A 57391-nucleotide genomic window follows, 5' to 3' on the forward strand; every position below is an offset into this window, starting at 1 on the left:
AAGATCACCGTGCTCGCCAGCCGCAGCCCGGTCACACCGTTCAGCCGGTTCCGCAGCTCCACCGCCATCATCGAATCGAAGCCCAGCTCACGGAACGAAGCCTCGACCTCGACGTCCTGGGGCTCGGCCGCGCCGAGCACGATGCCGACGTGGAGACGGACCAGGTCCAGCGCCGCGCCCTGGCTCGCGCTCTCGGTGAGCGCGGCCCACTGCTCGCGCAGCGGGATCTCCCGCGTACCGGGGTCGTTCTCGACAGTCTCCGCGGGGTCGGCCGCGCGTGCGGCGGAGACCACCGGCTCGGTCCTGGCCTCCGGCGCGTCCAGCCAGAACCGGCGGCGCTGGAAGGCGTACGTGGGCAGCGCGACCCGCCTGGCGCCGGAGCCCGCGAAGGCCGCCGACCAGTCGGCGTCGACGCCGTGCACCGAGGCCTCGGCCAGTGCGGTGAGCATGCGGTCGAGCCCGCCCTCGCCGCGTCGCAGGGAGCCGACCACGAGCGCCGTGCCGTCGGAGTCCTCGACGGTCTCCTGGATGCCGGCCGCGAGGATGGGATGCGGGCTGACCTCGATGAACGTTGCGTGGCCCGCCTGCGCGAGCGCCCGTACGGCCGGCTCGAACCCGACCGTACGCCGGGAGTTGCGGTACCAGTACTCGGCGTCGAGTTCCGTGGTGTCGAGCCACCGGCCCTCGACCGTGGAGTAGAACGGCACTCGCGCGGAGGTGGGCGTCACGGTGCCCAGCCGGTCGAGCAGCGGCTCGCGGATCCGCTCCACGTGCGCCGAGTGCCCGGCGCAGTCGATGGGCAGCAGGCGTACGCGGATGTTCTCGCTCTCGCACCGGGCGATCAACTCGTGAAGCGCCGGTACGTCACCGGAGACGGTGACGGCACGCGGGCCGTTGACGGCAGCGATCGACAGCCGGTCAGCCCACGGCGCGAGCAGCCGCTCCACCTCGGTGGCGGGCAGGGCGACGGAGGCCATCCCGCCGGTCCCGGCGAGCAGGGCGAACGCCTGGCTGCGCAGCGCGACCACGCGCGCCGCCTCCTCCAGCGACAGCGCGCCGGCCACGTGCGCGGCGGCGATCTCGCCCTGCGAGTGGCCCACAACGGCGCCCGGTTCGACGCCGTACGACCGCCACAGTCCCGCGAGCGAGACCATCACCGCGAACAGAACCGGGTGCACCACGTCGAGCCGGTCGAGGGACAGCTCGGGGGAGCTCTCGCTGCCGCCGCGCAGCACATGCGTGAGCGACCAGGGCACATGCGGTGCGAGTGCCTGCTCGCAGCGGCGGATGTGCTCGGCGAACAGCGGTGAGGTGTCCATGAGTTCGACGGCCATGCCGACCCACTGCGACCCCTGGCCGGGGAAGACGAAGACCGGGCGGCCCGCCGTGCGGGAGGCCACGCCCTCGATGAGTCCGACGGCGGGGCGCCCCGCCGCCAGGGCCGTCAGACGGGTACGGAAGTCCTCGGCCGTGTTGCCCAGCAGGACGGCGCGGTGCGGGAAGGCGGTACGGGTGGTGGCCAGCGAGTGGCCGACGTCGACGGGGGACACCTCGTCGTCCGGCCGGGCGAGCAGTGCCTCGGCCTGGCCGCGCAGGGCGCCCTCGGTCCTGGCCGAGATCACCCACGGCACGGGACCGGACAGAGCGGGCTCCGGACGGTCCGCTTCGGCGGCGGCGTCGGCGGCGGCGCGCCAGTCCTCCAGTACGACATGGCAGTTGGTGCCGCCGACGCCGAAGGAGCTGACGCCGGCGACCAGCGGGCGGTCGTCGCGTGGCCAGGGGCCGTTCTCCGTACGTACCTTCAGCCGCAGCTCCGCCAGCGGGATCGCCGGGTTGGGCGTGGCGAAGTGCAGGCTCGGGGGGAGTTCGCGCTGCTTGATCGCGAGCGCGGTCTTGATGAGACCGGCGATGCCGGCCGCGCCCTCCAGGTGGCCGATGTTGGTCTTGACCGACCCGACCAGCAGCGGATCCTCGTCCGTACGGGCCGTGCCGAGCACCTCGCCGAGCGCGGCGGCCTCGATCGGGTCGCCGACCCGCGTGCCGGTGCCGTGCAGTTCGACGTACTGCACGTCCTCGGGGCGCACGCCGGCGTTCTCGTAGGCGTGGCGCAGGAGTTCGGCCTGGGCTTCGCGGCTGGGGGTGGTGAGGCTGTCGCCGCCGCCGTCGTTGTTGATCGCACTGCCGCGGATCACGCAGTGGATCCGGTCGCCGTCGGCCACCGCGTCGGACAGGCGCTTGAGCAGGACGAGGCCGCCGCCCTCGCCGCGCACGATGCCGTTGGCCCGGCTGTCGAAGGTGAAGCACCGGCCGTCCGGCGACAGGGCGCCGAACTCCGCGACGCTGGCGGCGCTTTCGGGTACGAGGTCCAGGTTGACGCCACCCGCGATGGCGAGGCTGGACTCACCGCCGCGCAGGCTCGCGCAGGCCAGGTGGACGGCGGTGAGCGAGGACGACTGACCGCTGTCCACGGTCAGGCTCGGGCCGCGCAGACCCAGCACGTACGACAGGCGGTTGGCGATGATGCCGCGCTGGAGGCCGGTCATGGTGTGCTGGGTGATGCCGGCGATGCCCCGGCGGTGCGCCAGCGTCGCGTAGTCGTCCCAGATCGCGCCGACGAAGATGCCCACAGCCGTGCCGCGCAGGGTGTCCGGCAGGATGCCGGCGTCCTCCAGCGCCTCCCAGCCGAGTTCCAGGGCCAGCCGCTGCTGCGGGTCCATGGCGACGGCCTCCCGCGGGGAGATGCCGAAGAAGGCGGGGTCGAACTGGTCGGCCCCGTCCAGGAAGCCGCCCCACCGGGCCCCGGCCCGGCCGGGTCCGTACGTCTCCTGGCCCTCCTGGCCCTCCCCGCCCTCCTGGCCTTCCTGGCTCTCCTGGTCCGCCTGGTCCGCCTGGCCGGTGTACTCCCGCGCGTCCCAGCGGTCCGCGGGTACTTCTTTGACGGCGTCGACACCGTCGCGCAGCAGCCGGGCGAACGCGTCGGGGGCGGCCGCGAGGGGCAGCCGGCAGGCCATGCCTATGACAGCGACGGCGTCGGCGGGGATCTCGGACGTGGGCCGGACGTGGGCCTGGGAGGAATTTCGCATAGTGCCGCAAACCTTCCGAGCAGGGCAGGTTCAAGAGAGGTGGAGCGGGTGCCTGTCCCGGTTACACGGGGTCGGCGAACTCGGCCTTGGTGAAGGCGGTCGCGTAGTCGGCGTGCGCGATCGGCGCGCCGACCAGGTCGTACGGCACGTCCAACGCGTCCGCCAGCTCCAGGGCGTGCGGGGCCAGGTCCGCGCAGACCTCGTTGAGGAGGGTCGGCAGGGCGCTGGCCTCGTCGGCGGTGAGCAGGCCCTCGGCGAGGTACCAGCCGCTGTGCGCGGAGATCTCGCCCAGCAGATGCAGGGAGCACACGTCGCGGGCGAGGCGCCGCGCTTTGGCGTCGGGCAGCGCGCCGGTCTCGGCGATGACGAGGTCCACCAGCAGACGCAGGGCGTGGGCCTCGGCCATCTGCTCGGCCAGCTCGAAGCGGTCGTTCCAGACGTCGAACTCGCCGAGTCCCTCGGCCCTGGCCGCGCCGAGTTCGGCCACCAGCCGTTCGTGCAGCCGCCGTTCCCTGGCGCCGGTCAGCGCCTGCCACAGGGCCGGGTCCCGCAGGTCACGCGGGTCCTGCTCCTGCGTGGCGGACGGTTCGTCGGCGGCCGGCGCGTCGGCGGGCGGCGTGTAGTCCAGGCCGAGGGCCAGGGTCCAGGCCGCGTTGAGGTAGAGGACCTGGGTGCTCAGCCCGGCCGCGTTGAAGGCGTGGGCCAGCCCCTGATAGTCCAGGAAGCGGTTCTGCGGACTGAAGCCGAGGACGCCCGACGCGGCGCGAGAGGCCGAGGTGACGCGCTCGGCGAGCTGGTCGATCACGGCCTTCAGGGTGAAGAGCGTACGGATCTCGCCGGCGCCGCGCCCGACCGGCTCGGGGCCGGAGACCGACTTCGCCGCCATCGCGGCCAGGTAGGCGGCGGACAGGGCACCGAACAGCGTGCGCTGCTGGTTGCGGTAGCGGATCACCGGCATGGGGTCGGCGAATCCCGCGAACGTGCCGTTGGTGTACCGCGTATGGGCGTGCCGGACGGCGACGGCGGCGCTGGCCCGGGTGACGGCGGCCAGACCGACGGCGGCCACCTCCCACACGTACCGGATCAGCCGGGAGGCCTGCCGGGAGCGCATCGCGGGGTTGCTCAGGGCGTCGGTGAATGCGCCGTCCGCGTCGATGGAGGCGGAGTCCCGCAGCCAGTAGCGGTGCGGAAGGCGCACGCCCTGGAAGGAGACCGTCGCCCAGTCGAGGGGGAGGATCGCCGCCGAGTCCTGCGGTTCGATCACCACGCCCGGGTACGGGCCCGCGGCGTCCCTGAGCGGTACGACGAAGCAGAACAGCCCGCGGTCCTGCTCGGCGACGACGAGCTTGGCGGTGACGATGCCGACCCGGGCCACGCCCGGACACCCCACGCTCGGCGGGTACTTGACGGCTTCCGGTCCGGGCGTGGTCAGCACGAACTCGCGGGTGGCCGGGTCGTAGACCGCTTCGGTGCGTACGGCGGCGTTGCTGTTGCCGTGGCCCAGTTCGGTCATCAGCAGGGCGCCCACCACGTCCGTGGACGCGAGCTGCGCGAGGACGTCGCCGAGGTCGTCCCGGTCGGCGCCGAACTCCAGTATCGAGCCGACGGTGGTGCAGTGGTGCAGGAAGAAGGCGTAGAAGAGGGACGGATCGGCGAGGGCGACCCATTCCAGCAGCGGGAAGAGCAGGCCCCGCTGCTGAAGGAGGGGTGTGCCGGTCTCCACGTGGTCGTTGATGTGCCGGAGCCGCTGGTAGGTGAGCGCGTAGCGGTCCTGGTCGGCCAGGCCGGACGGCCTGGCGAAGAGGTCCGGCGAGAAGATCCCCTCCAAGTGCGGCAGCGTCTCCCGGTAGGAGTCGCCGTGCACCAGCGAGGACAGGGCGTCGCGAAGTGAGTCGCCTGATTCCATGGTGTTGTTCCCCGTTGCGTATTCGTTGTCGCGTATGCGTGGTCGGTGGCTGAGAGGGCCGCGCACGCGGGTGAATACGCAGTCGCGCGCACGGCGGATCGGGATCAGGGCATGGATGGCGCCCGCGGTGGTCGAATGCGGGCGTCCCAGCGGGCTGCCCGGGCGGCTGTGACCGGGCGGCGAGGCTGGCGGTGTGAGAGGTGGTGGGAGAGGTGGGACGGAGATGGAACGGGTTCCGCCCCGCGAAGTGATCAGTCGTGGAAGTGATCAGTCGTGCGCGTGCAGGGGCTTCCCTGTGAGCGCCGGATGGGCTTGGCCCATGCTCTTGGTCCGAGTGGGACATGCGTGGATCGGCTGAGCCGTCTCGTCCGGCGACGCGTCGCCTTCCGCGAAGCCGGCGGCTTCACCTTCCGCGAAGCCGGCGGCTTCACCGCCAAGACCGGCCGAAAGCGGTCGACGTCCCATGCCCAGCTCGATGTTGACGCCTCGTCGGCGAATGGCTCGTTCGAGCTGCCGTGAGGAGTCCTCGTCCTCCATGGGCACCAGGTGCGGCAGTGCCTCGACGATGGTCACCGCGCCCGTGTGCGGCGGGGCCTCGGTCGGAATACAGCCCTGGTGCGGGCAGGTGTCCCGTAGCTCCGTCTTCTCGGCCGGCGCCACAGAAAGGCCCTGACCGGCGGCGCGGAGAGCGGCCGCGTACCCGCCCGATCCGCCCCCGCGGATCAATAAGTCGTACGAATTCCCCGTATGGTTGAACACGCCCCTCGTCCCCCTAACGTGCCGCTCCGTTACCACCCGCGACCTTTTGAGTCACGATGCGTTCAGATTCCGTCACAGCGAAACAATGTCTATCACGCTAGCGGAGGGGTCGGTTCACGAACGGGCGTGTCCAATATCACACTGGGTCAGCCGGTGGAGGCCGGAAGCCCAATCTGGCCAACTATGGGCGGTCAAAGCCCGGTTCGGCGGCTTGCGCGGGGCCCCCGGTCGGACGAAGATCGAGGCTTTGTGAGCCAACATTTTGATGTCCTCGTTCTGGGAGCGGGCCCCGGCGGCTACACCGCGGCGATCCGCAGCACGCAACTCGGTCTCTCCGCCGCGGTGGTCGAGGAGCGGTATTGGGGAGGCATCTGCCTCAACGTCGGCTGCATCCCCTCAAAGGCCTTGTTGCGCAACGCCGAGATGGTGCAGTTCGTCACGAACGAAGCCAAGGCGTACGGGATCTCGGTGGGCGATGAGGTCTCCGCGGACTACGGGCCCGCCTACCAGCGCAGCCGCAAGGTCGCCGACGGCCGGGTCAGGGGCGTTCACTACCTGATGAAGAAGAACGCCATCACCCAGTTCGACGGGCGCGGCGCCTTCACCGGCGACCACAGCCTGGAGGTGACGTACCCGGACGGCCGCACCGAGACGCTGACCTTCGGTCACTGCATCATCGCGACCGGCGCGACTCCCCGGCTGCTCCCCGGCACCGCCCTGTCGGAGCGCGTGGTCACCTACGAGAGCCAGATCCTCAGCGAGACGCTGCCGGGCAGCATCGTCATCGCCGGCGCGGGCGCGATCGGCGTGGAGTTCGCCTACGTACTGCGCAGCTACGGCGTCGAGGTGACCATCGTGGAATTCCTCGACCGCATGGTCCCGCTGGAGGACGAGGAGATCTCCAAGGAACTGCTCAAGCACTACCGCAAGCTCGGCATCGAGGTCCTCACCGGCACCGCGGTCGAAAGCATCGACGACTCCGGCCCGCGTGTCCACGTGACCGTCAACAAGGGCGGCGAGCGCCGGACGCTGGAGACGGACAAGGTCCTCCAGGCCATCGGCTTCGCCCCGAACGTCCAGGCTTACGGCCTGGAGAACACCGGAGTCGCCCTCACCGAGCGCGGCGCCATCGACGTCGACGGACGGTGCCGCACCAATGTGCCGCACATCTTCGCGATCGGGGACGTCACGGCCAAGCTGATGCTGGCGCATGCCGCGGAGGCCATGGGCATCGTGGCCGCGGAAACCATCGCCGACGTGGAAACCATGGAGTTGAACTACACCATGATCCCGCGGGCCACCTTCTGCCAGCCGCAGGTGGCCAGCTTCGGCTGGACGGAGGCCCAGGCGCGCGACAAGGGATTCGACGTCAAGGTGGTCAAGTTCCCCTTCGCCGCCAACGGCAAGGCGCAGGGCCTGGGACATCCGGCCGGCTTCGTCAAGATCATCAGCGACGGCACCCACGGCGAACTGCTCGGCGCACACCTCATCGGCCCCGAGGTCACCGAACTCCTCCCGGAACTGACGCTGGCCCAGCAGTGGGACCTGACCGTCCACGAGATCGCCCGTAACGTCCACGCACACCCCACACTCGGCGAGGCGGTCAAGGAGGCCATCCACGGCTTGGCCGGCCACATGATCAACATGTAGCCGAACGAGGACGAGCCGTACGCTCATCCGCGCGTCCACCCCAGAACCCGGAACCCAGAACCCGGAACCCAGAACCCAGAACCCGGAACGGCGCACAGCCGGGGGCCAAGTCCCCGGTTGTGCCCTTCAATGTGCCCGGGCGGCGTCCCGGGCATTCGGGCACAACTCATGAACGGCCTTTACGAAAACCAGGCCGCGACCGCGAAAACCCCCTGTCAGGGCCACACCAAACAGTACGGCTGATGCCCGCCTCGTGCAGTCGGTGACTGAAGTCCTGCCATTCGTGCGGCGATTGAAGGCGGTGGGCTGCTGACCTGGGGCTGACCTGGGGCTTCGTGGCGGGAATGTATGCCGAACGGAGCGTTCTCCTGGTTCATGACACCCCTGGATGCGAGACTCTGGTTACGCAGAATTGGCATGAACGCGCCGACGCATGACGGGGGTTGGGGATTGTGGCTGTCACGGTGCCGGATTGGGCTGACACTCTGCTGGATTTGATCGGGGTGTCGTGGCCGAACGTGGATGAGGACGCCTATCGGGACATGGCGGATTCGTTGCGGGAGTTCGCTGATGACATGGAGGACGACGGTCATCTGGCGAACGGGCATGTGCAGCGGCTTCTTTCGTCGGGTCAGGGTGAGGCGCTGGATGCGCTGGAGCGGCACTGGGGGAAGGTGAAGGACAAGCACATCAAGGACATCGCGTCGGCGGCGCGGACCATCGCGGGGGCGTTGGACATCGCCGCGGGTGTGATTGAGGGGATGAAGGGTGCCGCGCTGGTTCAGCTCGGTTATCTGGCGACGGAGGCGGGGATTTCGCTGTCGCTGATTCCGGTGACCGGTGGGCTGTCGATGCTGTTCGGTGCGGGGGCGATGCGGGCGACTCAGGAGGTCGTCAAGCGGCTGATCAAGGAGGCCGCCGAGGAGGCGGTGGGGTATGTCGTCTCGGCGATGACGGAGCCGGCGGTGTCGGCGCTGGAGAATCTCGCGGCTGATCTGGTGGTGCAGGTGGCGGCCGATGCCGCGGGGTTGCAGGACGGGGTGGACCTCGGGCAGGCGAAGAAGGCGGGCACGGACGGTTTCAAGGAGGGGGTGCAGGGGTCGAAGGACTCCCTGCGTCTGGCCTCGGCGGGCGGCGGCGGTGGGGGTGGTGCCGGTGGCGGAGCCGGGCCCGGTAAGAACGTGCATATCGAGCATGCGGAGCATGACCGGGCTTCGACCCGGATCAATGGTGTGAGTGTCAATATCCGTGGCAGGACGACCGGGAAGCTGACGAAGGCCAAGTCGCATCACAACCGTACGCGGGGGCGGGACAGTATCGCGGGTGCGATTGATCCGGTTGCCGACAAGGCGGTGGCGGCTCTGGAGAAGGCCGTGAAGGCCATGGGGGATCACGTCGGTGAGACCCTGCCCAAGGCGGTCAAGAGGATCTCGACGGAGCACAAGAAGACGGATGACGACATCCGTGACGGCCTGGACAAGATACGCACGCCCGACAAGGGCAAGCAGGAGCGCGGTGACGGTCCGCGCGGCAAGGAGCGCGACACGCGCACGCAGCCGGACTCCGTCTCGAACGTCAAGGACGACGCCCGGCGCAACAGCGTCTCCCTGGAGAAGACGGTCTGCAAGAACGATCCCGTGGACGTCGCCACCGGCGAGATGCTGCTGTCGCAGACCGACCTCTCCCTGCCCGGCGTGCTCCCACTCGTCCTGCGCCGCACCCACGCCTCCGAGTACCGCTACGGCCGCTGGTTCGGGCGCAGTTGGGCATCGACCCTCGACGAGCGCATCGAGCTCGAGCCGGTCGGGGCCGGCGCGATCTGGCTGCGCGACGACGGTTCTCTCCTGGTCTACCCGCGGCTGCCTGTACCCGGCGGCGAGCCGGTTCTCCCTGTCGAGGGCGACCGGCTGCCGCTCGTCCACGGCGGGCAGGACGGGGACAGGACCACGTACCGCGTTGTCGACCCGCACAGCGGGCTCGCCCGCGAGTTCACCGGCAGCCCGTACCGCACCTCGCCGGCCTTCTGGCTCAGCGAGTTGAGCGACCGCAACGACAACAGTGTCAGCTTCGCCCGCCGCCCCGACGGCGCGCCGATCGCGGTGCGACACACCGGCGGCTACACGGTCCAGCTCACCGCGGACGTCTCCCGTGTCACCTCGCTCGCCCTGCGCGCCCCCGAAGGCCCGGTCACCCACCTCACCTACGGCTACGACGCGCTCGGCAACTTGACCGACCTGGGCAACGCGGCCGGTCTCCCGATGCGCTTCACGTACGACGCGGACGCCCGCATCACCTCCTGGACCGACCGCAACCTGTCGACTTTCCAGTACGTGTACGACGTCGAAGGGCGCGTCATACGCACCGTCGGCCCCGACGGCTTCCTGTCGTCCACCTTCGCGTACGGAGTCCACCCCGGGACCGGGCAGCGCGTCACCCGCTACACCGACTCCACCGGTGCCACCAGCGTCCTCCAGCTCAACGACCACCTCCAAGTCGTCGCGGAGACAGACCCGTTGGGCAACACGACCGTCCACACCTGGGACGCCCACGACCGCCCCCTCACCCGGACCGATCCGCTCGGCAACACCACTGAGCTGACATGGGAGGGGACGGGCAACCTCGCCGCCGTCCGCTTCCCGGACGGCACATCGGCCTCGGCCCGCTACGACGAACTCAACCTGCCGGTCGAGGTAACGGACGTGGCCGGTGCCGTATGGCGGCAGACCTTCGACGAGCTGGGCAACTGCACCAGCACGACATCCCCCGACGGTGCCGTCACGCGCTTCACCCACGACCGGACGGGAGCGGTGGCGAGCATCACGGACGCGCTGGGCTCCGTCGTCCATGTCCGCGCCGACCGGGCCGGACTGCCCGTAGAGATAACCGACGCCCGCTCCTCGATCACCCGGGTCGAGCGGGACCACCAGGGCCGTCCCACGCGCATCCACGACGCCACCGGCGGCACCGAGCATTTCGAGTGGGACGTCGACGACCAACTGCTCACGCGTACGGCGACCGACGGCAGTCGCGAGTCATGGAGCTGGGACGGCGAAGGCAATTGCCTCGCACACACCGACACGCAGGGCGGTGTGACGACCACCGAGTACGGCCCCTTCGACAAGCCGATCGCGCGCACCACCGCCGACGGGGCCCGCTACGAGATGCGCTACGACACCGAACTTCGCCTTCTCCACGTGACCAACCCCCTCGACCAGGTCTGGAACTACACCTACGGCCCGGACGGACGGCTCCGCGCCGAGACCGACTTCGACGGCAGAGCGACCAGTTACACCTACGACAGCGCCGGACGCCTGACCGCGCGCGAAGCGTCGTCCGGCCGGAGCTTCAGCTATGCCTGGGACCCGATGGACCGTCTGATCGCCCAGCGGAACGGCGACATGGTGACCAGGTACAGCTACAGCCCCGGCGGGCATCTCGTCGGCGCCGCCTCCCCGACCTCCACCATCGGCATCGAACGCGACGCGGTGGGCAGGCCGGTGACGGAGACGGTCGACGGACGCACCACCCGCTACACCTACGACCTCCTCGGCCGCCGTACCTCCCGTACGACTCCTACCGGCGCGACGACTCGTCTCACCTACGGCGAGGTGGGCGATCTGGTGTCCCTGGTCACGGACGGGCATGCCATCTCCTTCGCCCACGACGTCCTCGGACGCGAACTGTCCAGATCCTGGGGCACCGCAGGCGCACCCGTACTCCTCGCCACCGAATGGGACACGCGCGGACGCCCGTCCGCCCGCTCCCTGAGCGTCGGCGGTACGGCCGTGCGGTCGCAGGAGTACGGATACCGGGCCGACGACTACCCCACCTCGATATCCGATGTGAGTCCAGGAACCCGCCGCGAGAAGCACATCTCGCTGGACCCGGTCGGCAGGCCCCTGGCGGTGTCGGCGAGCGGCTGGTCGGAGAGTTACACGTACGACCTGGCGGGCAACCAGAGTTCGGCCGACTGGCCCCCAACGAGCGGCCGCGCCGACGCCCGCGGTGACCGCACGTACGACGGCGGACAGCTTGTGTCGGCGGGGTCCGTCCAGTACGAGTACGACCCCGCCGGCCGGGTCGTGTTACGTCGCCGTACGAGGCTCTCGCGGAAACCGGACATCTGGCGCTACGCCTACGACGCCGAGGACCGCCTCGTCTCCTGCACCACCCCCGACGGCGCCCAGTGGCGCTACACCTACGACCCGCTGGGGCGGCGCACGGCCAAGTTCCGGATGGCGCCGGACGGCCGGACCGCCGTCGAGACCGTCCACTTCACGTGGGACGGCAACCGATTGGCCGAGCAGCACGACTCCGCCACCGGCACCGTCCTCACCTGGGAGTACGAGGGACACCGCCCGGTCTCCCAGTACGAACGCAAGGCGCTGGACGCCGAGGTGGTCGACGCGCGGTTCTTCGCCATCGTCAGCGACCTCGTCGGCACCCCCACCGAACTCGTCTCCGACACCGGCGACATGGCCTGGCGCGCCCGCTCCACCTGCTGGGGAACCACGGCCTGGAACACGGGAGCCACCGCCTACACGCCCCTGCGGTTCCCGGGTCAGTACGCGGACCCCGAAACCGGACTGCACTACAACCTCTTCCGCCACTACGACCCCGAAACCGCCCGCTATACGGCCCCCGACCCGCTGGGTCTCGCTCCGGCGCCCAACCCGTCGACGTACGTGATCAACCCATGGGTCTGGGCCGACCCACTCGGCCTGGCGCCCAAGGCCTGCAAGATGGACGCCTACGACTGGGAGGGCAGCATCCGCTACGGCCGGCTCGACCACCTGGGCCGGCCGACCGGAGTCCACGCGCAGCTCCGCCCCGAGATACTGGCGGCGAGAGAAGGCACAGCGGCGGGCAAGCTCCGGCCCCCGGGCTGGCACGGAAACGGTGACCTCTTCAACGAAGCCCGTGGCCACCTGCTCGCCGACAGGCTGGGCGGCAAAGGTGCCGGGCGCCTCGCTTACCACAACCTTGTGACACAGACTCAGAATCCGACCAACTCGCCCGACCAGCGGGACCAGGTCGAGCAGAAGATCTTTGACGCGGTGGACGCCGGTGAAATTGTGCAGTACAACATCAAACCGATCTACGAGGGTTCGAACCCGATCCCCATCAGACTGGAATTCTCAGCCTTCGGGAATCACGGTTTCACCTTCACCCACAGTCTGGACAATCCAGCGGCGGCGTGAGAACCGCCGTGCGGCAACCATGCCGAACAGCGACCGGGGGGTCGAGCCGGCCGCCGCGCAACTCTTCGCACGTGATGTTCCGGCGCGGACGATGGACCTCGCATCCCGGCGGCCGACATGAGAACCGCGGTGTAGCATCCGCGCCGAACAGCCATTGGAGGTCGAGCATGACCCGCACCACGCCCGAGCGGCCGGTCGATGTCGAGGCACTCTTCCCCGAACTCGGCCTATACCGTCGTACCGGCACGCGCCTGCATCCCCGGCAGGGCAGTCCGAAGGCTCAGGAGTCCTCTGTGGCAGGGCCGTTCCTGTGGCCGGAGACCGAGGCGTGGCCGGTCTGCACGGCCGTACACGAGAAGGGGCGCGGGCACAGGCTGTCCGACGTACGGCTGCGCCGCCGGATTCTCGACGAGGCATGGCGGCGTGATCCCCGCAGCGGCCCGACCGACGAGGAACGCGAAACGCTCGCCGGCCTCGAGCCAGGCCTCCACGCCCCGGAACTGCGGGACACCGACCCCATCCCGCTGCTGGCTGCGGCGCAGCTCTTCGCCGGGGACATTCCGGACCTGACCGGACCGGAAGGCTGCGACCTGCTCCAGGTCTTCTGGTGCCCCTTCGAGGTCCACGGCCCGGAACGGACGATGGATGTGGTCCTGAAATGGCGCCGTTCGCAGGACGTGCGGAACGTCCTCACGCGCTTTCCCGAGCCGGTTGTCGTGGGCCGGAGGGAATGCGTTCCCGACCCCTGTGTGCTCGACCCGGAACAAGTGGTCGAGCACGAGTACGTCGGGCTGCTGAGCGGCGAGTTGCAGGAGAGGATCGATGCCTGGGAGGAAGGCCTCCTGGACGCGGCGGAGGACGCCGAAGATGATGAGAGCGAAATCACCTATCAGGGCGACCTGTCGATTCCACCGGGCTGGAAGGTCGGCGGTTTCGCATCTTGGCACCTCACCGATCCGGCCCGGATCGATTGCTCCTGCGGCACCCCGATGCGCCCCCTGCTGACCGTGAGCAGCGGTGAGTGGGACGGCAGTTCGAAGAGCTGGGTCCCGCTGGAGGACCGGGACAGGATGCGCGCGAGGAGGGTGAACGATCCGACAGGCGTATACGTAGGCCGGGGCCTGCTGCGCATCTTCACCTGCCCAACAGACCCGACACACCCCCACCGCCTCAGCTTCCAGTGACCCTCTCGCTTCCGGACGACCTGGTGCCGAGGGATGTGCGATTGGGACGTGTCGGAAAACCAGCCGGCCAGTAGAAGGCCGACAGACGGTAACCGGCGACCGGCGCCTTCGACCTCGTAGGAGGACGGCCAGCCCGCCGGCGAGGACGCATCAGCGTCCCCCACCGAAACCCCTGTGCCCTCAATGTGCCCCGGCGGCCCGACGGCCGGGTACCGCACCGAAAAGGGCGAGGCCCGAAGACCTCGCCGGCCACCGGAGAAACCCCAGGTCAGGGCCACACCAAGCAGTACGGCTGGTGCCCCGCCTCGTGCAGTCTGTGGCTGAAGTCCTGCCATTCGTGCAGCGATTGAAAGAGGCAGGGCCCGGACCTGGGGTTTCTCGACGATATGGAGGCTGACCAGGGAAAACTTGTCTCCCCAGTTCTCACCGATCTACGTCGTTTCCCATGCTCATGTGCCCTGGATGTGCCCTCGGCTCCACATGAGTGTGTAGCTCTCTCGTTTCGGGGAGGCGCGTTCGTGTACGCACAACTCCCCCGTACTCAGGAAGGTCATCTTCAAGCACTGCCGTTCGCCGCTGCGACTTTCGAAAGACTGAGCTGTTGTATCGGAGATCCCTGAATGATTCCCGTATCCGGCCCACGACGGGGCGCGGTGCGAATGTTCCCCCCTCTTTGATGGCCTCTCGGCGGCGTGTCCATAACCTGAACGCCCAGCGGACCAGGCCGGAGACGAGGAGGCAACCTACAGCCACATAGATCCATGTCGAGGCTGACGGAGCCTGCGGCAGGGGGTCTTGCGGGCTGTCTGCTGGGGGTTGCACCCTCTTGAGGAGACGACTCCCCGCCAGGGAGAGCGCCACGAAACCCACCACCAGCAGCGTAGCCAGACAAATCTGGAGCGCTGCCACTGCGCGCACGACATGGGTGGCGACCGTTCCCGGCCTTTTTTTCATGGCCTCGGCCGTCTCGGCGTGTGTGTACCCCAACGCCTTGGTTGCCCATACGGCGGTCCGCTGCTGTGTGGGCAAGTCCGACAAGGCTCTGTACACAGTCACACGATTGGCGACCAGGTCGCTGAAGTCCGCTACGCGCACGTCTGCCGACTGCGCCTCGCAGGCAGGCACGGCGGCCAGGATTGTGCGCCGTCGGTTTTGACGGCTTGCGGTCCGTACGTCGCTGCGTATAACAGCATAGAGATAAGCACGAAGATCGCGGATCTGTTCAGGGGCGCGCAGAACCTTGGCAAATGCGGTGTGGACCACGTCCTCAGCGGACAGCGTGGACTCCGGCAGTTGCTCCTCGGCTAGGAGTCGGCGTGCAAGCCCCTGCATCTCACCAATATGCTCCCTGTACAGAGATCCCAGGGCTTCAATCGCCAGGGTCTCGGGTCTTTCAGGCACGACTCTGCCTCCGCTTGCCGAACTGCTGCCCACTGCCATCGTCATCTCCTTGCCCGCGCTGGGCCCGAATCAGAGCCGCTCTCGCCTGCACCCGATTGCGGTAGGACACGCTGTCCACCCACGCCTTCAGACTTGGAGCCAGAATGACGACGATGGACAGCACCGCGCTCGCAATCTCCACAGAACACCTCCTCGTAGTTGGCGGCCTTCCGCCCCGTGGTCCAGGGCTGAGGCTGTACACATCTGAAGAGGCATGGGAGGCCTGATCTCATGACAAGGGCGAAGAATCTTTTCTACTTGATCACGGCTGGGGTCCCGACACGCGGAGCTGGGGGTGGGTCCAGGCCTGGTGCACAAGAGACGAGATAGCCCCCTTCTGGATCAAGGATTTACCCTGCTCCAGGGCGGTCTTGCAGCGACGGCATCACCCAAGACTTCTAGTCCTCGGGCGAGACGTGGCCGGAGCGTCGGTAGGGCAGTTCGTCGGGGCGGAGGCAAACGCGGGCGTTTCGCCAGGCGGCGTCGAAGGTGAGATTGCCATTGCTGCATCGGGCTAGCTTCCAGGCTGTCCAGCTGGTGCGAGGCGCCAGCAGCCAGCGCAGCACAGTGGTCGTCACCGAGCTCTGAGTGCGGTAGACCGCGTGGTCACGTGGACTCCCTTGGGTTCTGGGGACACTGGCCGTTGAGCAAGGTCGTGGCGCGTGCAGCGTGCAAGGGTCGTTGAGCCTGGCTCATGCCGCCGGCGAGGAGGGTGACGAGCATCCTCTTCTGCTCAGGAGCGTCGAACGTGCTGAGGAAGTCGCGCACCACTTCGATGAGGGCGTATTCGACAGGTTCTTGCCGGCCTGGGTGGTGCTCGCTGAACGCCTTTGAGATGAGATCCACGGAATCTTTGTCGGGTAGCTTGTCCCAATTGCCAGTGGCTTCCAGCCAATGCGCGAGTACAGCGGCTGGTTCGGCTAGGCCGGTAATGAGGGCCTGCTGACGCTGGGCGCGCAGAGTTTCCTTGACAGCTTGGTCGCGCTGAGCCCCGAGGAGTGTGTTCACGGCAGCTTGATCGGCCAAGGACAGCGTGAGAGTGAGTAACTGGCTCTGGTAACCGATGGGCGGTTCGGTCGGTAGATCTCGGGGGGTGCGCACGTGGCGGGCACAGAGGTCGCGTGCTGAAGCGAGGTCAGTCGGGTCACAGCTCCGTGCAACGTCCTTAGCGACGTCGCGGAGGGTGGCGCGGACAGAGTCGATGATGTCGTCGGCGGTAATTGGGTGAGGGAACGGGGACGTGACCGCAGCCTTGATGGTGCCGGTGAAGGCGATGCCGTGCACGTTGCTTGGAAGGCGAACCTCGAACGAGGAGAGGCCGCGCCGTAGGGCCCTTCGGTCGCGGCGGCGCGACACCCAGTGGCGTGGCACGGTCACCTCGGTACGTGAGTGGGGGTGTGGGACAGCGGAGAGGGCAGCCGCAGTCGCATGCGGAGGTCGATGACCGACTGGTCGTACCCAATGCCAGGCTCCCCGTAGACGAGGGCGGCGATAGGGGTTGTCAGCAGGTGCTGCTCGATTACGTCGTTGAGGAGGTCGACCATCAGCTCCTGAGGGACCTGTTGGTCTGCCCAGGCCCGAGCCCAGCCGATCAACAGGTCACGGCTCTCGGCTGTGACGGCAGGATTGCTGAGGGCCGTGCGCCATCCCGCGATCAGCTTCTGCCTGACCTCAGCGTCCCGTTCTGCAGCGGCCATCATTACTTTAAGGACGTATGGATTGTCGCGAGGGTCGAGTAAGGCCAGGAAGGCACGGCTCGCCGCGAGTCCACGTCCTTCATCAGGCCACTTGACGACCGACTTCCAGACACGGGCCAGGAGACCGGGACGTGCCGCGATGTCCCGGATGGCGTCTTCAGCCGCCTCCACAGCCGCATCCCGCGTAGGTCGGCCCAGCACCCAACGGAGGCGGATCAGAGCTTGGTAGGTGTAGTGCTCGGCGAAGTCGCTCCGACAGACGAAGGTGACGACCGTTGTCACGGCGGTTGAGGCTTCCTGCGCCCAGTCCAACAGGAGGCCGCGCACTTGGGTGCCGAGGGTGTCAGCGTGTGCGGCGGTGGTCAGCACTCGGCCGATCAACTGCTGGTGTTCGGAGCTGGCCTCGCCGTTATCGATCCAGTAGTAGATCTTCTTGATGACCCGAATATCGTTTTCCGCGATAGCGAGCTGGACCAGTAGATCGCTAATCCTCTCTAGACGTGCTGCACCTGGATGTTTAGGCCCTGTGACTGAGTCGATCCAATTCAGCAACGGCTCGTGGATGTCGGCACGTTGGCGCCAGAGATGGTTCAGCACCGCTTGGGCGTATCCAGGTTTCTCGTCGATGTCGATGTATCGCCCCTGAACCCGGACCTTGACCCGGTTGTACCGTGCGGTCAGATCGGGGCCAGTCAGGATGTCTCGCATTGTCCGCTGCCCTTTCTCGCCCAACAGGGTTCTCGACGCATCCTGCACGGTTAGCGCGTCGTCCCCGCTGAGGAAGAGCGCGGCAATGAGCAGCGCACGGTCGTCAGCGTCGTCCTTGGTGTTTTCGAAGATTTCCTCGACCAGCTTCTCCCACTTCTGGAAGGCCGCCTGCGCCTGGGCGATGCCGTCGACGGACGCTTCAGCGCGGGCGAGCAGGCCGGCCAAGCGGACGGCCTCCGCCGGACTCATGGCATCTTTCACCAGATGGGAGGCGGCCCCGTCCAGTTCGGAGCTATCCCGCGCGTCTGGGTTTAGCCATCGCGCCCGATCCGGCATGTCGTACATCCACTGCAGGTGCGCTGCCGCGACTCTCTGGGGCGATGGGCGGCGAGTGGCTCGTACCAACACGTCCGCCAGCGCGCCGGATGCGTCTGCAGGCCAGCCGTGTGTGTCCGTGACCAGAACGAGAAAAGAGCCCTTCGTCCGCAGTCGCTCCGCGTGACGAACCAGCGAGGTCGCCACGTTGGCGGGGTTCTGCCAGGTACCGATCTCCGCGGTGATGTCCAGCAGATAACCGTGACCGGGTGCCGCCGGAAGCAGGGAGACATCCGGCACCTTCATGTCATCCCAGTCGGGCTGGATCTGCTGCAGCTTCGGTTCCTGCGCACCAAGAGGCACACCCGTGAGCGATCGGGACGCTTCCCATAAAGCCTTGAGCGCAGCGGCCCGCTTCCCGAAGCCTTGCGGACCAGCGATCACGGCGAGTGCGGGCCCCTCGCCGACAAGCAGGCTGGCAGCCTCCTCCGCCGTGGTTACCTCTTGGGCCGCCGCATCGCTGTGTACCCAGGCCCGCCGCACCGCCCTCAGTTCGGCGTCTGGGATGTCTTCAACGGGAAGAGGCGGTTTCCCGCCCGTGATCACGTCACCTGCGGCCACCACGATGGAAGAGTTTTCGTTGTCCTTCACCAAGATACTGACGCGATCGGTCGCCACAGCTGGCAGGTCGGGAGGAAATGAGGAGATGGGCGGAACGGAGTTTTTCGTGTTATCCATGCTCAGCCCCTGTGCCCCGGGCGCTCCGGCGCCTGATATGTGAAACTGCCGCCGGCGGTGCTGATGGAACCGCCTGAGAGGATCACCTGGCTGTTGCTGTTGTTTTCGGCCACCAGCGTTGCTGAGGTCGCTTCTTCCTGGCTGCCTGCACGCTTTATCAGTTTCTGAAGATTTTCTGTCGCCTCGGGGTGCTTCTGCAGAAAGGCGGCAAGTTGGATGAGCAACTCCTGCCGCAATTGTTGCTCCATGTCAGCACGCTCAGTCGCCGAGCTGTTTACGAGCCTCTGCCTCGCAGCGTCCAGCAGACCCAGCTCAACGTCTGCGGTCTCATCACCGCCGCACCGGAATAGCTGCGCCATGGCACCGCGCAGTGATTCCCACGCGCTCTTGACCATCTCGGCTACCAGCACTGTGGCCCCACTGCCAGCTACCTGCATGACGTCGAGCGCGCCGCTCATCAATGCCTCCCTCGTGGCTGTAATCGTGATCACTCAGGGTGCAGGGTGAACTTGTTAAGCAACAACCGGAATTACTAACTTCAACCTAAAATGACCGAAGATGATTGATCTGTGTAAATATACTGCGGATGTAAGGTGCTTTTCTTCTTGGTGCTGCCTGTCCGGAAACCGCAGATCTTGGCGCGAGTTGGATCGAGCTTCGACTCGGAAAACCGGCGAGTGCAGCAAGTGCATCGTCGACGCAGCCGTTGGCCTTGTCGGCAACGCCGACGACGTGGCCGGTGATGGACAAGCCGCTCCCGCGAAAGTCTCATGCGAGGTGGAGTCCGACGCTTAGTTAGGGCGCCCTAATCCGCCTCCTGTAGCCCACCACACAGCAGCGTAAACAGATGGAAGTGCTCGGCTGGGCAACCTACGATCGTTGGCCATGGTCGTATATAAGAACCGGAGTCGGACGGATGCGTCTCCGAAGCGAGCGGCGGAGACAGACGCCGAGTTTTTCGAGCGGATCGCCGGTCCGTTCTGGGACCAGGTTCGGGACGTAATCAACGAGTGGTGGTCGCATCTCCCGCACCACGCTCAGCCCGTCGCGCTCAGTCGGCTGCTGGATCGCAACTCCGACACGAATGTCTCCTCCGCGCTGTGGGAGCTGTATCTGCACGAAATGCTGCTCGGCTCCGGTTGCACCGTGGAGATCGAGCGTCGAATAGGTACCCGTGGCAAGAACCCTGACTTCCTAGTCGCATGCGACGGCCAACAGTTCGTTGTCGAGGCAATCTGGACGGCCCAGCGCTTGGGTGACGCCGTGACCAACCCGCTCCCGCCTCAGCTGACTGATGCCATCGATGGCGTGCCGAGCCCAAACTTCTTCGTGTCGTGCAAGCTTGATAGGGCCGGTACGGCAACGCCGCCGCAGAAGCGGCTGAAGGCTGAGCTGACTCGGTGGCTCGCGAGCCTGGACCCCGACCAAGTCACCGCCGAGTACGAGCGCGCTGTGCCACTGCCAAGGCATACCTGGCAGGAGGCCGGCTGGCACATCACGTTCGAGGCGCTCCCCCGTAGCCCCGGCAAGCGAGGCGATCCAACGAGCAGGACAATCGGCATCTACCCCGCGATAAGTTGGATCGAAAACGGGTCAGATCGGGTGCTCGATGCGGTTAAGAGGAAGGGTGGGAAGTACGGAGATCTAGCGCTACCGTTCATCGTGGCGGTTGGTCATGCGGCCTTGTTCCCCGAAGATGAGGACACCGAGACTGCGCTCTACGGGACCTCGGTGGAGCATGCTCACGCCACCACACCGACTTTCGGCCGACGGCCCGACGGCTACTGGACTGCCACCTACGACCACGCCCACGACCGGGTCAGCGGCGTACTCATTGTCGACAACCCAGCACCCTGGACCTGGACGAAGAACATCCCTGTCCTCTGGCAAAGCCCCGACTCCAGCTCGCTCCCAGCCCCCGTCCTTCCTACCTGGGCAACAGCACAACTGGTCGACGTCCAAGTCGAATACCAGCCGGCGGCTTGCCCTGCCCACACCGCCCTCGGTCTGCCGGAGCACTGGCCGGTCGGCGAAGCCTTCCCCTGACCTCGCCAGAGCAGCTCAGGCTGCTTGCAGCGGCGCCACCAGCCTGGCCTTCTTGGCCTTGCAGCAGAGCGTACGCATGGCGACTGCCAGTCGGGGGGCGTTGTACGCAGAGTTCCTGCGATCGCCAGAGCGCCTCGTTTCTTGTTGGTGATCAAGATGCCTAGTAATGCGTAGGGGACGTGCTACGGGGTGAGGATCCCTTTCGAGCAACTGTTTCCCAGGCGGCAGCCACCTTGCCCGTACCGAGGCGACCAGTCTTGGCCCTCGCCGCAGCGGCAAGCGCTTCGCGGCGCGACGGGTTCTTGAGGAGTTCGACGGTGGCGTTTGCGAAGGCGGCCTGGGTGTCGGGGTGGTCGATGTCTCCGCCGATGAGTAGGCCCGTTTGGTCGTGGTGGACTCGTTCGGTGAGAGCGTCGATCGGGCTGGTGATGACTGGGGTGCCGGCTGCTGCGGATTCGGCGGCGCTCAGACAGAACATTTCGGGGAAGCGGCAGGGGTACAGGGTGAGGGCGGCCTGCTGTTGGATTTCGATCAGTTCGCTGCGGGGGCGGGTGCCGAGGAGGCGGACGCCAGCGGGTAGGGCGTTGCCGCCGAGGAGTTGGGTCCAGCGGTCGTCGGATTCGGAGTTGGTGAAGCCCCAGAGTTGCCAGCCGCTGGTGATCCAGAGTTCGGCATCGGGGACGGCGGCGTGGACGCGGGGCCACAGGGCGAGGGCTGCGTCGAGGCCGCGGTTGGGCATGCTGGCGTACAGGCAGATGGGGGCGCGGTTTTCGATGGGGCGGGTGTAGCGGTCGGTCTCCACCGGGAGTGGGATGAACCGGGTGGGGATGGTCGGATCGTGGGCGTCGATGCGGTTCTGCATGGCCTGGGACGCGATGACGACCGTGCCGCCCTGGTTGCCGAAGCGGTTGGTGAAGGCGGCGGGGCCTCGGGGGCGGTCGTCGAGCATCCAGAAGAGGTGGCGGCCGGCCTTTGAATCGGCGGGCCAGAGTGCTTCGTCAAAGCGGACGGCGACCGCGACGTCCGGTGTCGGCGCGGTGTCGAGTTCCCAGGCCATGCGCCAGGTCACGCCGTCGTAGACGCCGGGCCGGTAGCAGCAGTTGAAGACTTCGACGTGGTGGCCATGGGCGGCCAGGGCCCGGGTGAGGAGCACGAGGGACGCCTCGCAGCCGCCGAGGCCCGGGGACTCCAGGTCGGGCGGGTGGAAGCTGGTGCGCTTGGGGTAGTGGAAGTGCCATCGCACGGGCGTCTCCTCGTGAGTGGTGAGTGTGTGGTCAGTTGTGCCAGGTGTCCTCGTGGACGGAGGCGGGGTCCAGGCCGAGGGTGCGGGCGGCGTGGACGGCGCTCGCGGCTTGGAGGAGGCCGTCGATGCCCCAGTCGAGCAGGGCGGGGGCCCTGTGGAGCGGGGTGAGCAGGCGGCCGTAGGTGCGTCCTGTGTCGGGGTCCTTGTGGCGGGGGTGGAAGCGGGTGATGCGGGCGGCGTAGCGGAGTTGGGCGTATGGCTGTTGTCCGTCCTCGGTGACTTCCTGGTATCCGAGGTAGTGGGGGTCGGCGATGGTGATCTGGCTTTCTTCGTCGCATTCGCGGCTCAGGGTGGACAGGGCGTCTTCGCCGGTTTCGGGGCGTCCGCCGGGCAGGCCGTAGTGGCCGCCGTCTTCGCGGAGTAGGACGCGGCCGGTGCTGTCGAAGCAGAAGCCGTAGACCTGGCGGACGGTGATGCCGGTGGGGAGGGGCTCGGTGATCCAGCGGAAGGTGGTCATGGTGACTCCGTGGTGCGGTGATGCGGATGGCTTGCCCAGAGGCGGGCCGAGGGGGTGAAGTCCTCGTCATGCCCTTGGTGTTCTGCAAGCCTGACGCACTGAGCGGACCGCACCGCACGATGGCGCGCGAGCGTGCCGTGGCTCTGCTGACCGCATTGGCGGGGATGTGCTCCGGTACGGGGACGTCGCTCGTTCCCGGTCTTTGGCGGCCCCCGGCCGAGCGAGCCGCTGTGCAGGTATCCGAGCGGGCTCGCACCGAAGCCGCGTTTCAGGGGACGGCCCGGGAAGGCGGTACGGCGTCCGCGCGCCTCCTGGGTGTGGTGGAGACGTTGCCGTTCGGTGTGGTGGAGACGCGCGAGCTGCTGGAGCTTTCGTTGGCCGGGCTCGGCTTCGGTATTCGGTCGGCGCATCGGCTGGTGCTGGGAAAAGCGGGAGTTGACGCGGTGTACGCGGGTGCCACGACGACCACCGAGTACGAACTGGTTCGCGCTCGGCTGTTGGAGTATCTGGCCGCGGACGAGGTCGAGGTCTGGGACCTGGATGGCGGGCAGGCTGGGTGCGTACTTCAGTGGTGGAAGACGTACGTCCGTCACCTGCTGCTGGACCGGCGGCCGGGTGAGTACCTGCTGCGGAACCTGGTGCACGTCTGTGAGGGGCCTGACGCCGGGTACCTGTTGGGGAGGGTGCACGGGACCGGTCATTGACCGCGTTCCCAGCAGGTGGTGGCGTGCAGGGCGATGCGGGTGGCGAGTTCGGCGGTGTCGGTGGTGGTGCTGTCCAGGCGCAGTACGTGGGGGACGTGGGCGGTCATCAGGCGGTCGAGGGCGTTGTGCCAGCGGGCGAAAGCGTCTCGATCCGGGCCGAAGAAGCGGCGGGCGGCGTCCTTGGCCGTACGGCCCGCCTCGGCGTCGGCGCGGTGGCGTTTGAGGCGGACCGGGAAGTCGGTGTGGAGCAGGGTCGCGCCGGCGAACCGGACGTGGGCCGAGGAAGTGGCTGAGTAGAGGCGGGCCATGCGGTGGTCGTCCTCCAACTCGGCGCGGGCCCAGGCCCGGAAGTGGGTGCTCACCTTGATTACGGGAGTACCGAGCGGGCGTCGGGCCATGCGGTCGATGACGGGTTCGGTGACGTAGAGACCCCGGCGCAGCAGATCCCTGGCGCTACCTCTGGGCACGGGCCCGGTGAGGTTGGCGAGGCGGGCGTCGAGGCGTCCGAGTGCGCCGCCGATGAGGGGGCCGATGACGGTCTGCGGCTGAAAGCCCTGTTGCCGCAGGAGGTCTTCAACGAGTCGGGTGATCGTCTTCTTGCCGGAACAGTCCAGCCCCTCCACTGCGTACGGTCGCATCGAGATCTCCTTCGAGGGACAGAGGGATGGGGCGGCGGCGCCGTAGCGATTCGGTGACGAGGGCTTCGGCGGCCTGGTGGGCGTCGGATGTGCAGGCGGCCAGTTCGATCAGGTGGAGGGGGTAGCGGCCGGTGCTGTGGGGCATGTCGGCGTAGTGCCAGGAGTCTTCGTCGTCCGGGCAGCACGGGATGGTGACGGCGTCAGGAGCATGGAGCAGGCCGGCGACGGCGGTGTGGTGGCCGTAGGTGTTGCCGAAGTGGCGCACGGGGGTGCCGGTGAGTTGCAGGACGGTCTCGGCAAGGGCGGTGAGGCGGGCGCCGGGGAGGAGTTGGCCGCTGTCGAGCAGCTCGATCAGTTGCTCCTCCGAGAGGGGGGCGGCCTTGGTGCCCTGGCCCGCTGCGAGGGGTGTGGTGTCGAGGCGGCCGGATCGGGCGTGGAGGCGGACGCGGAGCGGGATGCCCTGGGGGCTGGTCGCGACCGCCAGCAGGGGCCACATGGTGGTGCGGTCGAACGCTGCCCAGCGCTGGAGCACAGCGACCATGCCGCCGGGGGTACGGGCGAGGCCCACGGCGAGGAGATGCCGTGCCGGAGAGCGGGTGAGACTGATCAGGTTCAATTCCGGCAGGCTCGGGAGCAGTTCCCTGTGCAGGGCGTCGGCGGCCTGCCACAGGGCCTCGCCCGTGGTGAGAGCCGAGCCAGCAGCGGTGCAGCGCCCGGTGAAGTCGTCCCGTAGGCGCTCCAGGACCGTGCGTTCGCGTGCCGTGGTCTCGGGGTGGGCGTGCGCCGCGTCGTAGATGCGGGTGATCAGGCGTACCGACGGGTGGTCGGAGGCGGGAAGCCACCAGGGCGCGAAGGCGAACACCGTTTCCGGGGTGGCAATTTCGACCACGCGCAGTCCCTCCGGGGCGACGCGGGGCAGGCGGATGGTGATCCCGCCTCGACGCCGGGGGAACTCGTTCAGCAGCCCGTCGTGGTGGCCGAGCAGGCGCCGGTGCCGGTGGTGGTGCACGGGCATCCGGGCTGAGGGGTTGACGGTGGGGTGCCAGGCGTCGGTGACGTCGAAGGGGATCAGCGCGCTGCCCTCCTCTGCTGCCGGGGCAGTCGCCAGGGGTGGGCGGCGGGCTCGTCCAGGCGGCGGGCGTAGTGGGCGAGGTTCGTCGCCAGTTCGGCGTCCCTGCGCTCGGGGCTCCCGGAGCGGGGCGGGTGTGCGCGATGGAAGACCCCGGTGGACAGTACGGGGATCACGTAGGAGCCGCGGGCGATGAGCTTGGCCGCGAAACACATGTCCTCCGGACCCCAGCCGGCGAACTCCGGCGGGAAGCCCAGCGGGCGGGCAGCGGCGGCGGACAGCGCCAGGTTGTTGCCCTTCACCATGAACGGCAGATCGACCGGACCGAGGTGCCGGCCGTGGCCGAAGTTACGGAACCCACGGGTCTGGGCGAGCGGACGGACGGTGACCGGCGCCGTGACCGGGGCCAGGCCGACGCGCCCCCGCGCGTACTGCGCGATGCTCCGGGAGTCCTGGCCTACGTCGGGAGCGCGGTCGGGGAGGGGGAGATCGGCGGGGACGTGTTCGCGCAGGGAGACGGTGATCAGGTTGGGCGCGATCAGGTGCCGGGCGACGTGCTGCTGGAGGTAGTTCGGGGAGAGGTGGGTATCGGCGTCGCAGAAGACCAGCAGCTCGTAACGGGAGTGCGTCATCCCAAGGTTGCGGGCTCCACCGCTGTAGAGCTGGGTCGCGCTGCGGACGAGCCGGATCTGGGGTGGGAGCCCGGTGGGCAGCCTCAGGGGAGGGTCGTCGGCGTCGTCGACGACGATCGCCTCCCACGGGGTGTCCGGAGTGAGCCGGGAGGCGGCCTCGGCGAGTGAGGAGAGTACGTCGGGCAGAACCTCGTGCACCCCGCGAGCCGGGAGGATCACGCTGATGCCTTCGCGACAGGGCAGCGATCGGGCACGGAAGGTGTCCATGGGGCGCAGGCCGAGGGCTTGAGCGGCGTAGTCGAGTGGGCGGTAGTCGTTGCTGCGTGCGGCAAGTGCCTCGGCGGTCGTCGGTCCGTCGGGGCCGAGTGGCCGGATGTCGGGCCGGCCGAGCCAGCCGGTCACCGACCACGGGTCGGGCACCTCGGCTTCGTGCAGTACGCCAAGAATCCGGGTCCGGCCCCGCTCGACGATCAGCAGTCGGACGGGACCGGCCAGGGCGGGCGTACGGGCGAGGATGGCCAGGAGCTGCTGGGTGGGAGCGTGGCGCCATGTCCGGCCGTGGCGAACCCAGCTCGGACGGCCCGGGGCGGCGAGACGTACCAGCCTTGTGCTGAAGGGGAGTTCGGCCACCAGCTCCAGCGGCGTGTAGCCGGACTGCGCCCACGGCCCGGCCAACGCCCCGGGCTGCAACCCCTCCGCCGCAGACACCCGTACGGGACGAGGACCGATCATGATGTGCGCTCCGCGAGGAGGGGCAGGGCCAGGCCGGGCAGTTCGTGGCCCATGCGGTCCCGCTTGGTCCGCAGGTACTCGAAGCTGTGGACGGTCGGCGCGACGAGCAGCGGCACCTGCTCGACCACCTGGACACCCAACTCCCGTAGCGCAGAGGTCTTGTCGGGGTTGTTGGACAGCAGCCGTACGGAACGGACACCGAGGTCCGCGAGGATCTGTGCGGCGACCCGGTAGTCGCGGGCGTCGGCCGGCAGACCGAGGGCGAGGTTGGCATCCACGGTGTCGAACCCCGCGTCCTGGAGCGCGTACGCCCGCAGCTTCGCCAACAGCCCGATGCCTCGGCCCTCGTGTCCCCGTAGGTAGAGGACCACTCCGGCGCCCTCGGCGGCGACCGCCGCCAGCGCGGCGTCCAGTTGCGGGCCGCAGTCGCAGCGCAGCGAGCCGAGGGCCTCCCCGGTTACGCACTCCGAGTGCACACGGACCAGGACCCTTTCACCGCCGCGTACCTGGCCCAGGGTGAGGGCGAGCTGCTCGCCGCCCTGGAGCAGGTTCCGATATCCCCGGGCGGTGAACACTCCGTGGATAGTGGGGATACAGGCCTGCGACACGCAGTTGAGCCCGCCGAGGAGACCGGCACCCACGCTGGCCATGGCCGACGATTCCTCGTCGAGCTGTGCCGTTGCCTGGCGGCGACGGGCCTGCTCTCGTATGGCCATGAGGATCAGCCCCATGGTGTTCTGTCCGTGGCCGTCGCAGACGCCCCAGAACCGGTCGCCCCAGTCGTTGCCCTCGACCAACTCGGCACTGCCGGTGGCGAGCAGCCGCTCCCGAAGGTCGGGGGCCCGGAACTTCTCCTCCACCAGGGCGCGCATCACCACGACCTTGGCCTCCTCCCAGTCGGGACGGTTTGCGTGCCGACGGCCCAGGGCCTTGGCTTCGTCAGGGTCGGGCGTCGCCGCGATGCGGGCGCGCACCTGTTCGTCGGTGGTCTTGGCCGCCTGATAGGCGTGCTCGACCGTGGGGTACGGGCGGTTGCCGAGGCGGACCTGCGCGGGCGAGTAGTTCGACAGGAACTCCCAGGGGCCGGCGAACCGGTCGATCACAGAGAACACGGGTGGCGGTGCGGGCGTCGGAGGGGCGGTACGTACGAAGTCGGTCACGGTGATCTCCTCGCGTGAAGTCGACGGTTCGAATGTCCCCACCGGGGGCGGGGAGTTCGAGACTCCCGCCCCGCGGTCGGCGTCTCCACGCCGCGCATACGCCGTTTAGCCGCCGTCCCGAACGGCGTTGAAACGGCGGGCAGGCGTCGTGGAGACGCGCCCCCGACAAGCGGAACCTGAGGGTCACGTCCCTGTCGTACGACCGGAAGAGCGGACCGTGATGGCGAACACCCCATGCCCCCCGAGCCGGACCCCGTCCACCCACTGGGTGCCTCTGGCCGGTCAGGCTGAGCCGTTGGCTGTCGCCCGCGAACAGGTCCGCATCCTGCTCGCCGACGTCGCTTCCTGCGTGGACGACGCGGTACTGATCGCCTCTGAGCTGGTCGGCAACGCCGTGCGGCACACGGCCGGCGGCCCCGACTGCCTGGCGATCGAGATCGACGCGGACCAAGTTGTCGTCACGGTCCACGATGCGGGAGACGACCACGGCGATGTACGCGTACCCGCCCCCTCCGAACGCGACCCGTTGGCGGAGTCCGGGCGCGGACTGTGGCTGGTGGAGATGCTGACACGGCGCTGGTACGTGGAGAACACCGCGACCGGCAAGGCCGTGGTCGCGGTCCTGCCGCGGCGTGAGCCGGTGGTCAGCCGAGCGGCAGGCTCTTGACCACGTCCCACCTGTAGACCCGCCCCTCGCGGCGGAGCTCCACCAACTGCACTTCCTGGATCGGCAGTTCCACGGGAGAACATCCGCGCAGCGCCGTGACGGTCTCGATGACCGGCGCCGCCGGGCGGGGCCTGTTGTTGTAGGCCACGCTGAGATGGGGACGGAACCCGGCAGTTGCCTTACGGGGTGGCAGGCCGGACGCGTCCATGGCGTCGGAGAGGGCCGCATGCAGAGCCACCACCGGGACCCAAGGGGCTACCGATAGGCGTACCGCGCCCCGAGATCCTGCCAGCGGGACGGCCTGAAGCCGGAAGGCGGGCGGAAGCAGGGGCGTCGCCGCGCCGATCAGGTCATCGAGGCTGTTGGGGGACAGCGTGATGGGGGAGCCGATGCGGGCCAGCGTGATGTGGAGTCCGTTGTCCGGCACTGGGTCCAGGCCCAGCGGCGCGAGGTCACGCTGGCATTGCCGGGCGAGTGCGGCCAGCTCTGGGTGGTCGGGGAAGGTGAGCATCCAGTAGTACACGCGCGTCTGGGGTGTCCACCCAGGCCGGGCCCAATGGTCGACCATGGACTCGACGGCGTCGAAGGCCGCCTGGTCGTGTGCCACGAGCATGGCCGGATCGTTCAGATCAGCCGGGGGCTGGACGGGGAACGAGGCGGGGTCGGCGCTGAGCGGCATGTGCGGCGGAGACACCCGGCTAACTCCTTCGTGATCACCCTGCCGTTGCGGGCGAGGTCCGACAGCCCCAGGCGCGGAGCTGTTCGCCATACTCGCGTACGGCAGGCCGGGACTGCCAAGGGGCCGCTCGTTCGTACAGGTCACGGGAGCGCTGCCGCACCGAGCTGATGGGCAGCGGGGCGGCGAAAGCGATCGCCTCCCGGCCGAGGGCCATGGCGTGCTCCACGTCCGGCGCTCGCTGCTGGAGCAGGGCGGTAGCCACGTCCAGTCGTACCAGCGAACGGCTCCAGGCGGAGTCGGACTTCTCGATCAGGTCGTCGAGGCGGTCGGCCTCGCGCAGCACGTGCACGGCATCCTTCAGCGCGACGCGCGCGGTCACCGCGTTGGCCAGGGTGCGGGCCCGCCCGTACGGGGCGAAGGAGATGCAGGAGGTCAGGCCGGGCGCCACGTCGTGCCGGTCGGACAGGTCCATGGCCTGTCCGATCACCTGCTCGGTCCGCTTACGGTCGCCGAGCTTGGCCAGCGCGCGGGCGCGGCCGTTCACCAGCAGCCGGATGGCCTGCGGGTGGTCCGGCGACCGGTCCACCGTGGCCGCGGCCTGTGCGTCGGCATCGTCATACCGGCCGGAGTAGTACAGCGCGAAGGACAGGGTGCCGCCGGCCCACAGTTCGGTGTCGAGATCGCCGATCGCCCGGCTCAACTCCAGCGCCTCCGCGCAGTACGCCTCGGCCAGCGGGAAGTTGCCAGTGTTCACGGCCATGTAGCCGAGCAGGCCGCCGGCCCGAGCGGTGATACGGAACAAATCCCTGCGCGCCGAGGGTGGCTGCTGACCAGCTAGCAGTGTGTGGCCCAGCTTCCGCAGACTCTTGGTCTGCCCCGACAGGCCGCGCGGCCCATCCAGTTCGTATCGGTCGGTGATCTCGTCGAGCTGAGAGGCGAGGAGCGCGAGCGTTGCCTCATCCGCATTGCCGCAGCTCAACTGGCGGGCGCGGGTGATGATGTCGACTGGATTCTCGTCGTCCGCGACCGTACCGGCAGCGGGAACGAGCGAGATTTCAGCAGGGGCCTGAGCGGGGGTATCCCGCTCCGATGGGGCAAGCGCGAACAGTTCGCGGGCTGCTCTTCCCAGGAGCTGTTCCAGGATGCGGCAAGTGTCAGGGCGCGGCAGGTTCTTCAACTCCCCACTCATCCACCGGTCGAACTGCCGCGACGAGACCACCACCGAGGCCAGCCGGGGATCGTCGGCCTCCGTCGCCAGCCGCCGGGCCGCGCGGGAGAACTGCGCCTCGAATGCCTTGTACGTCGTGAGATGCCCGGCTTCGAGTAACTGCCGCAGAAGCGTGATCCGGGGCATGAGGGTCCTCCAGAAGCGTCGGCGGAACGTTGGGGCCCGTGGCGTCCGTCGGCGGACGGCGCGCACGCCAGGCCGAGCGGGCGTGCGCCTGACTGAGGCAAGCATGCCGAGACAACAGAGAACTAGGCAATATGCCTGGCGAAGTTGGCCCGATCGGGTTGTCTCGGATCATCCAGCCGGACAGACTGCCTCTATGGCACTGAAGAGGACGCTGGTACCCCAGTCGGTCTACCGACGCCAGCTCGCCGCGCACCTACGCGAGTTGCGGGAGACCGCCGGCTTCACCCTCTCCGAGGTCGCGGAACAGATCGAGGTCAACCAGGGCTCCCTCAGCCGCATCGAGACCGGCGAACGCGGCACCACACCCGTACTCGTCCGCGCACTCCTGGACTGCTACACCGTCACTGACACCGCGCTGCGTGACGACATCCTCGATCTGGTCCGCGCCGACAAGGAACAGCAGAAGCCCTGGTGGCGGAAGTACTCCACGGTCCTCACCTCCACCCGCTATGACGGCTACCTGGCCCTGGAGGCAGACGCCACGGCGCTGTCCAGCTACCAGCCCATGCTCGTCCCCGGTCTGCTCCAGACCGAGGAATACGCGCGCGTCGTCATTGCCCAGATGCGCCCCGACCTCACTCCCGCCGAGGTCGAAGCCCTGGTCAAGGTCCGCCTGGAACGCCAGGACAGCCGCCTGAGTGGTGAGCACCGGGTCGAGCTGTGCGCGGTCCTCGACGAAGCCGTCCTGCGTCGCACCGTCGGGTCGAACGCCGTGATGCGCGAGCAGTTCGCCCACCTCGTCAGGGCCGGGGGGCTGCCGAACGTCACTGTCCAGCTCCTACCGTTCTCCCTCGGCGCCCACCCCGGCCTGTACGGTCCGTTCGTCATCCTCACCTTCCCCCAGCCCACAGCCCCGCTGGTTTGGCTGGAGAATCCCAAGAACTCGGTGTACCTGGAGTCCGAGAGCGACGTCGGGAACTACACGGAGATTTTCGACCAGCTCAGAGCCTGCGCCCTCAGCCCGGCCGAAACGCTCACCCGCATCACCCGCACTGCCGAGGAGCTTGAACCGTGAGCACAGCACCACCCCGCCGCCCCCGCACCGACGACCTTGAAACAGCGTCCTGGCGAAAGAGTTCCTACAGCGGCGGCGCCAACGACTGCGTCGAGATGGCCGACTTCGGCTCCTACGCAGCCATCCGCGACTCCAAGAACCCCAGCCTGCCTCCGTTGGTGCTCGCCCGCACTGCTGTGGACGAGCTGCTGAAGGCAGTGAGCCGATAGCACGTCCGTCGGGATCTCCCACTTCGCTGAGAGTCGCGACGTCCCATCCCACGGCCACCCTGATCATCGTCGGTGGGGGCGCACCACTTCGTATTGAGGTGCAGCGGGTACGGCTGGAGCCGGAACAGGACTCGGCGTCGGCTTCGAGCGTCGGGTCGGGGTGGTGACGTATCCGAGGCGGTTAAGCCGCCAGACCAGGACGTCGCTCGCCGACCCGGCGCTGCCGAATTCGCGCTCCCCGGCGGCCTTGACCAGGAGGGCAGCGGTGTCGAAGCCTGCCCGTTCGGCCTGGTCGATCACGGCCGTCAGCGCCTCCCAACCGGGCTCGGACTGGAGGCGGTCGACGAGGTCGGGGAGCGCGGCACGGACGGTGGTGGTGTGACGTTGCCGGTCCGCTGCCGGGACGCGTTCGGCGTAGGCGCGCAAAGAGGTCAGAGGGCCGGTCGCGGTGGCCTGGTAGGCGGTACGTAGATGGCGTGCGGCGAGCTGGGCGGCTTCGGCCTGCTGGGCATGGCCACGGGCGGCGTGCCAGCGGGCAGCGGCGATGACGGCAAGGATCATGACGTCGAGGATCAGCGCGGTGGCGGCGCCTTCCTGGCCGCGACCGAGGGCTCCACCGGAGTGGACGATCTGGCGGGCCGCCCGCCGTAGGGCGTGCATCTCCTCGTTCTTGGCGCGGGTGTGGGAGCGAGTGGCGCGCTCGAAATGCCTTGCTGCCGCACGTAGTTCGGCCCGGCCGGTGCTGGGTGAGGTCTGGGCGAGAGCGTCAATCACCTCGCCGACCCCGATCAGGTGGGCGGCTGCCGTACCGTCGTCCTCTGCTGTCAACGAGGTGAGCGCCACGTCGGCGGTCCGGGCGGCGGCGTAGCGGGCGCGGGCCGGCGCCGAGGTGCCGCTCAGGGGCAGGTCCGTGGGTTGCGCTTCTGCCTCCTTGGCGGTCACGAACCGTTTGCGGATGCGGGGCAGGGAGAGGTCCGGGGCGAGCGTGGAACCGGCGTACCAGATGGGCTCGCGGTCCTTGTTGTGGTCGCCGACGACGGCGACGTTGTAGCCGAGCACGTCGCCGGAGGGCGCGACGCGCTTCTTGATACGGACGCCCTCTGCGGCGAGTCGGTCGAAGAACTCCGTCTCGTCGGCTGCGCCGGCCAGGGCACGGCGGACGTGCTCGCGCAGCAGTTCCTTCGAGGGGGCCTCCTGTCCGAGGCGCTTCGCCTTGTGGCGTTCCGCGCTGGTGGGGCGTTTCGCGGCGGTGCCGTCGCCCGGTGCGACCCTGCGCAGTCCGTAGTCGACTTCGATGCGGCGGGCCTCGGCCTGGGCGCGGTGGGCTTCGTTGTGCAGTCGAGGCCGGCGACCGTCGTCGCGGACCAGGGTGGCGATGATGTGGATGTGGTCGTCGGTGTGGCGGACGGCCGCCCAGCGGCAGGCTTTTTCGTCGCCGTCCGGAGCGATGCCGGTGGCGGCGACCGTGCGGCGGGCGATGGCGGCCCAGTCCTCGTCGGAGAGGATCGGGTCCTCGGGACTGGCGCGTACGGACAGATGCCATACGTGCTTCTCGGGGCGCTTGCTTTCGGCAAGGGCGTTGACTGGCTGGTTGAGCAGGCGCTCAAGCTGCGCGTAGGTGGCGCCGGGGTCGCGGCCGGGGTCCGGAGTCAGCGGGTCGAAGGCGGCGACCAGGTGGGGGTCCACATGTTCTTCATGGGTGCCGGGGCCGTAGAGGTAGCGGATCAGGCCGACCGTCTTGCTGCCGCGCTTGTGGATGCTGGGGATCATGCCGGGGTGTCGTCCTCGCGGTGGGCGAGCAGGGCGTCGGCGGCGTCCTCCATGCGGCGGGCCGCGCCGAGGACTGCGTGAGATGTGGCGTCGAGGTGGGGCGCGGGGGCGCCGGAGTTGAGGGCCTTGGCGACTTGGTTGAACAGGCCGTGGATGCGGCCGAGGTGCCGGCGGGCCGCGAAGATCTCGCCGATGACCTCTCGTTCTGTGGCGATCTCTGCGGCGGTACGGGCCAGGTCGCGGGCAGCTTTGTCCACGGCGTACGCGAGGAAGGCGGCGTTGCTCATCCCGCACTGCTCGGCAGCCTTGGTGAAGCGCGCGAACTCCGTGTCGTTCATACGGCAACTGGGCTGATGCAGACGCTTGAGCGGCTTCGGCTGACGCGGGCGCTGGCGCCTGTGAGAGAAGGCTTCGGCGGGTTGTTCCCCTCCATGCTGCGGTCCGCCCTCGGTCGCTGCCTGCCGGTCCGGTGCCCCCTGGCGCCGAGCCGCTCCCGCCACCCCTGGGGCGGGAAACCCGGGAGCATTGCTCCCGGTACAACTTGCTCCGCTTTTTGCCGTGGTCGTGGGTATCTGCTGCTGGTGGGAAGGGATTTCGCGTTGCTGGTCGTGCATCAGGCTGTTCTCCGGTAGGGGGCCATGGCGGGGTGACGATGCTGTGTCGGCTCGTTGACGGTCCGGGCACCCGTCCCCGCGCTGAGCTAGTCGGGAACGGGTGGCACGAGTCGTGCTCGGGTCGGGTGGGCGTTACGAGGTAACTCGGCGGGCTTCGTCGCGGGCACCGTTGAGTTCGGCCTGCAGCATGCGGGTGGCGTCCGCTACGCGGTCCTTTCCGACGGTGTGGCCCTTGGCCCGGATCTCTGCTTCTACTGCGCGTCGCGAGATGCGGCCGTCGCGTCCTCGGGGAGCGTTGCGGCCAATGGTGAGGAGTTCGTCCATGGTCGCGCTCGGCTGCCGGCCCGTGGGTTTGGGCGGTGCCTCGTGTGGATCCGCCACTGTGGCGGATTGTTTCGCCACATCGCCGCTGGTATCCGTGGCGCCTTCGCTCGGGAGGTGCTCAGCGAGCGGTGGCTGCTCTGGCGTGGCGGTGTCGGTGTGGCTGGCCAACGGGTGGCGGCGGATGACGAGGTAGAGGTGGACCGAGCCGGCGAGGGCGAGGGGGGCGATGGCGGAGAGGACTCCGACGGTGGCGTCGTCGAGGTGGAGGCTGGTGCTGCGGGTTTGCTGGTTGAGGCGGATGGCGTGCAGGGCGTTGGCCCAGATGCTGGTGGTGGTGGCGATGCCGACGAGCACCCATACGTAGAGGCGGGAGCCAAGTGGCCCTGTGCGGAGGATGAGCAGGGCGCCGACGCCGATGGCGATGAACCCGTCTATGACGAGGGGGAAGGTGTAGGTGAGCGGTCCGCGGATGTGTATGGCGACGGCCATCTGTCGCAGAGCGTCGTAGGAGAGGGCGAAGCCGATGGTGCCGAGCAGGGCGACGCCGAGGCGGATCGCGGCAGTGCCCGGTACGGCGGTGGCGGCGGTGGAGGAAGGCAAGCGGATGTACTCCAGGCGGGGTTGGGCAGCGGCCACGGGGCGGGCGTGGGTGGCTGCCGGGAGGCGCGGTGACTCGTACCACCCGTTGCATGCCTGCTCAGGGCAGGTACGGGTGGAGTGGTGATGTCGTGTTGACCCGTTGCGGGCCGGTTACCCGTCCCCGCGCTGACCTGCGCGGGGACGGGTGTGACGGGTTGAGTCGGGTCAGGCCCCGGTGTTTGCGGCGGGCCCGGTGGCGGCGGGGCGCTGGGCCGGGAGTGGCGAATTGGCGGTCGGTGCGGGGCAGTAGCGGGCCCAGGCGTCGAAGAACTGAGTGCGGGCGTACCCCTTGGCCTGGACGCCGTCGGGGAAGCGGTGATTGGCTGGCCGGATGCTGTAGTCCTCCAGCAGCAGGCCCAGGCGGCGCGGGTTCAGCCCGGTGGGGCCGTGCTCGGCCCAGGGCGATTCCGGGTCGCCGTTGAGTTCTTCGATCAGGCGGCTGGTGCGCAGAGTGGCGGGGTCGCCCTCGGCGCTGAAGACCCTTCGGATGTCGATCAGGATCCGGGTGCGGAGTCCTGTGTCCGCGTCCTTGCCGGACTCATGGGCGGTCATGGCGCGGCAGGCCGTGCGGGCGAGTGTGGGCCAGTCGCCTCCGGCGAGGTCGGCGACGATCACCAGAGGTTCCCAGGTGTCGGCGGCGCGGTCCTCGACCGGCATGTCCGGCTCCCTGCCTGTCGCTTCGGAGAGCTCCGGTTGCAGCCAGTCGGTGAGACGGTCGCGGATGGTGTGCAGAGCTGGGGTGTCGCGGACGGTGCGGAAGGATGCGACGGTCTCGCCCGGTGCCCTGCGGCGCATGCGGATGACCACGGACCGGTCCATGATCGTGTCCGGCAGGTCTCCGATGCCGGCGAGCGCGGCCATGGCGAAGGTGGGAAACGCCTGCGGTTTGTGCTCCGGTCCGCTGACTCGCAGGGTTGGGCGGTTGCGCTGGTGACCGGCGTTCAGCAGGCCACGCAGGTCTTCGTTGCGTTCCGCCGCCTTCGCGGTGCCGAACAGCGTGTCGGCCTCGTCGACGAGGAGCGTGGGTGGGTCCTCGTGAGTGATCGAGCGGAAGATCGCCGCAGGGCTGGCGTTGACCGTGATCAGCGGGGCGCGCACGGTCTCGGTCACCACGTCCAGCAGCCGCGACTTTCCGCACCGCTTGGCGGGGCCGACGACCGCGAGGCGGGGCGCGTGCTGCCACGCGGTCTGCAGGTGAGTGGCTGCCACCCAGAGCGTCACGGCCGTAACGGCTTCCTTGTTGGGCAGTACGACGTACCGCTTGATCTCTGCGGCCAGATCGGTGAGGACCTGCTCGCCCTCGGCGATGGGCTCGATGAGGCTGCTGTCCCGCTTGATCGGTCTGTCTTCTTGTACGAGCTTCGGGCTTACCTCGGTGCTCGCGGCAGGGGGATCCGAGAGGTGAGCACGTGGCCGGCCGGGTATCGCGGTGGGCGGCCATATGGGTTCGGGGGACGGGCTGGGGACAGGCAAGGGCATGGGTTCGCCCATAGATGTTCCTCACTGGTGGGGGCAGGACCAACCAGGCCCTGCCCCCACCGCTTCGATTGCTCAGGCTTCGGCTGTGCGACGGGGAATCTTCGGCCTTCGGCGCCGACTTGCCACCGGCCGCGTCTGTCTCCTCGTGTCCGGCACGTTCAGCCGACGAGGTCGTACGCCGACTGCTTCTCCAGCCATGCGTCCACGTCCTGCCAGCGGTACCGGAGGTGGCGGCCGACCTTGTGCACGTTGGGGCCGATGCCCCGGTACTTCCACTGGTACAGGGTCTTCACCGGGACATCGAGGTAGGCGGCGACCTCATGAGGTGCCGCCATGGACTCGCGCCCGGAAGCGACGGGGCGGTGGGTGGAGGGGTGAGGCATAGGGCTCCTGTTGCGCTATTGGATGGCGGGCGTGGACAACACAGCCACACCCCGAATGCAGAAGTCCATGGGCATTCCGAAGACTTTGCACTCGCCTCGACTGCTGTCGATTCCCACAACTGTAGGTGCCGATCCCCGGTTGCCGAAATAATTGCTGCCGTTAGCTCTGAACTTCTTCGACGAAACTTGATGGCGACCCTCTGCGGAGGGCGGGGCTGAGACGCCCCTATTGCTGTATCCACGGGTCGCCTGGACCGATCGATGCGGCGTTCTTGCAGGTCAGGCGTCCAAGATGAAGTGCCGTATGGTGCTGCCGGGTCCGTCATGAAGCTCGGCTGGGGGCTCCCCGACAAACGCGAGTGGCGGTCCCCGAGTTACTCAGAAACGACAACATGTGGAGAGTTCTAAAGCTAACTATTGCCAAGCGGCCCCCGTCCGAGCTACAGCTATCCGTCATGGCAACTCGAACTGTGGAAATTGGACCTGCCGGGACCCGGGCCTCTCGCGCCATAGGACACATATGCGCCCTGCGCGGTGCGTCTCAGCGGCAGTTCGCTGAGCGCTGTACAGCAATGAGCCGGCCGCTGACCGGCGTCGCGGTCAGCCGCATCGAACGCGCTCAGTGGCACCGCGAAACCGACGACCCCGTCGCGCGCCCCGCCGCCTGGACCCTCGACCGCGTCCAGGAGTCCCTTCTTGGCTGACGTCTACGACCGCTGGCACAAGTCCCATCCGAAGGCTGGGGAGAGCGGCTGCTCCGAACACCGCAGCCGTACGAGGCCGATGGTGCCGAGTGCGGATCATGGGATCGGCAAGCGCTGGCAAGTCCGGTACCGGGATCTCGACGGGCAGCAGCGCAAGGAGAACTTCGACACCAAGGCGGCGGCCGACAACCGGGCCGCCGAGGCCGACGTCGAGCTGCGGCGCGGCACGTACGTCGTCACGAGTGCGACCAAGGAGACGCTCGCCAGCTACGCGCAGAAGTGGCTGGACGCGAACTCCGCCGGTCCCACGACCGCTCTCCGCTACGAGGCAACGGTCCGCAACCACATCACCGCTCACCTGGGACGGCGCGAACTGCGCTCGCTCAACCAGCCCTCCACCATCCAGGGTTGGATACGCAAGCTTCAAGACGGGGACCTGGGAGCCTCGACGATCGAGGGGATCTTCGACATCCTCTCCAGCATCCTCGGAGCGGCCGTGGACGACGGTCTGCTGCCGAAGAATCCCTGCAAGGCGAGCTCGGTCAAGCTGCCGGCGGTCACCAAGAAGAACGTGGTCCCGTGGTCACTGGACCGGGTCCGCTCTGTGATCGCCGGACTCCCGCACCGCTTTCGGGGCGGCGGCCAACTGGCCTTCGGCTGCGGGCTCCGGCAGGGGGAGGTCTTCGGATTCGCCGACACGGACATCGACTTCAAGACCGGCTGGGTCCATATCAACAGGCAGGTCCGGATAGTGGGCACGACAGCCGTGTTCGCCTTGCCGAAGGGGAACCGAATCCGGTCAGTACCGCTGTCGCCGCACATCGCCGTGGCCCTCAAGGCGCACATGAGGGAATTCCCACCGGTCGAAGTCACGCTGCCGTGGGCGAAGCCCGGCGGCGAACCGACGACGGTCCGCCTCCTTTTCGTGGATGAGAAGGAGCGGGCGTACAACCGCAGTGTCTTCAACCAGGGGGTATGGAAACTCGCCCTGGCCGCCGCCGGCGTCATCCCTCCACGGGAGCGTGGCGCCAAGTACCTGCGAGCGGCGCCCGACGACGGCATGCACGCGCTGCGACACGCGTACGCGTCCGTCCTGCTGGACGCGGGAGAGAGCATCAAGGCGCTGTCGGTGTACCTGGGGCACTCCGACCCGGGATTCACCCTGAGGACGTACACACACCTGCTGCCGACGAGTGAGACCCGTACCCGCGACGCGATCGACGCGGCTTTCGCCGGCGGAAGCGGCGGCGCGGGAGCCGGCGGACAGGGCACAGCCGGGACCGGATCCCCGGCCATGTGCCCTCAATGTGCCCTGGCGGCCTGACAGCCGTTCACGGACGGGTCTCGAACGGCAGGTGAAGCAAGCCGTCCGGGACCCATGAAACCCCAGGTCAGGGCCACACCAAGCAGTACGGCTGGTGCCCCGCCTCGTGCAGTCGGTGGCTGAAGTCCTGCCATTCGTGCAGCAGTTGGTAGACGTTGTACGCGTCGCGCGGGCCGCCCCTGTCCGGGACCGTCGACCAGATGAAGGCCGCCGCGCCCACCGACTCCTCGCCGATGCCGCGCAGCGGGTCGACCACCGTCATGGGGAGTTTGACCACCGCGTAGTCGGGGTGCAGGACGACCAGTTCCAGGGGTGGGACCTTGTGCAGCGGGAGGCCCTGTATGCCCGTGAGGACCATCGCCGCTATGGTTTCCGGCTTGATCTTGGAGAACATGCCACCCATGCCGAGCTCATCGCCGCCCAGCTCCTCCGGGCGCATCGAAATGGGGACGCGTGCCGCCGTCGCCCCGTCGGGCGCGCCGAAGTATTTGTAGGTCACCCCCATCCGGCCACTGCCCCTGCTTCCGGGATTCTCCGGAGGTTGTTCCCGCGCCTCTCGCTCACCTCGACGGTGCTTTCCACGTCGGGCAGGCTCGGGACCGAGGTCGTCGGTCCCCTCGCCCAGTCCGCCACCGCGATGCATATCTCCACCCGACCACTCGCAGCCCCGGCCGCGCAACCCGATCATCGTGACAGTGACCTCCCCATCGAGCGTGCTGTGAAACACCTGCCCGCAAGAACATCCGAGCCTCTGACACCATGGATTCCGTGAGCTTCCCAAATACCGCCCCAGTTTCGCAGACGCTTTTCGACCGCGCGGCCCTCGTGACGCCCGGAGGTGTGAACTCTCCCGTCCGCGCCTTCCGCGCTGTGGGCGGTACGCCCCGGTTCATGGTGTCCGGTAACGGTCCATACCTCATCGATGCGGACGGTCGCGAATATGTCGACCTCGTATGTTCCTGGGGGCCGATGATTCTCGGGCATTCCCACCCCGAGGTCATCGCCGCGGTCCAGGCCGCCGTCGGGCGGGGTACGTCCTTCGGTACGCCGGGGGAGGGCGAGGTCGCGCTCGCCGAGGAGATCGTGGCCCGGGTCGCGCCCGTCGAGCAGGTACGGCTCGTGTCCTCGGGCACCGAGGCGACCATGTCGGCGATCCGGCTGGCCCGCGGATTCACCGGGCGCGCCAAGATCGTGAAGTTCGCCGGCTGCTACCACGGCCATGTCGACGCCCTGCTCGCCGCGGCCGGTTCGGGGGTCGCGACCCTCGGGCTGCCGGACACCCCCGGGGTCACCGGGGCGCAGGCCGCCGACACCATTGTTCTGCCGTACAACGATCTGGACGCCGTACGCGCCGCCTTCGCCGCTCAGCCGGGGGAGATCGCGTGCGTGATCACCGAGGCGTCGCCGGGGAACATGGGCGTCGTGCCGCCGGGCGAGGGGTTCAACGCCGGGCTCAAGGAGATCTGCGCCGCCGACGGTGCGCTGTACATCTCCGACGAGGTCATGACGGGGTTCCGTACGTCGAAGGCCGGCTGGTACGGCATCGACGGCGTCGCGCCCGACCTGATGACGTTCGGCAAGGTCATGGGGGGCGGCTTCCCGGCCGCAGCGTTCGGCGGGCGCGCCGACATCATGGGGCGTCTCGCCCCCGTGGGCCCGGTCTACCAGGCCGGTACGCTCTCCGGGAACCCGGTCGCGACGGCCGCCGGGCTCGCGCAGTTGCGGCTGCTCGACGCAGCCGCGTACGCCAAGGTCGACGCGGTCTCCGAGGAGATCCAGGGGCTGGTGACGGCGGCGCTCAGCAAGGAAGGCGTCGCGCACCGCGTGCAGTCGGCGAGCAACATGTTCTCCGTCTTCTTCACGGCCGACGAGGTCCGTGACTACGAAGGCGCCAAGAAGCAGGAGTCCTTCCGCTTCACGCCCTTCTTCCACTCCATGCTCGCCGACGGTGTCTACCTGCCGCCGTCGTCCTTCGAGTCCTGGTTCGTCTCCACAGCCCATGACGAGCGCGCGGTCGAGCGGATCGCCGCCGCACTGCCGGCCGCCGCCCGCGCCGCAGCAGAAGCCACCCAGCCGGAGAACGCCGCATGACCAACGCAAGCGAGATCACCGTCGTCCACCTCATGCGCCACGGTGAGGTGCACAACCCCGAGGGCCTGCTGTACGGGCGCCGCCCCGGCTTCCACCTCTCGGAACTCGGCCTGGAGATGGCCGACCGCGTCGCCGAGAAACTGGCGGACCGCGACATCACCCATGTCGTCGCCTCCCCGCTGGAGCGCGCCCAGGAGACCGCGACGCCCATCGCGAAGTCCCACGGTGTGACGCTCGACACCGATGTCCGGCTGATCGAGGCGATGAACGTCTTCGAGGGCAAGACCTTCGGAGTCGGGGACGGCGCGCTGCGCCAGCCCGCCAACTGGAAGTACCTGACGAACCCCTTCCGGCCCTCGTGGGGCGAGCCGTACGTCGATCAGGTGGTACGGATGATGGGCGCCCTCACCAAGGCCCGCGACGCCGCACGCGGGCACGAGGCGGTCTGCGTCAGCCATCAGCTCCCCATCTGGATCGTCCGGAGCTTCCTGGAACGCCGCAGGCTGTGGCACGACCCGCGCCGGCGGCAGTGCACGCTCGCCTCGCTGACCAGCGTCACCTATCAGGGGGACAGGATCGTGTCCGTGGGCTACTCGGAGCCGGCGCGCGACCTCGTACCCGTCCATCTCCTCACCGGGGCGAAGCCGGTCAAGGGCGGAACCAAGGCGTTCGGGGCGTAGTCGACCTCGCCGGGCCCGCCCCGGGGGCCTTCTCAGCCGTGTTTCCCCAGGTGGGACGGCTTTTTTTGGGCTGACCGAATAAAAGTACGACAACCCGGGAACCTTCCGTGTTCGATTTTGCATCTCACGCCCTGCGACTCCGGATCTCTTCCGGGTCAGTGCACGCACGAGTCGAAAAGCGCGGATGGGAATGGCATGCAAGACATCAGTCGACGGAGTCTGCTCGGAGCCGGGGTCGGGGCCGTGGCCGCGATGGGAATCGCGGGCTGCGGGCCCCTCGGCAGCGGCGGGAACGGCTCCTCCTCGCGCGGCGCGGCGAGCGTCGGAGGCAAGGGGGGCGCGTCACCCTCGCCCAGCAACGTCCGGCTGATCGGCGACGGTTCGACCTCCGACACCGGGAAGCAGCCGCACCAGCCGCCGAAGCCCGTACCGCTCCAACCGGGCGAGACCCCGCCGCAGTTCGTCGTCTTCTCCTGGGACGGGGCCGGTGAGGTCGGCAACGGACTGTTTCCGCGTTTCCTCAAACTCGCCAAGGAACACGACGCGGCGATGACCTTCTTCCTCTCCGGTCTCTATCTGCTGCCGGAATCGAAGAAAACGCTCTACAAGCCGCCCAACAACGCCATCGGCGCTTCCGACATCGGATATCTGACCGACGCTCACATCAAGGCGACCCTGGCGAATGTCCGGCAGGCATGGCTGGACGGCCATGAGATAGGCACGCATTTCAACGGCCATTTCTGCTCCGGCCACGGCACGGTGGAAAACTGGACATCGGACCAGTGGGCCAGCGAGATAGACCAGGCGGTCTCCTTCGTCACCGAGTGGCGTACGAACAGCGGCTGGACCGATCTCGATCCGCTGCCCTTCGATTACCGCAAGGAATTGGTCGGCTCACGCACCCCGTGCCTGCTCGGCCAGAAGAACCTGATACCGACCGCCGCGAAACTGGGCTGGCGCTACGATGCCAGCTCGCCCGGCGGCCTCCAGCAGTGGCCGGACAAGCTCCAGGGCGTGTGGGACTTCCCGCTCCAGTCGATACCGTTCCCCGGTCACAGCTTCCAAGTTCTGTCGATGGACTACAACATGCTCGCCAACCAGTCGAAGAATTCGACCAACGGCATGACGTCGCGCTATCCGGAATGGCGCAAGCAGGCGGCCGCCGCGTATCTCGCCGGTTTCGAGCGGGCTCACACGACCAATCGCGCGCCGTTCTTCATAGGCAACCACTTCGAGGAGTGGAACGGCGGTCTTTACATGGACGCCGTCGAGGAAGCGCTGAAGCGGATAGCGGGCGAGAAGGACGTACGGCTGGTGTCTTTCCGTCAGTTCGCCGACTGGCTGGACGTCCAGGATCCCGCCGTACTCGCCAAGCTCCGTACGCTCCAGGTGGGTCAGGCTCCGGAGGGCGGCTGGAACACCTTCTTTAAGGCCGCCTGACATCGGGCTTTTACGGGTCCTTACGGTCACGGAGGGGGGTGTGCAAGATCCCCGAAAGGCACATGCGAAACTTTTCACATGAACTTTGGCAGCGCCCTCCGACGCCGCTCCCGCCGCCCGCTGCGCGTCGTCCTGCCGGCCGTCGTCGTCGCGGCGGGGCTCGCGCTCACGGCGTGCGGCTCGGGCGGGAAGTCCAGCGGCGGGGGTAACACCCTTTTCGTGACCAGCACAGCGGGCATAGACACGGTCCCCAAGGCCGACCGCCGGCCGGTCAACGACATCTCGGGCAAGACGCTCGACGGCAAGAACCTGACGGTGGCCTCCCTCAAGGGGAAGGTCGTCGTGCTGAACGTCTGGGGATCGTGGTGCCCGCCCTGCCGCGAGGAGGCGCCGTACTTCGCCAAGGTCGCCAAGGACACCAGGGCGAAGGGCGTCGCGTTCGTCGGGATAAACACCCGGGACGCCAACAAGGACCTCGCGGTCGCGTTCGAGAAGAACTACGGCATCGACTACCCGAGCCTGTACGACCCGGCGGGCAACGTCATCCTCAACGGCTTCCCCAAGGGCAGCCTCAACCCGCAGGCCATCCCCTCCACGATCGTCCTCGACCGGAGCGGGAAGATCGCGGCCCGCTCGCTGATGGCGATCGACGAAGCGAAGCTGCGCAAGATGATCACTCCCCTGATCGCGGAGAAGTGATCTTGTGCAGGCTCTCGCCCAGGCTTCCGGGATGTACGGGACGGTTCACGACGGTGCGCTGCTGATCGCGCTGCCCGTCGCGCTGCTCGGCGGGCTCGTCTCGTTCTTCTCGCCGTGCGTCCTGCCCCTCGTACCCGGTTACCTCTCGTATGTGACCGGCGTGACCGGTACGGATCTGGCGGAGGCCAAACGCGGCAGGATGGCCGTCGGCGCGACGCTCTTCGTGCTCGGCTTCACCGTCGTCTTCGTCTCCGGCGGCGCGCTGTTCGGATTCTTCGGTCAGACACTCCAGGACTACCGGGGCGTCCTCTCCAAGGTGCTCGGCGGGCTGATGGTGCTGATGGGGGTGTTCTTCATGGGCATGATGCCCTGGCTCACCCAGCGCGAATTCCGCTTCCACAAACGCCCGGTGACCGGTCTGGCCGGAGCGCCGCTGCTCGGCGCGCTGTTCGGGATCGGCTGGACGCCGTGTCTCGGCCCGACCATCTCGGCAGTCCAGGGCCTGGCGTTCGAACAGGCCAGCGCGGGGCGCGGGGCGATACTGACCGTCGCGTACTGCCTCGGACTCGGTGTGCCGTTCGTGCTCGCCGCCGTGGCGTTCCGCAAGGCGCTCGGCGCTTTCGGCTGGGTCAAGCGCCACTACATGTGGGTGATGCGGATCGGCGGCGGGATGATGATCGTGACCGGTCTGCTGCTGCTGACAGGTGCGTGGGACAGCATCATCCAGCAGACGCAGTCCTGGTCCAACGGCTTCTCGGTGGGGATCTAGTTCCATGAGCAAGACAGAGACCAACAGTACGGCGGGGGCCGACGGTACGACGGGAGCGGACAGTACGACGGGAGCGGACGGTACGAGCCCACTCGGCGCGGACGAGGCGGCAACAGGCGAGGCCACCGGAGCCGAGGCTGCCGCGGCCGAGGCGCGCGCCGAAACGGCGGAAGCACAGGCCGAGGCGCGCGACACCCGCGAACTCGGCGACGCCACCTCCCAGCTCTCCACCGCGCCCCGCGAGGAGTCCGTCATCGGCGGGCCCACCCTCTCGGTCGTCGGCTGGGCGCGCTGGTTCTGGCGGCAGCTCACCTCCATGCGTATCGCGCTGATCCTGCTGTTCCTGCTCTCCCTCGCGGCCATCCCCGGCTCGCTGATCCCGCAGACCAGCTCCGACGAGCTGAAGGTGCAGACCTTCCGGGACAAGCACACGGTGGTCTCGCCGTTCTACGACAAGCTCCAGCTCTTCCACGTCTACAGCTCGGTGTGGTTCTCCGCGATCTACATCCTGCTGTTCATCTCCCTCATCGGCTGCATCATCCCGCGCACCTGGCAGTTCGTCGGCCAGCTCCGCGGCAGGCCGCCGGTCGCCCCCAAGCGGCTGACCCGGCTGCCCGCGTACACCACCTGGCGTACGAACACCGAGCCGGAGGCCGCCCGCGAGGCCGCCGTGGCGATGCTCAGGAAGCGCCGCTTCCGCGTCCAGGCCACCGGCGACGCCGTGGCCGCCGAGAAGGGCTATCTGCGCGAGACCGGGAACCTCGTGTTCCACATCGCGCTGATCGTGATGCTGGTGTCCTTCGCCTGGGGGCAGCTCTTCAACTCCAACGGCGGCAAGCTGGTCGTCGAGGGCGACGGCTTCGCCAACACCCTCACGCAGTACGACGACTTCAAGTCGGGCTCGCTGTTCGACGTCAACAACCTCGCGCCGTTCAGCTTCCACCTGGACAGCTTCTCCGCGTCGTACGAGACGAGCGGCCCCGAGGTCGGCTCCGCCCGTGCCTTCACCGCCCATGTCACGTACACAGCGAAGCCCGGCGACAAGCCGCGCCGCACGGTCATCGAGCTGAACAAGCCGCTGGTCGTCGACGGCAGCAAGGTCTATCTGATCTCACACGGCTACGCGCCCTCCGTCACCATCAAGGACGGGCGCGGCAAGACCGTCTTCCACGGCGCGACCCCGCTGCTGCCCATCGACAGCAACCTCTCCTCCACCGGCGCGATCAAGGTGATGGACGGCTACCGGGACAAGAACGGCAAGAAGGAGCAGCTCGGCATCGCCGCCTTCTTCGTACCCACCTACGGCCAGAAGACCGGGCAGATGTTCTCGCAGTTCCCCGGGCTCGGCTTCCCCGTGCTCAACGTGGGGCCGTTCCACGGAAGTCTGGGCGTCGACTCGGGGCTGCCGCAGAACGTGTACCAGCTCGACACCAGCAAGATGACCCAGTTCAAGGACTCCAAGGGAAAGCAGCTCAAGAAGACGCTGCTGCCGGGCGAGACCCTGAAACTTCCCGGCGGCGCCGGGTCGATCACGATGGACAAGGACATCAAGCAGTGGGCGAGCTTCCAGATCTCCCACCAGCCCGGCTCGCTCTCCGCCCTGTTCGGGGCCTGCGCCGCCATCATCGGCCTGGCAGGCTCGCTCTTCATCCAGCGGCGCCGGATCTGGGTCCGGGCCACGCGCGGTACCGACGGCATCACCGTCATCGAGATGGCCGGACTCGGCAGAAGCGAGTCGGCCAAGCTTCCGGAGGAACTCGGCGATCTGGCCGTCACCCTCAACTCAGAGGCGCCCACGGCGCCTGAACCCGATCCGCATCCTGCCGAGACCGTTGAAGGGGCTGAGAAGTGAATCTCGCCGCCGCTGCGACCAATGAGAGCCTGGCGCACACCAGCAATGTGCTGATCTATTCATCGATGGCCGTCTACATGCTGGCCTTTTTCGCCCATACGGCCGAGTGGCTGTTCGGCAGCAGAAGCAAGGTCGCCCGCACGGCGGCGGCACTGACCGGCGACGCCAAGGGAGTCTCCACGGCGAACCCGGTCAAGGTACGGGTCGCGAAGGGCGGCTCCACGGCCGTCCTGGACCGGCCGCAGATCATCACCCGCTCCGCCTCCGGCTCCCGGGACCTGCCCGACGGCCCCGGTGCGCACGGCGGCGACGAACAGGGCGACCTGTACGGCAGGGTGGCCGTCTCCCTCACCGTCCTCGCCTTCGCCATAGAGGCGTCCGGCGTCCTCGCCCGCGCGCTGTCGGTGAAGCGCGCGCCCTGGGCGAACATGTACGAGTTCAGCATCACCTTCTCCGCCGTGGCCGTCGCGGTCTATCTCGTGATGCTCGTGCTGAAGAAGAACATCCGCTGGATCGGACTGCCGCTCGTCGCCACGGTCCTGCTCGCGCTCGGCCTCGCGGTCACCGTCCTGTACACGGCCAGTGACCAGCTCGTTCCCGCGCTGCACTCGTACTGGCTGTGGATCCATGTGTCCACAGCGATCCTCTGCGGCGCGGTGTTCTACGTCGGGGCCGTGGCGACGCTGCTCTATCTCTTCCGCGACCGGTACGAGTCCAAGCTGGCCGCCGGTCTGAAGCCGGGCGCCTTCGCCACCTCCGTCATGGAGCGGCTGCCCGCGTCGGCCACGCTCGACAAGTTCGCCTACCGCATCAACGCGGCCGTCTTCCCGCTCTGGACGTTCACGATCATCGCGGGCGCGATCTGGGCGGGCGACGCGTGGGGCAAGTACTGGGAGTGGGACCCGAAGGAGACCTGGTCCTTCATCACCTGGGTCGCGTACGCCTGCTACCTGCACGCACGCGCCACCGCCGGCTGGAAGGGCCGCAAGGCCGCCTACCTGGCGCTGATCGCCTTCGGCTGCTGGCTCTTCAACTACTACGGCGTCAACATCTTCGTCACCGGCAAGCACTCGTACGCCGGCGTCTGAGCCGTACGCGGCAGACCCAGCGGACGCAGCAGACACAAACAGCACCGCCCGTCGAGGGCGGTGCTGTTGTGCGTCGCGGGTGCGGGTGCGTCACCTACGGCGTACGTACGTACGTACGTACGGCCCGAGCGCGTCAGCGGCGCGGCCGCCCGCCCTGCTCCTGCGTCGGCGGCTTCTGGCCGGTGGTCGGCAGCGTGGGCTTGGGAAGCGTCGCCACCTCCTCCTTGGCCTGCTCCAACTGCTCGGCCGTGTCGTCCGGAAGCGCCGGCGGATTCGTGGCGGCCTGCTGGAAGCCGAAGGCGGAGGTCAGGTCGCCGAAGGTACGGCGGCGCCACTGGGTGATGTTCGGCTCCTCCACCCCGGTGAACCGCTCCAGGAACTGGAGCACCGACGTGTGGTCGAACGCCTCACCGGCCGCCCAGCCACCCACCGTCCAGGGTGAGATGACGATGCACGGCACCCGGAAGCCGCCGCCGATGGGCAGCCCCTGGACGAACTCGTCGACCGTCCCCGCCTTCGGCGTGGGCGGCGGCACATGGTCGAACAGTCCGTCGTTCTCGTCGTAGTTGAGGATGAAGGCGGTCTTGCGCCACACCTTCGGGTTGGACGCGATGGCCTCGATCTTGGAAGCGACGAAGTCCGCCCCCGCCGCGGGCAGATAGTCGGGGTGCTCCGACTGGGCCGCCGTCGGCAGGATCCAGGAGACGGCAGGCAGCCGGTCGTTACGGGCGTCGTCCTCGAAGGTGCCCTCGGGCTGCGCCACCATGGCGCGCTCGTACAGCGGGTCGCCGGGCTTGGCGTCCTGGAACTGCTGGAACTCCGACAGCATGTTCGTGCCGTAGTTGTCGGTCTGCTGGTACACCTTCCAGTCGACCCCCGCCGCCTGGAGCCGCTCGGCGTACGTTGTCCACCGGTACGGTTTCGGCGCCGAGTTGGACATGACGGGACCGCCCTTGGTGCCGGACGGGTCGATGCTCGCTGTCATCCAGTACAGCCGGTTCGGCCAGGTCGGGCCCATGACCGAGCAGAAGTAGTTGTCGCAGATGGTGAACGCCTCGGCCAGCGCGAACTGGAAGGGGATGTCCGCCCGGGTGTGGTAGCCCATGACGTACGGGCCGTTGGCCCCGTCGGCCGCGCGGTGCGCCGGCAGCCACTTGTCCATCTTCCCGTTGTTCCACGCCTGGTGCTGTACGGCCCACGCGTGGCTGGTGGAGGGGATCGCCTGGGCGCTGGTGCTGTGGGTGTCGAGGCGGAACGGCAGCATGTACCCCTCGGGGTTGACCGCGTCCGGCTGGTAGAAGACCGACTTGCCGGTGGAGAGTCGCAGGGCGTTGGGATCGGCGAAGCCGCGTACGCCCTTCAGGGTGCCGAAGTAGTGGTCGAACGAACGGTTCTCCTGCATCAGCAGGACAACGTGCTCGATGTCGTCCAGCGAGCCCTGCCGGGGCGGCCCGGCGGCCACCGCCTTCTGCACGCTGGGCGGGAGCAGGCTGAGAGCCGCGGCGCCACCGAGGGCGCCGGCTGTCGAACCGAGGAGTCTGCGGCGGGTCATTTCGGGCATGGGGGAACCCACTTCCGGTGAGTCGCATGGGGTGTGGCCGACCGCACACGACTCTCGCCGGGCGAAGGCGACGAGGAGCAGGCACATTGCGTGAACGCTGCATCAAGCGATCGCAAAGGCGTCAACCGGTGGCAAAGCCCCCCACCGGTCCGGGTGGTGACGGTCAGTCGTCCTCAGCGGCGCCGATGTCCTCGTACCACAGCTCGGGGCGGTCCTCGATGAAAGCCCCCATGAGCGCGGCGCATCCGGGGTCGTCGAGCAGCACGATCTCCACGCCGTGCTCGGCCAGCCAGTCGTGCCCGCCGTGGAAGGTCCGCGCCTCGCCGATCACCACCCGCGAGATCCCGAACTGCCTGACGAGACCCGAGCAGTACCAGCACGGCGAGAGCGTCGTCACCATGGTCGTGCCACGGTACGAGCGCTGCCGGCCGGCCGCGCGGAACGCCGCCGTCTCGGCGTGCAGCGACGGATCGCCGTCCTGGACGCGGCGGTTGTGGCCACGGCCGAGCAGCGTCCCGTCGGCGCCGTACAGCGCCGCTCCGATCGGGATGCCACCCTCGGCGAGCCCGGCGCGCGCCTCGGCGACCGCTGTCACCAGCCACTCCCGTGCCCGCGCCCGCTCCGGCTCGTCGTATCGACGCATCGCGGCGGTCAGGGCTTCGGGGGCGTGTCGTCGGCGCCGCCGCTGTTGCCGCCACCGCCACCGCCACCGCCACCGCTGCCGCTGCCGTCCCGCTCGCGGCGCTCTATCTCCTCCTCGCGCCGTCGCAGGTCCGCCTCCCACTGCTCCAGATGTGATGCCGCTTCGGCGTCGTCCAGCGGCGCGGCGGCCGGGGCCCCGGCGGCGGCCCTGCCCCGGTCGTCCTTCAGGGAGTTGAGGAACTCGGGGTTGTCATCGGGGGCGACCCACCCGCCACCCGCTCCGGCCGGGGTCCGGTCCCTGCCCACGATCATCCAGGAGATGGAGCCGACCAGCGGGAAGAGCAGGACGAGAATCGCCCAGAGCGGCTTGGGGAGGTAACGGATCTCTTTCTCATCGGTGGTGACGCAGTCGATGAACGCGTAGATGCTCAGGCCCAGCGGTACCAGAATCATCAGCACCCGAAGCATGGCGGTCCCCCTGCACATGGAGAGCGCGGCCGGATCACGACCACGGTGAGGGTCCAGCCTAGCGACTGAGCGCTCCACGTCCTGAGTTATCCACAGAGGCCGCGGTTGTCGGCGGTGTGCCATCGAGCCGGACCGGCGGGGATGACACACTGGAGCGCATGGCTTACGACGATCTTCGCTCGCTGCTCAGGGCATTGGAGCGCGAGGGTGACCTCAAGCGCGTCAAGGCGGAGGTCGATCCGTATCTGGAGGTCGGGGAGATCGTCGACCGGGTGAACAAGGCCGGCGGCCCCGCGCTGCTGTTCGAGAACGTCAAGGGGTCGGCGATGCCCCTGGCCATGAACGTGTACGGGACGGACCGCCGGCTGCTGAAGGCGCTCGGGCTGACGTCGTACGCGGACATCAGCGACAAGATCGGCGGACTGCTCAAGCCGGAGCTGCCGCACGGCTTCGTCGGCGTACGCGAGGCCTTCGGCAAGCTCGGCACGATGGTCCACGTACCGCCCAAGAAGGTGAAGGACGCCCCTGTCCAGGAGGTCGTCCTCACCGGCGACGACGTGGACCTGGACCAGTTGCCCGCGCTCTTCACCTGGCCGGAGGACGGCGGGTCATTCTTCAACCTGGGTCTCACCCACACGAAGGACCCGGAGAGCGGCGTACGCAATCTCGGCCTCTACCGCCTCCAGCGCCACGACCGGCGCACCATCGGGATGCACTGGCAGATCCACAAGGACAGCCGCAACCACTACCAGGTGGCCGCCAGGCGTGGTGAACGGCTGCCGGTCGCCATCGCGTTCGGCTGTCCGCCCGCCGTGACGTACGCCTCCACGGCGCCGCTGCCCGGTGACATCGACGAGTACCTCTTCGCCGGCTTCGTCCAGGGCAAGCGGATCGAGATGGTCGACTGCAAAACCGTTCCGCTCCAGGTGCCGGCCAACGCCGAAGTGGTCATCGAGGGCTGGCTGGAGCCGGGCAAGACGCTGCCGGAGGGTCCTTTCGGGGACCACACCGGCTTCTACACCCCCCAGGAGCCGTTCCCCGCGCTCACCATCGACTGCGTGACCATGCGGCGCCGGCCGCTGCTCCAGTCGATCGTGGTCGGCAGGCCGCCGACGGAGGACGGGCCGCTGGGACGGGCGACCGAACGCTTCTTCCTGCCGCTGCTCAAGATCATCGTGCCGGACATCGTGGACTACCACCTGCCCGAGTCGGGCGGCTTCCACAACTGCGCGATCGTCTCGATCGACAAGAAGTACCCGAAGCACGCCCAGAAGGTGATGCACGCCGTCTGGGGCGCGCACATGATGTCGCTGACCAAGCTCATCGTGGTCGTCGACTCGGACTGTGATGTCCACGACCTGCACGAGGTGGCCTGGCGCGCGCTCGGCAACACCGACTACGCGCGCGACCTCACCGTGGTCGAGGGCCCGGTCGACCACCTCGACCACGCGTCCTACCAGCAGTTCTGGGGCGGGAAGGCGGGGATCGACGCGACCCGGAAGCTCCCCGAGGAGGGGTATACGCGGGACGGCGGCTGGCCGCATATGGTCGAGTCGGACCCGGAAACCTCCGATCGGGTGACAAAGCGCTGGAAGGAGTACGGGCTGTGAACGACGCGACGACCACGGAGACGGCCACCGAGGTGACCATCGAGGCCACTGAGGGGACGGGCGGCGGCAGCGGCCGAACCGCTCTCCTCCTGGGCGAGGACGGTCCGGTCCTGTGACCAGTGCCGCCGAAGGATTCGTCGGCCCGGGTCCCGCCCAGCCGAACAGCAAGGTGCGGGCCTTCCTGCGGCTCGTGATGATCGAGCACTCGGTCTTCGCGCTGCCCTTCGCCTACACCGCCGCGCTGACCGCCATGCTCCAGTTGGACAGCGACATCCACTGGGGCCGGCTGCTGCTGGTCACCATCGCCATGGTGGGTCTCCGTACGTTCGCGATGGCCTGCAACCGCATCATCGACCGCGAGATCGACGCCCGTAACCCGCGCACGGCGGGCCGCGAACTGGTGACGGGCGCGGTGTCCGTCCGCTCCGCCTGGGTCGGCGCCGGCATCGCCGTCGTCTTCTTCCTGGGCGCCGCGGCGCTGTTGAACCCGCTGTGTCTGGCCCTCGCGCCCGTCGCCGTCGTGCCGATGGTCGTCTACCCGTACGGGAAGCGGTTCACGAACTTCCCGCACGCCATCCTCGGCATCGCCCAGGCCATCGGCCCGATCGGCGCCTGGCTCGCGGTCACCGGGCACTGGTCCTGGAACGCGGTCATCCTCGGCCTCGCCGTCGGGATCTGGATCGGCGGCTTCGACTTGATATTCGGCTGCCAGGACGTCCAGGCGGACCGGGTCCAGGGCGTGAAGTCCGTACCGGCCCGCTTCGGTATCCCGGCCGCGCTGTACGGGGCGCGCGCCTCCGCCGTCGTGACCACGGGCCTGCTGGTCTGGTACGCGCTGGCCACCGGCGCCGGGGCGTTCTTCTGGGTGGGGCTGGTGATCGTCGCCGGGGCCTTCATCTACGAGCACACGATCGTGAAGCCGCACGACCTGTCGCGTCTGAACAAGGCGTTCTTCCAGGTGAACGGCTTCATCGGCATCGCGCTGTTCGTGTGCGCGCTGCTGGACCTGCTGGTGCGCGGCCTCAGCGTATGAGCCGGCCTCGGCGGATGGGCCGGCTCAGCGTATGAGTCCGGCGGCCGGGCCGCCCACCACCGCCGGTCGCCGCTTGCGGAACAGGAAGGCGGCGGCCACGCCGCCGATGAGGCCGAAGAGGTGGCCCTGCCAACTGATGGACGGGTCACCCGGCAGCACGCCCCACAGCACCGAGCCGTAGACCGCAAGCACCACCAGGCCGACCACGATGTCGAGCCCGCTGCGGTTGACGAAGCCGCGCACCAGCAGATAGCCGAGCAGCCCGAAGATCACGCCCGAGGCTCCGACCGTGTTCGAGTGGTCGGGAGCGGTCAGCCAGACGCCGAGCCCGCCGATGATCATGATGGTGACGACCACCGCCGCGAACCGGCGCAGCCCGCTCAGCGCCGCGATGAACCCGAGGACCAGCAGCGGCACGGTGTTGGAGATCAGGTGCGCGAAGCCGTGGTGCAGGAAGGCCATCGGGATGACATCGCGCAGCTCGCCGAAGTTGCGCGGGCTCAGTCCGTACGTGTCGAGGGAGCCGCCCGTCGCGGAATCCACCACTTCGAGCACCCAGAGCAGCGCCACCCACAGGACCATCACCGCGCCGGCGCCTTTCACGCGGTCCGACCGGCTCGGTGAGGTGGTGGTGGGCGTACTGATTCCTGGATACGACATCGGGGCCCCTCGCAGTCCATGGAGTCCGAAGGTCCGTGGCGTCCGGAGGAGCGCCACGACTGGTTTTCCGCTACGGGAACGTCCGGGGCACCGTCATCGGTTCCTGCCGTCGGCCGCCGGATAGGCTCGGATGTGTGAAGCCCGCACAGTACGCAGACCGACACAGCCCGCGACACCCGGGCCACGAGCCGGCGAACGAGCCGGAGCGCGAGCCGGAGCGTGAGCAGCGGCGGCCCTGGGTCGTCGGGGTGTCGGGCGCTTCGGGGACCCCGTACGCGGCCGCCGTGCTGCGCGGTCTGCTGGACGCGGGCGAGAGCGTGGACCTGGTCATCAGCAGGGCGTCACGGCTGACGCTGCTCGACGAGACGGGTATCTCGTACCGGGACGCGCACTGGCGGGACGACCTCGGCACCTGGCTGGCCAGGGGGGCCGACGGCAAGCCGGACACCTTCGCGCCGGACCTGGCGGGCGTACGCCACTGGGCCGCCGGAGACCTGGCCGCCGGGCCGTCCTCCGGGTCGTACCCCGTCAAGGGGATGCTGATCGTGCCGGCGTCCACGGCCTGTGTGGCGGGCGTGGCGCTCGGTCTGTCGAAGGACCTGTTGCAGCGCGCGGCGAGCGTGACGCTCAAGGAGCGGCGGAAGCTGGTGGTCGCCGTGCGCGAGACGCCGCTGAGCGGCCAGACCCTCAGGCATCTGGTGGCGCTGGACGACGCGGGCGCCGTGGTGCTGCCCGCGTCTCCGGCGTTCTACGCGGGCGCGACGCACATCCAGGACCTGGTGGACTTCGTCGCGGGGCGGGCCCTCGACGCGGCGGGTGTGCCGCACAAGCTGTACCGCCGCTGGGAAGGGGAGCTGGGGGGCTCTCGTGGGGACTGAGCGGAATGCGCGGGGGCGCCCGCCGCGTGCGGTGAGCGCGGTACGGGCGCCGGTGCGAATCCGCTGGTCAGCGCCGCTTGTCGCGGCGGGGCGCGCGGGACTTGGCGGTGCGCGGCGCGGCGGGGACCTTGTGCGAGCGCGAGCGGTCGGCCAACTCCTGCAACGAGCGCATATGGGCGTAAGCCATTTCGATCGTGTACACGGGGAAACCCACTCCTGAAGTTTGAGAGTTCGAAGGACCGTCGTTGATTCTTTGACCGATTCGCAGGGTGTCGGCCCTGCATGCCTTAGATTCTACACTCAATCTTGCGAGATCGCTGAACAATGGAAGGCTCAAGGCATATGGACGCCGTGGACAGGCAGCTCATCCAGGCCCTCAGGGAGAACGGCAGGGCCTCCTACGCCGAGCTGGGCCGGCTCGTCGGGCTCTCCGGACCCAGCGTCACCGACCGCATCAACCGGCTCGAGGCGGCGGGTGTCATCACCGGCTACCGTGCCACGGTCGACGCGGCCTCGCTCGGTCTGGGCGTCACCGCGCTGATCGGGATCTCCCTCTCCGACGCCGCCGACCACGAGGACGTGGCCCGCCGGATGCGCGACCTCGGGGAGATCGAGGACTGCTGGTTCATCGCCGGCGACGACTCGTACATGCTCAAGGTGCGGGCGGACAACGTGGACGGCCTGGAGAAGACGATCGGCCGCCTCAGTAAGACGAAGGGCGTCTCCCGGACGCGCACCACCATCGTTCTCTCCACGAAGTGGGAGAACAGAGTCGGCGAACTTCCCGAGGAGTGAAGGCCGGCAGTCCCGAGGGGCGAGGCCAGCGTCGGACTTGTCCGACCGAGGGCGTACGCTCGACAGGCCCGATTGGTAGACGTATGGGAGGCGGCGGGATGACTGCATCTGTTCAAGATGTGGGCTTCAAGCGCGAGCTGGAGGACAAGGTCCGCGCCGGAGAGCGGCTGAGCCGCGAGGACGGCGTCGCTCTGTACGAGACGGACGACCTGGCCTGGCTGGGCGGCCTCGCCCACGAGGTGCGGACGCGGAAGAACGGCGATGTCGTCCACTTCAACGTCAATCGCCACCTCAACATGACGAACGTGTGCACCGCGTCCTGCGCGTACTGCTCGTTCCAGCGCAAGCCGGGCGAGAAGGACGCGTACACGATGCGCATCGAGGAGGCCGTCCGGCTCGCCAAGGCGATGCAGGGCGAGAACCTCACCGAGCTGCACATCGTCAACGGCCTGCACCCGACGCTGCCGTGGCGCTACTACCCGCGCTCGCTCAGCGCGCTCAAGGAAGCCCTCCCCGAGGTCTCCCTCAAGGCGTTCACCGCCACCGAGATCCACCACTTCGAGACCATCTCGGGGCTCAGCGCCTCCGAGATCCTCGATGAGCTGATCGACGCGGGCCTCGAATCGCTGACCGGCGGTGGCGCCGAGATCTTCGACTGGGAGATCAGGCAGCACATCGTCGACCACAACACCCACTGGGAAGACTGGTCGCGCATCCACCGCCTGGCGCACGAGAAGGGGCTCAAGACCCCGGCCACCATGCTGTACGGGCACATCGAGGAGCCCAGGCACCGCGTCGACCACGTCCTGCGCCTGCGCGAACTCCAGGACGAGACCAACGGCTTCCAGGTCTTCATCCCGCTGCGCTACCAGCACGACTTCGTGGACATGAAGGACGGCAAGATCCGCAACGTCCTCCAGGCGCGCACGACGATGGCGACCGGCGCCGAGTCGCTGAAGACCTTCGCGGTCTCCCGGCTGCTCTTCGACAACGTGCCGCACGTCAAGGTCTTCTGGGTGATGCACGGCGTGCAGACCTCGCAGCTCGCGCTCCAGCACGGCGCCGACGACATGGACGGCTCGGTCGTCGAGTACAAGATCACCCACGACGCCGACAACTACGGCACGCCCAGCAAGCTCGGCCGTGAGGATCTGCTCGACCTCATCCGCGACGCCGGGTTCCGCCCGGTCGAGCGCAACACCCGCTACGACATCATCCGCGAGTACCCGGGGCCGGACGCCGACCGCCGCGAGTCCCCGCAGCCCATGCGGGTCTGAGGGGCCGTGGCGTGGGACTCATATTCGAACTCGACCCCCGGGCCGACCGCTCCCTGAGCGACGCCGTCGTGGCGCTGTGGACCGAGGTCTCCAACGCCGACGGCGCTGTCGGCTTCGTACCGCCGGTGACCGCGGACGACGTCAGGCCCGAGTGGCTCAAGCACCTCAGCGCCATGAGCGAGGGCCGCGCCCGGCTGCTCGTGGGGTACGACGAGGAGGGCGCCGTCGCGGCGACGGCGTTCCTCACGTACAACACCCACCGCCTGATGCGGCACTGGATCTGGCTCTACACGGTGATGGTCCACCCGCGCCACCAGGGCAAGGGGTACGGCCGCGACCTGATGACGGCCGCCGCCGACGCCGCACGCGGATTCGACGGCATCCAGGCCATACGGCTGACCTGCCGCGGCGGTACGGGCGTGGAGAGGTTCTACGCCTCGTGCGGCTACAAGGAGGTCGGGCGGGTGCCCGACGCGATCAGGGTCGCCCCCGGTGACGACCGCGACGACATCATCATGCTGCTCCCGCTGCAACAGGCGTGAGCGGCCGTCCGGGACCTGAAGACGTGAAGACAGGAAGAGCAGGAAGAGAGAGGCCCGTTGTGAACACTGCGAAGCCAGGCGCCACCGTCCGTTACACCCTGATGCGCTTCATCCTCTTCGTCGGCTGCTTCGTCGTGGTCCTCGCGCTGGTGGAGTTCGGGATCCTGCCGAGGGGGCTCGGCGACTCCAACCTGATCTGGGTGCTGCTCCTCGCGATCGTCATCTCGGCGCCGCTCAGTCTCGTGCTGCTGCGCAAGCAGCGCGACGAGATGTCTGTCGCGCTCGTTCCGAAGATCGACGGCGCCAAGGCCAAGCTGGAGGCCAACCGGTCCCAGGAGGACGGCGCGATCCAGTAAGCGCGACACATCGGCGCCTTTGCGTCGGCATCGGCATCCAGCGCCCCGGCTTCCGAGCCGGGGCGCTGCCGTGCTCAGACGTGCAGTTCGGGCGGGAAACCCGTCCAGCGCAGTTCCCCGGGAAGGTGCCCGGTGTCGTTCTGGAGGAGCAGGGAAGCGGGGCGGCCGGGCGCGTAACGGATGACCGTCAGGGCGGCATTCGCGTGATTGAGCCCGATCCAGCGCCACTTCGGAGCGTCCAGCGCGTCACGGACCAGCCAGGCGACGAGGAAGTTGTGCGTGACGACCAGCTCGTGGCGTGGTGCGT

Annotated in this window: 50 protein-coding genes (1 of these 50 only partly in view); 23 read left to right on the forward strand and 27 right to left on the reverse strand. The window is 68.4% G+C overall.

Annotation, left to right across the window (positions count from 1 at the left end):
- From QR77_RS23795 to QR77_RS23805, 3 genes are all read right to left on the reverse strand, one after another.
- On the reverse strand, nt 1–3083 hold a 3083-nt coding region (locus tag QR77_RS23795), incomplete at its 3' end, for a type I polyketide synthase (RefSeq protein WP_150130430.1).
- Between the two features lie 61 nt (nt 3084–3144).
- Nucleotides 3145–4989, reverse strand: coding sequence for an acyl-CoA dehydrogenase (locus QR77_RS23800; protein ID WP_040024160.1), 1845 nt, complete (start codon nt 4987–4989; stop codon nt 3145–3147).
- Nucleotides 4990–5256: 267 nt separating this feature from the next.
- A complete protein-coding gene (locus QR77_RS23805) occupies nt 5257–5748 on the reverse strand; it encodes an FAD-dependent oxidoreductase (RefSeq protein ID WP_078877861.1) in 492 nt (163 codons plus the stop codon).
- 249 nt (nt 5749–5997) lie between these two features.
- Between QR77_RS23805 and lpdA the strand changes: the two genes are divergently transcribed.
- The 3 genes from lpdA (at nt 5998) to QR77_RS23820 (ending at nt 13783) form a co-directional block, all read left to right on the forward strand.
- On the forward strand, nt 5998–7398 hold the full coding sequence (lpdA, locus tag QR77_RS23810) for a dihydrolipoyl dehydrogenase (protein WP_040024162.1): 1401 nt from the start codon (nt 5998–6000) through the stop codon (nt 7396–7398).
- A 542-nt stretch (nt 7399–7940) separates the two neighbouring features.
- Nucleotides 7941–12599: a DUF6531 domain-containing protein gene (locus QR77_RS23815; protein ID WP_150130431.1), complete on the forward strand. Its 4659-nt coding sequence runs from the start codon at nt 7941–7943 to the stop codon at nt 12597–12599.
- Between the two features lie 167 nt (nt 12600–12766).
- Nucleotides 12767–13783 carry a hypothetical protein gene (locus tag QR77_RS23820; RefSeq protein ID WP_040024166.1) on the forward strand — a complete coding sequence of 339 codons (1017 nt, stop codon included), beginning with the start codon at nt 12767–12769 and terminating at the stop codon, nt 13781–13783.
- A 423-nt stretch (nt 13784–14206) separates the two neighbouring features.
- On the opposite strand, the gene QR77_RS43945 is transcribed toward QR77_RS23820, so the two are convergent.
- The 4 genes from QR77_RS43945 to QR77_RS23840 form a co-directional block, all read right to left on the reverse strand.
- Nucleotides 14207–15223, reverse strand: coding sequence for an RNA polymerase sigma factor (locus tag QR77_RS43945; RefSeq protein ID WP_160310948.1), 1017 nt, complete (start codon nt 15221–15223; stop codon nt 14207–14209).
- Between the two features lie 606 nt (nt 15224–15829).
- Nucleotides 15830–16507: a hypothetical protein gene (locus QR77_RS23830; RefSeq protein ID WP_040024168.1), complete on the reverse strand. Its 678-nt coding sequence runs from the start codon at nt 16505–16507 to the stop codon at nt 15830–15832.
- A gap of 89 nt (nt 16508–16596) precedes the next feature.
- Nucleotides 16597–18681 carry a hypothetical protein gene (locus tag QR77_RS23835; RefSeq protein WP_150130432.1) on the reverse strand — a complete coding sequence of 695 codons (2085 nt, stop codon included), beginning with the start codon at nt 18679–18681 and terminating at the stop codon, nt 16597–16599.
- Between the two features lie 2 nt (nt 18682–18683).
- The gene (locus tag QR77_RS23840) at nt 18684–19139 is read right to left on the reverse strand and encodes a hypothetical protein (protein WP_040024171.1); all 456 of its coding nucleotides are present in this window, start codon (nt 19137–19139) and stop codon (nt 18684–18686) included.
- A 427-nt stretch (nt 19140–19566) separates the two neighbouring features.
- On the opposite strand from QR77_RS23840, the gene QR77_RS23845 reads away from it, so the two are divergent.
- Nucleotides 19567–20727 carry a hypothetical protein gene (locus tag QR77_RS23845; protein WP_040024172.1) on the forward strand — a complete coding sequence of 387 codons (1161 nt, stop codon included), beginning with the start codon at nt 19567–19569 and terminating at the stop codon, nt 20725–20727.
- A 160-nt stretch (nt 20728–20887) separates the two neighbouring features.
- Here QR77_RS23845 and QR77_RS23850 read toward each other — a convergent pair whose 3' ends face one another.
- A complete protein-coding gene (locus QR77_RS23850) occupies nt 20888–21970 on the reverse strand; it encodes a glycosyltransferase family 4 protein (protein ID WP_040024173.1) in 1083 nt (360 codons plus the stop codon).
- A gap of 31 nt (nt 21971–22001) precedes the next feature.
- Nucleotides 22002–22487: an NUDIX hydrolase gene (locus QR77_RS23855; RefSeq protein WP_052489011.1), complete on the reverse strand. Its 486-nt coding sequence runs from the start codon at nt 22485–22487 to the stop codon at nt 22002–22004.
- Between the two features lie 320 nt (nt 22488–22807).
- Here QR77_RS23855 and QR77_RS46040 point away from each other — a divergent pair, with 320 nt between their 5' ends.
- Entirely contained in the window at nt 22808–23191 is a 384-nt protein-coding gene (locus QR77_RS46040) for a hypothetical protein (protein ID WP_160310949.1), read from the forward strand.
- On the opposite strand, the gene QR77_RS23865 is transcribed toward QR77_RS46040, so the two are convergent.
- From QR77_RS23865 to ribA, 4 genes are read right to left on the reverse strand one after another with little or no spacing between them, the layout of a single operon-like run.
- Entirely contained in the window at nt 23185–23829 is a 645-nt protein-coding gene (locus QR77_RS23865; RefSeq protein WP_150130434.1) for a hypothetical protein, read from the reverse strand. The two genes, QR77_RS46040 and QR77_RS23865, sit on opposite strands and share 7 nt — an antisense overlap.
- Nucleotides 23765–24844, reverse strand: a complete 1080-nt coding sequence (locus QR77_RS23870; protein WP_150130435.1) for a hypothetical protein — start codon at nt 24842–24844, stop codon at nt 23765–23767. Before QR77_RS23870 ends, QR77_RS23865 begins: the two co-directional genes overlap by 65 nt.
- 53 nt (nt 24845–24897) lie before the next feature.
- Complete coding sequence (locus QR77_RS23875) at nt 24898–26262, reverse strand: glycosyltransferase family A protein (protein WP_078877077.1); 1365 nt, start codon at nt 26260–26262, stop codon at nt 24898–24900.
- Nucleotides 26259–27422 (reverse strand): GTP cyclohydrolase II, encoded by a 1164-nt coding sequence (gene ribA, locus QR77_RS47855; RefSeq protein ID WP_160310950.1) that lies wholly within the window; start codon nt 27420–27422, stop codon nt 26259–26261. The genes QR77_RS23875 and ribA overlap by 4 nt, the downstream gene beginning before the upstream one ends.
- Before the next feature lie 295 nt (nt 27423–27717).
- Between ribA and QR77_RS23890 the strand changes: the two genes are divergently transcribed.
- Entirely contained in the window at nt 27718–28089 is a 372-nt protein-coding gene (locus tag QR77_RS23890) for an ATP-binding protein (protein WP_052489012.1), read from the forward strand.
- Here the strand turns inward: QR77_RS23890 and QR77_RS23895 are convergent.
- Together QR77_RS23895 and QR77_RS23900 are read right to left on the reverse strand one after the other, a co-directional pair.
- On the reverse strand, nt 28067–28783 hold the full coding sequence (locus QR77_RS23895; RefSeq protein WP_107068974.1) for a 2'-5' RNA ligase family protein: 717 nt from the start codon (nt 28781–28783) through the stop codon (nt 28067–28069). The genes QR77_RS23890 and QR77_RS23895 overlap by 23 nt on opposite strands.
- A 19-nt stretch (nt 28784–28802) precedes the next feature.
- Complete coding sequence (locus tag QR77_RS23900; RefSeq protein WP_040024181.1) at nt 28803–30122, reverse strand: hypothetical protein; 1320 nt, start codon at nt 30120–30122, stop codon at nt 28803–28805.
- A 193-nt stretch (nt 30123–30315) separates the two neighbouring features.
- Between QR77_RS23900 and QR77_RS23905 the strand changes: the two genes are divergently transcribed.
- Together QR77_RS23905 and QR77_RS23910 are read left to right on the forward strand one after the other, a co-directional pair.
- Nucleotides 30316–31197, forward strand: a complete 882-nt coding sequence (locus QR77_RS23905; protein ID WP_040024182.1) for a helix-turn-helix transcriptional regulator — start codon at nt 30316–30318, stop codon at nt 31195–31197.
- Complete coding sequence (locus tag QR77_RS23910) at nt 31194–31406, forward strand: DUF397 domain-containing protein (RefSeq protein ID WP_040024183.1); 213 nt, start codon at nt 31194–31196, stop codon at nt 31404–31406. The genes QR77_RS23905 and QR77_RS23910 overlap by 4 nt, the downstream gene beginning before the upstream one ends.
- Before the next feature lie 63 nt (nt 31407–31469).
- Here the strand turns inward: QR77_RS23910 and QR77_RS23915 are convergent, their stop codons facing one another.
- The 5 genes from QR77_RS23915 to QR77_RS42370 all read right to left on the reverse strand — a co-directional run bounded on the left by QR77_RS23915 (nt 31470) and on the right by QR77_RS42370 (nt 36615).
- Nucleotides 31470–33176, reverse strand: a complete 1707-nt coding sequence (locus QR77_RS23915) for a relaxase/mobilization nuclease domain-containing protein (RefSeq protein ID WP_052489013.1) — start codon at nt 33174–33176, stop codon at nt 31470–31472.
- Nucleotides 33173–33514 (reverse strand): hypothetical protein, encoded by a 342-nt coding sequence (locus tag QR77_RS23920; RefSeq protein ID WP_040024184.1) that lies wholly within the window; start codon nt 33512–33514, stop codon nt 33173–33175. Before QR77_RS23920 ends, QR77_RS23915 begins: the two co-directional genes overlap by 4 nt.
- Before the next feature lie 408 nt (nt 33515–33922).
- On the reverse strand, nt 33923–34720 hold the full coding sequence (locus tag QR77_RS23925) for a DUF2637 domain-containing protein (RefSeq protein WP_107069116.1): 798 nt from the start codon (nt 34718–34720) through the stop codon (nt 33923–33925).
- Nucleotides 34721–34918: 198 nt separating this feature from the next.
- On the reverse strand, nt 34919–36232 hold the full coding sequence (locus QR77_RS23930) for a DUF3631 domain-containing protein (protein ID WP_236710793.1): 1314 nt from the start codon (nt 36230–36232) through the stop codon (nt 34919–34921).
- A gap of 158 nt (nt 36233–36390) precedes the next feature.
- Nucleotides 36391–36615: a helix-turn-helix domain-containing protein gene (locus QR77_RS42370; RefSeq protein ID WP_052489014.1), complete on the reverse strand. Its 225-nt coding sequence runs from the start codon at nt 36613–36615 to the stop codon at nt 36391–36393.
- 696 nt (nt 36616–37311) lie between these two features.
- Between QR77_RS42370 and QR77_RS23940 the strand changes: the two genes are divergently transcribed.
- Nucleotides 37312–38643, forward strand: a complete 1332-nt coding sequence (locus QR77_RS23940) for a tyrosine-type recombinase/integrase (protein ID WP_040024187.1) — start codon at nt 37312–37314, stop codon at nt 38641–38643.
- 67 nt (nt 38644–38710) lie between these two features.
- On the opposite strand, the gene QR77_RS23945 is transcribed toward QR77_RS23940, so the two are convergent.
- Complete coding sequence (locus QR77_RS23945; protein ID WP_078877079.1) at nt 38711–39286, reverse strand: hypothetical protein; 576 nt, start codon at nt 39284–39286, stop codon at nt 38711–38713.
- A 116-nt stretch (nt 39287–39402) separates the two neighbouring features.
- Here QR77_RS23945 and hemL point away from each other — a divergent pair, with 116 nt between their 5' ends.
- The 7 genes from hemL (at nt 39403) to ccsB (ending at nt 47262) form a co-directional block, all read left to right on the forward strand.
- Nucleotides 39403–40734, forward strand: a complete 1332-nt coding sequence (gene hemL, locus QR77_RS23950) for a glutamate-1-semialdehyde 2,1-aminomutase (protein WP_052489015.1) — start codon at nt 39403–39405, stop codon at nt 40732–40734.
- Nucleotides 40731–41414 (forward strand): histidine phosphatase family protein, encoded by a 684-nt coding sequence (locus QR77_RS23955; protein ID WP_040024190.1) that lies wholly within the window; start codon nt 40731–40733, stop codon nt 41412–41414. Before hemL ends, QR77_RS23955 begins: the two co-directional genes overlap by 4 nt.
- Nucleotides 41415–41609: 195 nt before the next feature.
- On the forward strand, nt 41610–42854 hold the full coding sequence (locus QR77_RS23960; protein WP_040024191.1) for a lipoprotein: 1245 nt from the start codon (nt 41610–41612) through the stop codon (nt 42852–42854).
- 78 nt (nt 42855–42932) lie between these two features.
- Nucleotides 42933–43553: a TlpA disulfide reductase family protein gene (locus QR77_RS23965; protein WP_040024192.1), complete on the forward strand. Its 621-nt coding sequence runs from the start codon at nt 42933–42935 to the stop codon at nt 43551–43553.
- Between the two features lie 31 nt (nt 43554–43584).
- The gene (locus tag QR77_RS23970) at nt 43585–44322 is read left to right on the forward strand and encodes a cytochrome c biogenesis protein CcdA (protein ID WP_040028551.1); all 738 of its coding nucleotides are present in this window, start codon (nt 43585–43587) and stop codon (nt 44320–44322) included.
- Nucleotides 44323–44326: 4 nt separating this feature from the next.
- Entirely contained in the window at nt 44327–46174 is a 1848-nt protein-coding gene (locus QR77_RS23975) for a cytochrome c biogenesis protein ResB (RefSeq protein ID WP_078877081.1), read from the forward strand.
- A complete protein-coding gene (gene ccsB, locus QR77_RS23980) occupies nt 46171–47262 on the forward strand; it encodes a c-type cytochrome biogenesis protein CcsB (protein WP_040024193.1) in 1092 nt (363 codons plus the stop codon). The genes QR77_RS23975 and ccsB overlap by 4 nt, the downstream gene beginning before the upstream one ends.
- Before the next feature lie 133 nt (nt 47263–47395).
- Here the strand turns inward: ccsB and QR77_RS23985 are convergent, their stop codons facing one another.
- The 3 genes from QR77_RS23985 to QR77_RS23995 all read right to left on the reverse strand — a co-directional run bounded on the left by QR77_RS23985 (nt 47396) and on the right by QR77_RS23995 (nt 49933).
- Nucleotides 47396–48823 carry an alkaline phosphatase family protein gene (locus QR77_RS23985; RefSeq protein ID WP_040024194.1) on the reverse strand — a complete coding sequence of 476 codons (1428 nt, stop codon included), beginning with the start codon at nt 48821–48823 and terminating at the stop codon, nt 47396–47398.
- A 163-nt stretch (nt 48824–48986) separates the two neighbouring features.
- Complete coding sequence (locus tag QR77_RS23990) at nt 48987–49466, reverse strand: nucleoside deaminase (RefSeq protein WP_040024195.1); 480 nt, start codon at nt 49464–49466, stop codon at nt 48987–48989.
- A gap of 8 nt (nt 49467–49474) precedes the next feature.
- Entirely contained in the window at nt 49475–49933 is a 459-nt protein-coding gene (locus QR77_RS23995; RefSeq protein ID WP_040024196.1) for a PLD nuclease N-terminal domain-containing protein, read from the reverse strand.
- A gap of 158 nt (nt 49934–50091) precedes the next feature.
- Here QR77_RS23995 and QR77_RS24000 point away from each other — a divergent pair, with 158 nt between their 5' ends.
- Both QR77_RS24000 and mqnP read left to right on the forward strand, forming a co-directional pair.
- Nucleotides 50092–51543: a menaquinone biosynthesis decarboxylase gene (locus QR77_RS24000; RefSeq protein WP_040024197.1), complete on the forward strand. Its 1452-nt coding sequence runs from the start codon at nt 50092–50094 to the stop codon at nt 51541–51543.
- A 112-nt stretch (nt 51544–51655) separates the two neighbouring features.
- A complete protein-coding gene (gene mqnP, locus QR77_RS24005) occupies nt 51656–52576 on the forward strand; it encodes a menaquinone biosynthesis prenyltransferase MqnP (protein ID WP_040024198.1) in 921 nt (306 codons plus the stop codon).
- A 24-nt stretch (nt 52577–52600) separates the two neighbouring features.
- Here mqnP and QR77_RS24010 read toward each other — a convergent pair whose 3' ends face one another.
- Entirely contained in the window at nt 52601–53158 is a 558-nt protein-coding gene (locus QR77_RS24010) for a rhomboid family intramembrane serine protease (RefSeq protein WP_052489698.1), read from the reverse strand.
- A 326-nt stretch (nt 53159–53484) separates the two neighbouring features.
- Here QR77_RS24010 and QR77_RS24015 point away from each other — a divergent pair, with 326 nt between their 5' ends.
- Nucleotides 53485–54114 carry a UbiX family flavin prenyltransferase gene (locus QR77_RS24015; RefSeq protein ID WP_040028554.1) on the forward strand — a complete coding sequence of 210 codons (630 nt, stop codon included), beginning with the start codon at nt 53485–53487 and terminating at the stop codon, nt 54112–54114.
- 67 nt (nt 54115–54181) lie between these two features.
- On the opposite strand, the gene QR77_RS49835 is transcribed toward QR77_RS24015, so the two are convergent.
- The gene (locus tag QR77_RS49835) at nt 54182–54316 is read right to left on the reverse strand and encodes a hypothetical protein (RefSeq protein ID WP_269084374.1); all 135 of its coding nucleotides are present in this window, start codon (nt 54314–54316) and stop codon (nt 54182–54184) included.
- Nucleotides 54317–54456: 140 nt separating this feature from the next.
- Here QR77_RS49835 and QR77_RS24020 point away from each other — a divergent pair, with 140 nt between their 5' ends.
- From QR77_RS24020 to QR77_RS24035, 4 genes are all read left to right on the forward strand, one after another.
- Nucleotides 54457–54909: an Lrp/AsnC family transcriptional regulator gene (locus QR77_RS24020; RefSeq protein WP_040024199.1), complete on the forward strand. Its 453-nt coding sequence runs from the start codon at nt 54457–54459 to the stop codon at nt 54907–54909.
- A gap of 83 nt (nt 54910–54992) precedes the next feature.
- Nucleotides 54993–56186 (forward strand): aminofutalosine synthase MqnE, encoded by a 1194-nt coding sequence (gene mqnE / locus QR77_RS24025; protein ID WP_052489016.1) that lies wholly within the window; start codon nt 54993–54995, stop codon nt 56184–56186.
- Between the two features lie 11 nt (nt 56187–56197).
- Nucleotides 56198–56728, forward strand: coding sequence for a GNAT family N-acetyltransferase (locus QR77_RS24030; RefSeq protein ID WP_040024200.1), 531 nt, complete (start codon nt 56198–56200; stop codon nt 56726–56728).
- Between the two features lie 59 nt (nt 56729–56787).
- On the forward strand, nt 56788–57084 hold the full coding sequence (locus tag QR77_RS24035; RefSeq protein WP_040024201.1) for a DUF4229 domain-containing protein: 297 nt from the start codon (nt 56788–56790) through the stop codon (nt 57082–57084).
- A gap of 74 nt (nt 57085–57158) precedes the next feature.
- Here the strand turns inward: QR77_RS24035 and QR77_RS24040 are convergent, their stop codons facing one another.
- Nucleotides 57159–57391 carry the 3' portion of a histidine phosphatase family protein gene (locus QR77_RS24040; RefSeq protein ID WP_040024202.1) on the reverse strand. The gene runs 388 nt beyond the window's last position, so 233 of the gene's 621 nt are visible here — the last part of the coding sequence; the start codon falls outside the window, past its right edge; it ends in the stop codon at nt 57159–57161.

Source organism: Streptomyces sp. 150FB, assembly GCF_000818195.1.
Taxonomy (GTDB): Bacteria; Actinomycetota; Actinomycetes; order Streptomycetales; family Streptomycetaceae; genus Streptomyces.

Bases quoted from the DNA above. Each gene is read 5' to 3' on its own strand.
- QR77_RS23800 (WP_040024160.1), bottom strand. From the start codon at position 4,989: ATGGAATCAGGCGACTCACTTCGCGACGCCCTGTCCTCGCTGGTGCAC.
- QR77_RS23815 (WP_150130431.1), top strand. From the start codon at position 7,941: ATGGCGGATTCGTTGCGGGAGTTCGCTGATGACATGGAGGACGACGGT.
- QR77_RS23820 (WP_040024166.1), top strand. From the start codon at position 12,767: ATGACCCGCACCACGCCCGAGCGGCCGGTCGATGTCGAGGCACTCTTC.
- QR77_RS43945 (WP_160310948.1), bottom strand. From the start codon at position 15,223: ATGGCAGTGGGCAGCAGTTCGGCAAGCGGAGGCAGAGTCGTGCCTGAA.
- QR77_RS23835 (WP_150130432.1), bottom strand. From the start codon at position 18,681: ATGGATAACACGAAAAACTCCGTTCCGCCCATCTCCTCATTTCCTCCC.
- QR77_RS23840 (WP_040024171.1), bottom strand. From the start codon at position 19,139: ATGAGCGGCGCGCTCGACGTCATGCAGGTAGCTGGCAGTGGGGCCACA.
- QR77_RS23845 (WP_040024172.1), top strand. From the start codon at position 19,567: ATGGTCGTATATAAGAACCGGAGTCGGACGGATGCGTCTCCGAAGCGA.
- QR77_RS23855 (WP_052489011.1), bottom strand. From the start codon at position 22,487: ATGACCACCTTCCGCTGGATCACCGAGCCCCTCCCCACCGGCATCACC.
- QR77_RS23865 (WP_150130434.1), bottom strand. From the start codon at position 23,829: ATGCGACCGTACGCAGTGGAGGGGCTGGACTGTTCCGGCAAGAAGACG.
- QR77_RS23870 (WP_150130435.1), bottom strand. From the start codon at position 24,844: ATGCCCGTGCACCACCACCGGCACCGGCGCCTGCTCGGCCACCACGAC.
- QR77_RS23875 (WP_078877077.1), bottom strand. From the start codon at position 26,262: ATGATCGGTCCTCGTCCCGTACGGGTGTCTGCGGCGGAGGGGTTGCAG.
- QR77_RS23900 (WP_040024181.1), bottom strand. From the start codon at position 30,122: ATGCCCCGGATCACGCTTCTGCGGCAGTTACTCGAAGCCGGGCATCTC.
- QR77_RS23905 (WP_040024182.1), top strand. From the start codon at position 30,316: ATGGCACTGAAGAGGACGCTGGTACCCCAGTCGGTCTACCGACGCCAG.
- QR77_RS23915 (WP_052489013.1), bottom strand. From the start codon at position 33,176: ATGATCCCCAGCATCCACAAGCGCGGCAGCAAGACGGTCGGCCTGATC.
- QR77_RS23920 (WP_040024184.1), bottom strand. From the start codon at position 33,514: ATGAACGACACGGAGTTCGCGCGCTTCACCAAGGCTGCCGAGCAGTGC.
- QR77_RS23930 (WP_236710793.1), bottom strand. From the start codon at position 36,232: ATGCCCTTGCCTGTCCCCAGCCCGTCCCCCGAACCCATATGGCCGCCC.
- QR77_RS42370 (WP_052489014.1), bottom strand. From the start codon at position 36,615: ATGCCTCACCCCTCCACCCACCGCCCCGTCGCTTCCGGGCGCGAGTCC.
- QR77_RS23945 (WP_078877079.1), bottom strand. From the start codon at position 39,286: ATGCATCGCGGTGGCGGACTGGGCGAGGGGACCGACGACCTCGGTCCC.
- hemL (WP_052489015.1), top strand. From the start codon at position 39,403: ATGGATTCCGTGAGCTTCCCAAATACCGCCCCAGTTTCGCAGACGCTT.
- QR77_RS23955 (WP_040024190.1), top strand. From the start codon at position 40,731: ATGACCAACGCAAGCGAGATCACCGTCGTCCACCTCATGCGCCACGGT.
- QR77_RS23960 (WP_040024191.1), top strand. From the start codon at position 41,610: ATGCAAGACATCAGTCGACGGAGTCTGCTCGGAGCCGGGGTCGGGGCC.
- QR77_RS23965 (WP_040024192.1), top strand. From the start codon at position 42,933: ATGAACTTTGGCAGCGCCCTCCGACGCCGCTCCCGCCGCCCGCTGCGC.
- QR77_RS23970 (WP_040028551.1), top strand. From the start codon at position 43,585: ATGTACGGGACGGTTCACGACGGTGCGCTGCTGATCGCGCTGCCCGTC.
- QR77_RS23975 (WP_078877081.1), top strand. From the start codon at position 44,327: ATGAGCAAGACAGAGACCAACAGTACGGCGGGGGCCGACGGTACGACG.
- QR77_RS23985 (WP_040024194.1), bottom strand. From the start codon at position 48,823: ATGCCCGAAATGACCCGCCGCAGACTCCTCGGTTCGACAGCCGGCGCC.
- QR77_RS23990 (WP_040024195.1), bottom strand. From the start codon at position 49,466: ATGCGTCGATACGACGAGCCGGAGCGGGCGCGGGCACGGGAGTGGCTG.
- QR77_RS23995 (WP_040024196.1), bottom strand. From the start codon at position 49,933: ATGCTTCGGGTGCTGATGATTCTGGTACCGCTGGGCCTGAGCATCTAC.
- QR77_RS24000 (WP_040024197.1), top strand. From the start codon at position 50,092: ATGGCTTACGACGATCTTCGCTCGCTGCTCAGGGCATTGGAGCGCGAG.
- QR77_RS24010 (WP_052489698.1), bottom strand. From the start codon at position 53,158: ATGGTCCTGTGGGTGGCGCTGCTCTGGGTGCTCGAAGTGGTGGATTCC.
- QR77_RS24020 (WP_040024199.1), top strand. From the start codon at position 54,457: ATGGACGCCGTGGACAGGCAGCTCATCCAGGCCCTCAGGGAGAACGGC.
- mqnE (WP_052489016.1), top strand. From the start codon at position 54,993: ATGGGAGGCGGCGGGATGACTGCATCTGTTCAAGATGTGGGCTTCAAG.